General features: G+C 43.7%; 41 protein-coding genes, 2 rRNA genes and 1 pseudogene. 20 read left to right on the top strand and 24 right to left on the bottom strand.

The window, feature by feature from the left end; translation table 11 throughout:
• The 3 genes from CWI32_RS13145 to tyrS all read right to left on the bottom strand — a co-directional run.
• Positions 1 to 95: ribosomal RNA gene (locus CWI32_RS13145) — 16S ribosomal RNA — on the bottom strand; the annotation flags it as partial.
• Between the two features lie 743 nt (positions 96 to 838).
• Positions 839 to 1126 (bottom strand): hypothetical protein, encoded by a 288-nt coding sequence (locus tag CWI32_RS13150; RefSeq protein WP_005173437.1) that lies wholly within the window; start codon positions 1124 to 1126, stop codon positions 839 to 841.
• Positions 1127 to 1647: 521 nt separating this feature from the next.
• On the bottom strand, positions 1648 to 2862 hold the full coding sequence (gene tyrS / locus CWI32_RS13155) for a tyrosine--tRNA ligase (RefSeq protein WP_100535507.1): 1215 nt from the start codon (positions 2860 to 2862) through the stop codon (positions 1648 to 1650).
• Between the two features lie 80 nt (positions 2863 to 2942).
• On the opposite strand from tyrS, the gene CWI32_RS13160 reads away from it, so the two are divergent.
• Positions 2943 to 4070: an anhydro-N-acetylmuramic acid kinase gene (locus CWI32_RS13160; RefSeq protein ID WP_005173456.1), complete on the top strand. Its 1128-nt coding sequence runs from the start codon at positions 2943 to 2945 to the stop codon at positions 4068 to 4070.
• A gap of 73 nt (positions 4071 to 4143) precedes the next feature.
• On the opposite strand, the gene CWI32_RS13165 is transcribed toward CWI32_RS13160, so the two are convergent.
• From CWI32_RS13165 to CWI32_RS13180, 4 genes are all read right to left on the bottom strand, one after another.
• Entirely contained in the window at positions 4144 to 5439 is a 1296-nt protein-coding gene (locus tag CWI32_RS13165; RefSeq protein WP_100535508.1) for a lytic murein transglycosylase, read from the bottom strand.
• A gap of 624 nt (positions 5440 to 6063) precedes the next feature.
• Positions 6064 to 7185, bottom strand: coding sequence for a 5-(carboxyamino)imidazole ribonucleotide synthase (locus CWI32_RS13170; RefSeq protein WP_005173460.1), 1122 nt, complete (start codon positions 7183 to 7185; stop codon positions 6064 to 6066).
• A 27-nt stretch (positions 7186 to 7212) separates the two neighbouring features.
• Positions 7213 to 7725, bottom strand: a complete 513-nt coding sequence (gene purE, locus CWI32_RS13175) for a 5-(carboxyamino)imidazole ribonucleotide mutase (RefSeq protein WP_005173464.1) — start codon at positions 7723 to 7725, stop codon at positions 7213 to 7215.
• A 199-nt stretch (positions 7726 to 7924) separates the two neighbouring features.
• Positions 7925 to 8266 carry a DMT family protein gene (locus CWI32_RS13180; protein WP_005173466.1) on the bottom strand — a complete coding sequence of 114 codons (342 nt, stop codon included), beginning with the start codon at positions 8264 to 8266 and terminating at the stop codon, positions 7925 to 7927.
• A 242-nt stretch (positions 8267 to 8508) separates the two neighbouring features.
• Between CWI32_RS13180 and mpl the strand changes: the two genes are divergently transcribed.
• Together mpl and CWI32_RS13190 are read left to right on the top strand one after the other, a co-directional pair.
• The gene (gene mpl, locus CWI32_RS13185) at positions 8509 to 9873 is read left to right on the top strand and encodes a UDP-N-acetylmuramate:L-alanyl-gamma-D-glutamyl-meso-diaminopimelate ligase (RefSeq protein ID WP_100535509.1); all 1365 of its coding nucleotides are present in this window, start codon (positions 8509 to 8511) and stop codon (positions 9871 to 9873) included.
• Positions 9874 to 10179: 306 nt separating this feature from the next.
• Positions 10180 to 11262: a zinc-dependent alcohol dehydrogenase family protein gene (locus CWI32_RS13190; RefSeq protein WP_074383799.1), complete on the top strand. Its 1083-nt coding sequence runs from the start codon at positions 10180 to 10182 to the stop codon at positions 11260 to 11262.
• 142 nt (positions 11263 to 11404) lie between these two features.
• Here the strand turns inward: CWI32_RS13190 and CWI32_RS13195 are convergent, their stop codons facing one another.
• Both CWI32_RS13195 and CWI32_RS13200 read right to left on the bottom strand, forming a co-directional pair.
• On the bottom strand, positions 11405 to 11695 hold the full coding sequence (locus CWI32_RS13195) for a GNAT family N-acetyltransferase (protein ID WP_100329856.1): 291 nt from the start codon (positions 11693 to 11695) through the stop codon (positions 11405 to 11407).
• A gap of 24 nt (positions 11696 to 11719) precedes the next feature.
• Positions 11720 to 12004: a GNAT family N-acetyltransferase gene (locus CWI32_RS13200; protein WP_005173474.1), complete on the bottom strand. Its 285-nt coding sequence runs from the start codon at positions 12002 to 12004 to the stop codon at positions 11720 to 11722.
• Between the two features lie 153 nt (positions 12005 to 12157).
• On the opposite strand from CWI32_RS13200, the gene CWI32_RS13205 reads away from it, so the two are divergent.
• The 5 genes from CWI32_RS13205 (at position 12158) to CWI32_RS13225 (ending at position 17349) form a co-directional block, all read left to right on the top strand.
• A complete protein-coding gene (locus tag CWI32_RS13205; RefSeq protein WP_100329857.1) occupies positions 12158 to 13351 on the top strand; it encodes a sugar transporter in 1194 nt (397 codons plus the stop codon).
• A 331-nt stretch (positions 13352 to 13682) separates the two neighbouring features.
• On the top strand, positions 13683 to 14648 hold the full coding sequence (locus tag CWI32_RS13210) for a TerC family protein (RefSeq protein WP_100535510.1): 966 nt from the start codon (positions 13683 to 13685) through the stop codon (positions 14646 to 14648).
• A 187-nt stretch (positions 14649 to 14835) separates the two neighbouring features.
• Entirely contained in the window at positions 14836 to 16173 is a 1338-nt protein-coding gene (guaD, locus tag CWI32_RS13215) for a guanine deaminase (RefSeq protein ID WP_100535511.1), read from the top strand.
• Between the two features lie 218 nt (positions 16174 to 16391).
• Positions 16392 to 16919: a hypoxanthine phosphoribosyltransferase gene (gene hpt / locus CWI32_RS13220; RefSeq protein ID WP_074383796.1), complete on the top strand. Its 528-nt coding sequence runs from the start codon at positions 16392 to 16394 to the stop codon at positions 16917 to 16919.
• 172 nt (positions 16920 to 17091) lie between these two features.
• The gene (locus CWI32_RS13225) at positions 17092 to 17349 is read left to right on the top strand and encodes a GlsB/YeaQ/YmgE family stress response membrane protein (RefSeq protein ID WP_005173486.1); all 258 of its coding nucleotides are present in this window, start codon (positions 17092 to 17094) and stop codon (positions 17347 to 17349) included.
• Between the two features lie 77 nt (positions 17350 to 17426).
• On the opposite strand, the gene CWI32_RS13230 is transcribed toward CWI32_RS13225, so the two are convergent.
• Positions 17427 to 18128 (bottom strand): DsbC family protein, encoded by a 702-nt coding sequence (locus tag CWI32_RS13230; protein WP_005173487.1) that lies wholly within the window; start codon positions 18126 to 18128, stop codon positions 17427 to 17429.
• Positions 18129 to 18511: 383 nt separating this feature from the next.
• Between CWI32_RS13230 and CWI32_RS13235 the strand changes: the two genes are divergently transcribed.
• A complete protein-coding gene (locus CWI32_RS13235) occupies positions 18512 to 19690 on the top strand; it encodes an MFS transporter (RefSeq protein ID WP_434058297.1) in 1179 nt (392 codons plus the stop codon).
• A 388-nt stretch (positions 19691 to 20078) separates the two neighbouring features.
• Here the strand turns inward: CWI32_RS13235 and mnmE are convergent, their stop codons facing one another.
• The 5 genes from mnmE to rpmH all read right to left on the bottom strand — a co-directional run bounded on the left by mnmE (position 20079) and on the right by rpmH (position 24184).
• Complete coding sequence (gene mnmE / locus CWI32_RS13240) at positions 20079 to 21437, bottom strand: tRNA uridine-5-carboxymethylaminomethyl(34) synthesis GTPase MnmE (RefSeq protein WP_005173492.1); 1359 nt, start codon at positions 21435 to 21437, stop codon at positions 20079 to 20081.
• A 91-nt stretch (positions 21438 to 21528) separates the two neighbouring features.
• Entirely contained in the window at positions 21529 to 23292 is a 1764-nt protein-coding gene (gene yidC / locus CWI32_RS13245) for a membrane protein insertase YidC (RefSeq protein WP_100535512.1), read from the bottom strand.
• Positions 23293 to 23297: 5 nt separating this feature from the next.
• The gene (yidD, locus tag CWI32_RS13250; protein WP_005173498.1) at positions 23298 to 23618 is read right to left on the bottom strand and encodes a membrane protein insertion efficiency factor YidD; all 321 of its coding nucleotides are present in this window, start codon (positions 23616 to 23618) and stop codon (positions 23298 to 23300) included.
• Positions 23619 to 23627: 9 nt separating this feature from the next.
• Complete coding sequence (rnpA, locus tag CWI32_RS13255) at positions 23628 to 24020, bottom strand: ribonuclease P protein component (protein WP_100355778.1); 393 nt, start codon at positions 24018 to 24020, stop codon at positions 23628 to 23630.
• Positions 24021 to 24049: 29 nt separating this feature from the next.
• Positions 24050 to 24184 carry a 50S ribosomal protein L34 gene (gene rpmH / locus CWI32_RS13260; RefSeq protein WP_000831329.1) on the bottom strand — a complete coding sequence of 45 codons (135 nt, stop codon included), beginning with the start codon at positions 24182 to 24184 and terminating at the stop codon, positions 24050 to 24052.
• Positions 24185 to 24845: 661 nt separating this feature from the next.
• Between rpmH and dnaA the strand changes: the two genes are divergently transcribed.
• The 4 genes from dnaA (at position 24846) to gyrB (ending at position 31118) form a co-directional block, all read left to right on the top strand.
• Entirely contained in the window at positions 24846 to 26222 is a 1377-nt protein-coding gene (dnaA, locus tag CWI32_RS13265; RefSeq protein ID WP_074383792.1) for a chromosomal replication initiator protein DnaA, read from the top strand.
• A gap of 108 nt (positions 26223 to 26330) precedes the next feature.
• A complete protein-coding gene (gene dnaN, locus CWI32_RS13270; RefSeq protein WP_005173508.1) occupies positions 26331 to 27479 on the top strand; it encodes a DNA polymerase III subunit beta in 1149 nt (382 codons plus the stop codon).
• A 28-nt stretch (positions 27480 to 27507) separates the two neighbouring features.
• Entirely contained in the window at positions 27508 to 28590 is a 1083-nt protein-coding gene (gene recF / locus CWI32_RS13275) for a DNA replication/repair protein RecF (RefSeq protein WP_100535513.1), read from the top strand.
• Positions 28591 to 28646: 56 nt separating this feature from the next.
• Positions 28647 to 31118, top strand: coding sequence for a DNA topoisomerase (ATP-hydrolyzing) subunit B (gene gyrB / locus CWI32_RS13280; protein ID WP_100329864.1), 2472 nt, complete (start codon positions 28647 to 28649; stop codon positions 31116 to 31118).
• Between the two features lie 1170 nt (positions 31119 to 32288).
• Here gyrB and CWI32_RS13285 read toward each other — a convergent pair.
• Positions 32289 to 33452 carry a zinc-dependent alcohol dehydrogenase gene (locus CWI32_RS13285; protein ID WP_005173519.1) on the bottom strand — a complete coding sequence of 388 codons (1164 nt, stop codon included), beginning with the start codon at positions 33450 to 33452 and terminating at the stop codon, positions 32289 to 32291.
• Positions 33453 to 33796: 344 nt separating this feature from the next.
• On the bottom strand, positions 33797 to 35728 hold the full coding sequence (locus CWI32_RS13290; RefSeq protein WP_074383787.1) for an ATP-binding cassette domain-containing protein: 1932 nt from the start codon (positions 35726 to 35728) through the stop codon (positions 33797 to 33799).
• Positions 35729 to 35945: 217 nt separating this feature from the next.
• On the opposite strand from CWI32_RS13290, the gene CWI32_RS13295 reads away from it, so the two are divergent.
• The 4 genes from CWI32_RS13295 (at position 35946) to erpA (ending at position 39873) form a co-directional block, all read left to right on the top strand.
• On the top strand, positions 35946 to 36950 hold the full coding sequence (locus CWI32_RS13295) for a putative solute-binding protein (RefSeq protein ID WP_100535514.1): 1005 nt from the start codon (positions 35946 to 35948) through the stop codon (positions 36948 to 36950).
• Positions 36951 to 37203: 253 nt separating this feature from the next.
• On the top strand, positions 37204 to 38214 hold the full coding sequence (locus tag CWI32_RS13300) for a putative solute-binding protein (protein ID WP_100535515.1): 1011 nt from the start codon (positions 37204 to 37206) through the stop codon (positions 38212 to 38214).
• Positions 38215 to 38408: 194 nt separating this feature from the next.
• On the top strand, positions 38409 to 39416 hold the full coding sequence (locus CWI32_RS13305) for a putative solute-binding protein (RefSeq protein WP_100535520.1): 1008 nt from the start codon (positions 38409 to 38411) through the stop codon (positions 39414 to 39416).
• A gap of 121 nt (positions 39417 to 39537) precedes the next feature.
• Positions 39538 to 39873: an iron-sulfur cluster insertion protein ErpA gene (gene erpA / locus CWI32_RS13310; protein ID WP_004281944.1), complete on the top strand. Its 336-nt coding sequence runs from the start codon at positions 39538 to 39540 to the stop codon at positions 39871 to 39873.
• 55 nt (positions 39874 to 39928) lie between these two features.
• Here the strand turns inward: erpA and CWI32_RS13315 are convergent, their stop codons facing one another.
• The 6 genes and pseudogenes from CWI32_RS13315 to CWI32_RS13345 all read right to left on the bottom strand — a co-directional run bounded on the left by CWI32_RS13315 (position 39929) and on the right by CWI32_RS13345 (position 45820).
• On the bottom strand, positions 39929 to 40306 hold the full coding sequence (locus CWI32_RS13315; protein ID WP_167381287.1) for a hypothetical protein: 378 nt from the start codon (positions 40304 to 40306) through the stop codon (positions 39929 to 39931).
• A gap of 105 nt (positions 40307 to 40411) precedes the next feature.
• The gene (locus CWI32_RS13320) at positions 40412 to 41320 is read right to left on the bottom strand and encodes a matrixin family metalloprotease (RefSeq protein WP_100535516.1); all 909 of its coding nucleotides are present in this window, start codon (positions 41318 to 41320) and stop codon (positions 40412 to 40414) included.
• A gap of 60 nt (positions 41321 to 41380) precedes the next feature.
• A pseudogene (locus tag CWI32_RS13325) lies at positions 41381 to 41641 on the bottom strand (OXA-134 family carbapenem-hydrolyzing class D beta-lactamase); the annotation flags it as partial.
• Between the two features lie 170 nt (positions 41642 to 41811).
• Positions 41812 to 43755, bottom strand: a complete 1944-nt coding sequence (gene dnaK / locus CWI32_RS13330; RefSeq protein WP_074383783.1) for a molecular chaperone DnaK — start codon at positions 43753 to 43755, stop codon at positions 41812 to 41814.
• 155 nt (positions 43756 to 43910) lie between these two features.
• On the bottom strand, positions 43911 to 44459 hold the full coding sequence (gene grpE, locus CWI32_RS13340; RefSeq protein WP_005173545.1) for a nucleotide exchange factor GrpE: 549 nt from the start codon (positions 44457 to 44459) through the stop codon (positions 43911 to 43913).
• A gap of 851 nt (positions 44460 to 45310) precedes the next feature.
• Entirely contained in the window at positions 45311 to 45820 is a 510-nt protein-coding gene (locus tag CWI32_RS13345; RefSeq protein WP_074383782.1) for a cell envelope integrity TolA family protein, read from the bottom strand.
• A 216-nt stretch (positions 45821 to 46036) separates the two neighbouring features.
• Here CWI32_RS13345 and CWI32_RS13350 point away from each other — a divergent pair, with 216 nt between their 5' ends.
• Positions 46037 to 47107 (top strand): alpha/beta hydrolase, encoded by a 1071-nt coding sequence (locus CWI32_RS13350; RefSeq protein ID WP_100535517.1) that lies wholly within the window; start codon positions 46037 to 46039, stop codon positions 47105 to 47107.
• 71 nt (positions 47108 to 47178) lie between these two features.
• On the opposite strand, the gene CWI32_RS13355 is transcribed toward CWI32_RS13350, so the two are convergent.
• Entirely contained in the window at positions 47179 to 47853 is a 675-nt protein-coding gene (locus CWI32_RS13355) for an acetoacetate decarboxylase family protein (protein ID WP_100535518.1), read from the bottom strand.
• A gap of 103 nt (positions 47854 to 47956) precedes the next feature.
• Here CWI32_RS13355 and CWI32_RS13360 point away from each other — a divergent pair, with 103 nt between their 5' ends.
• A complete protein-coding gene (locus CWI32_RS13360) occupies positions 47957 to 48529 on the top strand; it encodes a peptidylprolyl isomerase (RefSeq protein ID WP_100535519.1) in 573 nt (190 codons plus the stop codon).
• A 426-nt stretch (positions 48530 to 48955) separates the two neighbouring features.
• Positions 48956 to 49165 (top strand): 16S ribosomal RNA (locus tag CWI32_RS15265); the annotation flags it as partial.

A 49165-nucleotide genomic window follows, 5' to 3' on the forward strand; every position in this document is an offset into this window, starting at 1 on the left:
TAGGTAAAGTAGCAAGCTACTTTTCCCCGCTCGACTTGCATGTGTTAAGCCTGCCGCCAGCGTTCAATCTGAGCCATGATCAAACTCTTCAGTTTAAAATCAGTAGTAGCTTAAAGGCTACCAATCTTGGCTCATCAATTTTCTGACAAATATTTCTCAAATAAACTTCGAGTCATTTCTACCATCAATCAATGAAAATAATTTCGATCGATCAACCAGTAAAAATCCACACAAGTTGTTCTTCATAATCTCTTAATGATCTTTCTAACACCTCGTCAGTGCCAGAAGCTGGACTTCGATATACTTAACAACTCAGCAATTTGCTTCGTTCGTTTCCGTCTATCTCGTCGGTATGGGTGCATTCTAGAGGATTTCAGAATCATTGCAACCCCCTATTCACTATATTTTTCACGTATGTCTTTTTTTTCTACAAAAAATCCTAAAAAATCGCTTTTTTATCTAATTTTTAAGCGTTTTTATGCAATAAATGCACTAAACACATCATTTTATTTTTATAAGCCAAAATTTAATTAGACTTAAAAGCGATCAAAATAATAGCTAGAGTAGTAATTTTTGCTGTTTATCCTTAAATAATGCTTTTTATCTCGTTCAACCCCCAGAAACAAAACCAAATCATGACATATTAGCGAAACCAACGATTCTCTCCTTTCGGCTTGGTAGTTCATTCGCACTTTTTTAGTGAAACTTCTTATAAAAGCGTATCGGTATCTTAGGCTATAAAGATGTTATTCAATGATTTTGGTGTTTGGGTATAAGGCCGCACAAGCTTGCTTATCTATATAGAGATAGAACATATCAGCAGGTTAATTCTATTCAGTTACTTTTCCTGCTTGCGCTGCCCAAGCCAGTATTGCATGACTTCTATAATTATGTCTTTTTTGCCCTGATAGTCTTCAGCAACAAAAAATAGTTTTGCACGTCGCGGTAAACGCTCTTCAATCAGGGAAAATAGATAGTAATTCGCAGCCAGATCAAGCTGCATAAATAAGTTATAGACAGGGATATAACGTTGCTGTTTTTGTTCGGCAGACTGATATTCAAATAAGAAACTTAAAATACAATCAATGTCTTCATCAAAAATATTTTCTGTTGGATAGCGATACATCGAACCCCCTCTGCTTTCTTTTTATATTGTGCTGTCTTTTGCGAACCAATATAGTCAGCCACCCTTTAGCTAGCAAAACAACACTTAATTAGAGGATGAATTCTAGGTGGAATGCCCTCTCCAAGAAAATAATACCTGCGATTTTAAAGGTTCAGAATGAAATCGCTACAAATAAAAAAGGAAGAGATCTCTCCCAAAATCTCCTCCTTAGAATTGAATCTTTACCCGATCCATTATGTCATTATTATAGTTATTCACTTTAAAGCTTAAAAAAGAGTCTCTTGGGGAAGAGACCTTATAAATTGTGGAGTTGTCTTATTATCACCCTCTAGATGCTTTGAACCAATTCTCTAGATGAATAAATCCTATAGATAATAAACCCGAAAAGCAAGCAATTTGGGAAAATTTAACTCTTGTTTTTATAGGGTTTTTTTTGAAGTTGCTTATTTGCTTTATGAATATAGAACATCAATAAAAAAGCAGACCGAAGCCTGCTTTTATTTCAATAACTTATCAATTTTTTAATCGGTAAAAGTAACTTTCGCAATCGCTTTTTTGCTGGCCTGAACGATCAAGGTCAGATTTTCCTTAACCGAATAAGAACTATCTACAGTGTGCCAATCCACTTTCACCGCGCCACGACCTAAAGCATCTTTGGCTTGGGCCGCATTCTTGGTCAAACCTGCTTCACGTAAAATTGAAGTAATAAAGATTTCACCACCAAACTCACCACGTGAAATAGTCACTTCTGGCGTACCTTCCGGTAATTCACCCTCAGTAATGATATTACCCGCACCTTTATGTGCATGCGCAGCAGCGTCACTTCCGTGGAAACGCTCAACCAGCTCCAGCGCAAGAATCTTTTTCACCTCTTGAGGATTACGGCCTTCAGCAATTTCTTTTAGCAACTGCTGAATTTCTTCAATTGATTTAAAGCTGAGCAGATCAAAATAACGCTCAATCAATGCATCCGGCATTGAAAGCACTTTTTGATACATCGCACCTGGCGCATCAAATACACCAATATAGTTGCCTAAAGATTTAGACATTTTATTCACGCCATCTAAACCTTCAAGAATAGGCACCGTAATACACACTTGTGCTTCCTGATCATAACGACCTTGTAGCGTACGACCCATCAACAGGTTAAAGGTCTGGTCTGTACCGCCCAACTCTACGTCCGCTTCTAAAGCCACCGAATCATAACCTTGTACCAATGGATACAAGAATTCGTGAATCGCGATCGGCTGTTGACTGTTATAACGCTTGGTAAAGTCGTCACGCTCCAACATACGCGCCACAGTTTGCTGTGATGCCAATTGAATTAAATCAGCCGCGGTTTTTTGTGCAAACCATTCCGAGTTAAATACAACTTTGGTTTTGTTTGGATCAAGAATTTTAAACACTTGTTCTTGATAGGTTTTTGCATTTTCTAAAACTTGTTCACGTGATAATGGTGGACGTGTAGCACTTTTACCTGTTGGATCACCGATCATCGCCGTGTAGTCACCGATCAGGAAGAATACTTCGTGGCCCAAATCCTGAAATACTTTTAACTTGTTGATGAGAACCGTATGACCTAAGTGCAGGTCAGGCGCAGTTGGGTCAAAACCTGCTTTAATTTTTAATGGACGATTCTTTTTTAATTTCTTAAGAAGGTCTTCTTCAGAAATAATTTCATGGGTGCCTCGTTGAATGAGGGCAAGTTGTTCTTCAGCCGGCAGGAAATTTGACATCACAAAATCCAATACATCAGTTACTCAATTTGTGCGATATACTAACACTTTTTCAGCATATTGCAGGCTTAAGAATAACCATGACAGCGATCTATATTGGGGTAATGACCGGCACAAGCATGGATGGTGTCGATATTGTTGCTGCTTCTTTTGATCCTTTACAGCTTCATGCCACACTCACTTTGGCATTCGATCCTGACCTCCGGCATGAGCTAATGGCACTGACTTTGCCCGATGACAATGAAATTGACCGTATGGGCAAGGCCGATGTGGCCTTGGCAGAAATGATTGGTCATGGTATCAACCAACTGATTGAAAACAACCAGTTAGATAAATCTAAAATTAAAGCCATTGGCTCACATGGTCAGACCATCCGCCATCGCCCTGAGCATGGTTTTACCCTGCAAATTGGTGACCCCAATATTATTACCGAAATCACCCAGATTCCGGTGATTTCAGATTTCCGTCGTCGTGATTTGGCGGCGGGCGGTCAAGGTGCGCCATTGGTTCCTGCCTTTCATCAGGATATTTTCCAGCATGACAGCATTCACCGGGTAATTTTAAATCTGGGCGGGATTGCTAATGTCAGCCTGTTACCTGCCGGAAAGCCTGATGATGTTTATGGCTTTGATACAGGGCCGGCCAATATTCTGATGGATGCCTGGTGCGCGCGTTATACCGGCCAGCCTTATGATGAAAATGGCAATTGGGCCGCTTATGGTACGCCGATTCGCAGCCTGCTGGATCGTTTACAGTCACACGAATTTTTCTCTAAAGAACCGCCTAAAAGTACCGGCCGTGAAGACTTTAACCTGGAATGGCTGGATGAACAGATTGCCGACTGGCGCAATGACCTGCAATACGATGAACTGGAAGATACCCCGGAAAATGTGCAGGCGACCTTATTAAAGCTCACTACTCGTGCCATTAAAAAAGCCATTTATCGTTCTGGCATGGATACTGGACAAGTTTTCGTGTGTGGTGGTGGCGCTTATAATTCTTATTTACTTGAGCAACTGCGCTGGCGCTTACGCAAACATGAATGGAGCATACAAACCACGGCTGATTTGGGCCTCAGTCCGACCTGGGTAGAAGCCACCGCCTTTGCCTGGCTGGCGATGCGTTTTATCAAGCAACTCAATGGTAACCTGCCAGCGGTGACCGGTGCTTTAGGCTACCGTGTTCTGGGAACCATTACTGCTGTTTAAACCCGACCAGAGCAATCTAAAGTTATAAAAAAAGGTCTGCATTTATACAGACCTTTTTCATTTTCAATCTTACTTATTGCATCATCAGTTTGGCATTTTCATTACGGAACGCACGCAGAATCTGCTGGCCGGCGCGGCCGGTCGGACTCAAGCCTAAACGCTGCTGTTCCTGACGAATCGCCTGACGGGTTTTATCACCGATCAGACCATCCACCGCACCAATGTCATAGCCACGATTTAGTAAAAATTGCTGAATCTCGCGACGTTCTGAACGCGAAGTACCCGCGTCATCGGTTGGCCAAGATGTGCTGAAGCTCCCTTTACCCTGTAAACGATCAGATAAATGCGCAATCGCCAAGGCATAACTTTCTGCTGCATTATAGCTATAAATGGCATCAAAGTTTCTAAAGACCAGGAACACCGGGCCATTTGGGCCGGCAGGCGCAAGCAAGCCAGCTTGAGAAGATGCTGATAAATTCCCTTGAATTAAAGGGGAACCATCGGCACGCACTACACCACGGCTAATCCAGCTATTCAGTGATTTTTTATTGCGACGGCCTTCATTTGAGATTGACATGCCTTGCGGGATTTTTACTTCAAAGCCCCAAGGCTGTCCGGTCTGCCAACCACGCTTGCTTAAAAAGTTGGCGGTTGATGCCAAAGCATCCGGAATACTACTGACCAGATCACGGCGGCCATCGCCATCAAAATCGACCGCAAGCTCATCATAGGTCGATGGCATAAACTGGGTATGACCAAAAGCTCCAGCCCATGAACCTTTCAGCTGATCCTCTCGTACATCACCGCGCTGTAACAGTTTCATCGTGGTAAAAAACTCACCACGGAAATAACTCTGGCGTCGCCCTTCACAGCTCAATGTTCCCAGAGCCTGCAATAAAGGATAGCGACCGGAAATATCACCAAAATTACTTTCTACACCCCATACCGCGACAATCGTTTCTGCAGGCACGCCATAGGCTGCGGAAACACGATTTAAGACTTCGCGATGTTGCTGTAATTTTTGCCGGCCGAGCTGAACCCGCTCTTCATCGACCAAACCAGACAAATAGTCCCAAATCGGGGTAGAAAATTCCGGTTGATAGTTTAAACGTTCAATTACGGAATAATCAGGCGTTAAATTTTGCGTATAACGGTCATAGCTGCCTGCACTAACACCTTTTGCTACAGCCTGACTACGTAAATTCGCCAAACAGTTTTGAAAATTATTCTGGGCAGGGAAATTTGACGGGCTGCTGGCCGCTGAAGGCAAAGTAGTCGTGTCGACACGCTGACCATTAATAATCAGCTCGGCATTTGCCTGAGAAACAGCCAAGAATAAAGAACCAACCACAAGCGCAAAACGTTGCATAAGACCCTTGAATATTTAGATTTTGAATTATGTTCCTAACATAGCAGCTCAATCTAAAAATTAAAGCTCAAATAGGTAAATTTAAATTCATAATTTCTGCACTTTTGAATTCATTTTGTAGTTTTAAATTTAAATAACTTATCCACAACTTGTTTTTAAATTCAAAAGCAGCGGCGCTGTTTGAATTTAAATTTAAAATCCAGGAAACAACCTTTAAATTCAAAACCTTCTTTGTGGATAACTTAACATAAACAGGATTAATCAGATATTTATCAAGGTTTTATTTTGTGAATTAAAAACAGGGTGGCTTGATTTATTTTTAAATTTAAACTTTGAATTCAAAGTAGCGGTTTGAATTTAAATTTATATTTTGAATTCATTTAAACTTTAAATTCAAAGACTGTTTTAAATTTAATATTTTAAATTCAAAGTATTTCTCTGTGGTCTGTGAATCTTCATTTAGACTCTTTTATGTATACGCAATTGTTTATTTTACAATCAATTGAAAAATATCATGATCCGATAAATGGCAGGCATTTTCGAAGAGGCGCAATCATGCCTGAATCTGGATAAATAAAAAAGCGACCACCGAAGTGATCGCTTTTTTTATCAGCAAGATAGCGCTTAAATGGTCATATCTTCGCTCAATGCCAGTGGATTCGGTAAAATCTTCGCCAGTTGACGGCATAAAGTCGTCAGCTGAGTACTGTCGGTTGGCATCAGGGTAATGTGACCAATCTTACGACCTTCACGCTCTGACTTGTTATACAGATGCAAATGCGCACCTTCTAAAGCCAGAACATCTGCAGATTTTGGATGCTGTCCGATGATATTCACCAGTACGCTTGGACGAATCACTTCCGTTGAACCCAGTGGCAGACCGGCCACCGCACGAATATGGTTTTCGAACTGTGAGCAGACTGCACCTTCAATCGACCAGTGCCCTGAGTTATGCACACGTGGTGCCATCTCGTTTGCATATAAGCCTTTGTCTGTCACAAACAGCTCAAGGGTCAAGACGCCCACATAGTTCAGATGATTGAGCAGGCGAGTAATGTAGTCCTGTGCGACCGGCTGCAAGTCTGCACTGTTCGGTGCAGGCACAATCGAGTGCGACAGGATGCCATTGTGATGATGATTTTCAGCCAGGGGCCAGGTTTTTACATCACCATTTTGACCACGTACCGCAATGATCGACACTTCACGTGAGAACGTCACAAAGCTTTCTGCAATCAGTTCACCGGCAGGGCCAAGTTCCGCCCAAGCCTGCTCAATTTGATCAGCACTCCGCAGGACAAATTGACCCTTACCATCGTAACCACCGCGAGAGGTTTTTAATACGATTGGTAAGCCCAGTTCAGCCACAGCAGCCTGTAAACCTTCAAGTGCAGTCACTGCTTTATACGGCGCAACAGGAATGTCGAGCGTATCAAACAGGGCTTTTTCAGACAGACGATGCTGTGCAATTGCCAAGGCTTGGCGTGGTGGATGCAGGTCTTTATTTTTCACCAGCACATCCACATCTGCAAGCGGGGTATTTTCAAATTCCAGACTGAATACATCAGCACTGTCAATAAAATCCTGTAGACCATTTTCGGCCTTGCTGGAAATCACTTGACCGAGTGTCGCAGAAGGGCAATCCGTACTTGCTTCAAAGAAAGTACATTGAATATTCAATGGCAATGCCGCTTGCGCCATCATGCGCCCGAGCTGACCGCCGCCAAAAATACCGATGGTTTTATCCATGATGTCTGTCCCGTATGAAGCTTGGTTTTAGTTTTGACCAGGAATGTTATTGCTTGCCACTTTATCTGTTTGTGCCGCACGGAAATCTGCAACATTTTTCGCGATATCAGGGCGGGTCAGACCTAAAATTTGCGCTGCCATAATGGCTGCATTGGTTGCACCGGCAGGGCCAATCGCAAGCGTACCCACCGCAATACCTGCTGGCATTTGTACAATTGAAAGCAAAGAATCGACGCCGTTTAAAATGGATGATTTGACTGGCACACCCAAGACTGGAAGATCAGTCTTTGCCGCACACATGCCCGGCAAATGCGCAGCACCACCAGCACCGGCAATAATCACCTGAATGCCACGATCACGCGCCTGTTCAGCATATTCAAATAAACGGTCAGGAGTACGGTGTGCAGAAACGACTTCAGCTTCAAATGGGACACCAAGCTGCTTGAGCATGTTGGCAGTATGTTCGAGAGTTGCCCAATCTGATTGAGAACCCATGATAATTCCTACTAGAGGAGCATCTTGTGCAGCAGCCGCATTCATTGCAAATTTTCCAGAGATTAAAGTAACAAAAAATAAATCTCGACGAGAGAGCCAAGCTTTAATAGGAGGTGCTTATTATAGACTGATTTTTCAGCTTCATAAAATTTAACGGTCAAAGCAAGGTTCGATTTTTCTTATTTTTTTGGCAGAATATTAAAAACTGGAATAAAAATAGGCCTGTAGTCTGCAAAGCTTTCGATCAGGAAGTTCTGAAGACAAAATACACACATCCGCACAGACACAAGGCTGCCCAGAGATAATCCAGTTTAAAGGGCTGCTTAAACATGAAAATCATAAAAGGCACAAAGACCAGCAAGGTCACCACTTCCTGAGTGATTTTCATTTGCCCCACGGCCAGTCCCTGCTGTGCCAGTAATCGGGTGGCCGGAATCATCAGGCTATATTCAAACAGGGCAATCATCCAGCTGAATAAAATTGCCTGCCACAACGGCGCATCATGCGGTAAAAATTTTAAATGCCCATACCATGCCAAGGTCATAAAGCAATTGGCAATTACCAGAAGAAATAAAGCCGGTAACATCGGCATGTACTCTGCAAAAAGATCGGGTTTATTCTACGATTTATTTTGCAAAAAGATATTCTCTAAATTTGAAATTTTCTCTGAATTTATCCGTGAAACAGGATTTAAAAATTCCCGCAGCAATGCTTGAACTTTGACTATCTTTTCCGTGTAAGCCTTGCTATCGTTGCTTGCAAATTGAATAAATCATGATAACCGCACCAATATAAGGTGATGGGTCAGACAGGAACGGAGTGAAGTAGATGCATCTGCATATTTTGGGTATTTGTGGCACTTTTATGGGATCGCTGGCGCTCCTTGCACGCGACCTGGGCCACAAGGTGACAGGTTCAGATTTGAACGTCTATCCACCGATGTCGACCCAACTTGAAAATGCAGGCATCAGCTTGATGCAGGGTTATGAGCGTAGTCACTTGCAGCCACATCCGGACCTGATCATTGTCGGCAATGCCATGAAGCGTGGTATTGATGCAGTAGAATATATGCTGAATGAAGGCTTGCCCTATATTTCAGGCCCGCAGTTTCTGGCAGATCATGTTCTGCAAGGCAAACATGTATTGGGGGTTGCGGGTACACATGGCAAAACCACCACCACAACCATGCTGGCCTGGGTGCTGGATCAAGCCGGTTTAGAGCCAGGCTTCCTGATTGGTGGTGTGCCACTGGGTTTTAGTGAGAGTGCACGTCTCGGTGGCGGCAAATATTTCTGTGTCGAGGCGGATGAATACGATTCGGCTTTCTTCGACAAGCGTTCCAAGTTTGTGCATTACCATCCAAAAACGGCGATTTTAAATAACCTTGAATTTGACCATGCCGATATCTTTGATGATCTGGCCGCGATTCAAAAGCAGTTCCATCATTTAGTTCGTACCATTCCTAGCGAAGGCCGCATCATTGCGCCGATTACTGAAAGCAATATCGATGAAGTACTAGAGCAGGGTTGCTGGACACCGGTGGTGCGCACCAGTCTGGATGCCAACGAAAAATCTGAACTGTATGCCGAACAGTTATCGACAGATGGTTCTCACTTTAAAGTCTTGCAACACGGTGTGGTGAAAGGTGAAGTGCAGTGGAGCATGACCGGACAGCATTCGGTGGCCAATGCGCTCGCGACGATTGCCGCTGCCGAGCATGTCGGCGTCTCGATTGAAACCGCCTGTGAAGCTTTATCTAATTTCGGTGGGGTAAAACGCCGTATGGAACTGTTAGGCACAGTCCGTGGTATTGAGGTTTATGATGATTTCGCCCATCATCCGACAGCGATTGATACGACCTTGGAGGGCGCGCACAAACGTCTGGGTGAACGCAAACTCTGGGCAATTATTGAACCACGCTCCAATACCATGCGTATGGGCAGTCATAAAGAGGGTCTGGCTCATTCAGCACGTCTGGCCGATGCAGTAATCTGGTATCAACCGGAAGGACTGGACTGGGATCTGCAACCGGTCATTAATGCTGCGCCAAATAAAGCCAAAATTGCACGCACACTGGATGACATCATTCAGACCGTGGTAGCAGAGGCAGGTGAGGGCGATGCGGTGGTGATCATGTCAAATGGCGGTTTTGGTGGTTTGCATCAGAAATTGATCAGTGCTTTAAACGCATAAAATAGATGCGTGGATAAGTATGTGAAAAAAGAAGCCCGCGATGCGGGCTTCTTTTTTTAGGGCAATTGTTTTAGCAAAAAGAGAGAATGGCGGTTTTGACCTTCGCATTGCATGATGTCAAATTGGCCTAAAATGCCGATCACTCATCAGTCATTACGCATGATGTTTTGTTGCAATCTGAAGGCGAGATAGATTGCAGCAGCACATCACTCAAGGCACAATCGAGAAGAACACAGGTATTTATAGACCTGACAGCCAGATCAGAATCAGGTCATTCTCATTCCTCACTCCTTCAGGAGATGTGTCATGACAATAATGAAAGCCATGGTCTATTACGGCGAAAACGACATCCGGTTTGAAGACCGTCCCATTCCCACTATTTTGCATCCCAGCGATGCGGTTATCAAACTCACTAAAGTCACTATTTGTGGTACAGACCTCGGGATCTGGAAAGGTAAAAACCCGGAAATTGAACAGCAAGCCACACGCAAACAGGGCAGTTTTAATGGCCGTATTTTAGGCCATGAAGGCATTGGCATTGTAGAAGAAGTCGGTTCTGCCGTTCAAAACTTCAAAAAAGGCGACCGGGTGATTATTTCCTGTGTCAGCCGCTGTGGAACCTGTGAAAACTGTCAGAAACAGCTGTATGCACATTGTCGCAATGAAGGCGGCTGGATCATGGGCTATATGATTGATGGTACTCATGCCGAATATGTACGCACGCCGTTTGCGGATACCTCACTCTATCATTTACCTGAAGGGTTAAATGAAGATGTCGCTGTGTTTTTATCGGATATCTTGCCGACATCACATGAAATTGGTGTGCAATATGGCGATGTCAAACCCGGAGACAATGTGGTGATTGTCGGTGCCGGCCCGATCGGCATGAGCTGCCTGCTGACCGCTCAATTCTATTCACCGGCCAACATTATCATGGTCGATGTCGATGACAACCGACTCGAGTTCGCCAAAACAGTGGGAGCGACACATAGCATTAACTCCGCGAAAGAAGATGCCATACAACGTGTGCTGGAGCTGACGGATGGGCGAGGGGTCGATTGTGCCATTGAAGCGGTTGGTCTGGAGGCGACCTGGAATATCTGCCAGCATGTAGTCAAAGAGGGTGGACATATTGCCAATGTCGGCGTACATGGCAAATCAGTTAATTTTGAACTGAATAAACTCTGGATTAAAAACCTGACCATCACCACCGGACTGGTCAATGCCAATACCACTGCTATGCTGCTCAAAACCTGCTGTTCCGGTAAATTACCGCTGGAAAAACTGGCGACCCATCACTTTAAATTTAATGAATTTGAAAAAGCTTATGATGTGTTCAAGCATGCAGCCGATGAAAAGGCCTTGAAAGTGATGATCGAACTCAATTAATGCGGGAAAGTAAAAAGTCCGCTTGGCGGACTTTTTTTTATTTGTAGCTGGAGTGAAAAATAGGGCATATCACCGCACTACTTATCAGCTTGTATTGAAAGCTCATTAGGCCGTTTTGCTCTTGGCAAATCGATCTAAATGATTAAGTAGAAGAGGCCGCGACATCAGATAAACTTTGGTCACGCTTAAACATCACATCCACATAGGAACATTGCGGAATGATGGTTAAACTTTTTTCACGGGCAAAATCGACCAGCACATCCAGCATTTTTCGGGCAACGCCCTGACCACGCAAGGAATGATCGACCCAGGTATGATCTGCAATAATCACCGAGGCTTCCCGCCATTGATAGGTAATCTCGGCCAGACGTCGACCTTGATCTTCCATAAAAAATACACCACCGCGTTTTGAATCTTGATATTGAATCTGCATAGATCTCCACCTTTATTTTCATTTTTAACTGCTTAACACATCGCTGAAATTAGGATCACGCTCAAATACCGATTGAGCAAAAGGGCATTCCGGAATAATCTTGACCCCTTGCTCACGGGCAAACTTGACTGCTGCTTCGACCAGATAATGTCCGACATGCTGTCCACGCAAACTGTCATCGACCCAGGTATGTTCAATCACCAGTCGATCCTCATCTTTCCAGAAATAACTCATTTCGGCCAGACGCTTTTCATTTGGCTCGACAAACCATTGACCTTGACTGCCTTGTTGCTGATGCTCAATCAACATCCTCTAAACTCCGTATTTTTAATCCAGACTGACATATTTTTCAGTCGCATATTGTTCGATTTCTTTAAACGATTGTGAATCTGTGCTCTTTCCTGATATCACCGTGCAATGAACAGGTTTAAACTGCCTGTCTGTTGTTTAAGCCAGATATTTATGTCCAGCCCTTCTTTTAGCTCCTCGGTAAGACGTCAATGGATCTGCGTAATTGCGTTAGCCAGTGCCGCCTTTATTTTCAACACCACCGAATTTATTCCCGTGGCCTTACTCAGTGATATTGGTGCAAGTTTTGACATGTCGGCGACTCAGGTCGGGTTGATGCTGACCATTTATGCCTGGGTCGTGGCTTTATTGTCTTTACCGATGATGCTACTGACCAAAAACATTGAACGACGTTTCTTGTTGATGGTTTTATTTGCGGTCTTCATTTCCAGTCATGTGCTGTCTTATTTTGCCTGGAGTTTCAGTGTTCTGGTATTTAGCCGGATCGGGATTGCAGTAGCGCACGCGCTGTTTTGGTCAATTACCGCTTCGCTTGCAGTACGTGTCGCACCAGCAGGCAAAGAATTTCAAGCCTTGGGTTTATTGGCCACAGGCACTGCCATGGCCATGGTTCTGGGAATTCCCTTTGGTCGCATGATCGGGGAGGCCTATGGCTGGCGCAATAGTTTTGCCTTGATTGCCATCGTCGCCAGCGTGGTCTGCCTGCTACTGGCCAAAACCTTGCCCTTATTACCGAGTGTCAATTCAGGTTCACTCAGCAGCTTGAAAACCTTGTTAAAACGTCCAAGCCTGATGCTGGTATTTGCCCTGACGGTCATTGTGATTAGTGCACAATTCACCGCCTATAGTTATATCGAGCCATTTTCACTGAATATTGCCCAGCTCAGTTCTGTACAGACCACGACTTTATTGCTGGTCTATGGTGGGGCGGGTTTAATCGGCTCTTATCTATTTGGCCGTTTTGCACCGCATTTTCCCAAACTTACTATTCCACTGTTCACACTTGGACTGGCTATCTCGTTGCTATTATTGCTGCCGTTGTCCAGCAATGTCTTGCAGTTAAATACCCTGGCTTTACTCTGGGGCATCAGTATTATTGGTTTCAGTCTGGCCTTGCAAGCCAAGACCTTAAATCTGGCCTCCGATGCCACCGACGTGGCCATGGCGATTTATTCTGGCCTGTATAATATTGGAATTGGTGCTGGTGCTTTACTCGGTGGGATCGCAACGGCACAGATCGGCTTGCACAGTATTGGCTGGCTCGGGGCCATCTTGGCCAGTCTGGGTTTTCTCATCACGTTATATTTAATTCGCCGTCCGGATTTTATTGCCCAAAAAATAGCTTGAATCATGCATTTTTGTAAATGAAATTGTAGTCTTAATAAAAATCTGTCATGCTTCTGCATATTGAGCATTGGCTCAAACAGAATTTCGTTTGAACAAGGGGAGTAGCCTCCTCCAAACGTTTAGCAATTGTGGTTCAGATTGTTCAACGTGTCAGAATATCGTCATTACACTTTGCAAAAAGTCGGTATCTGAGCATTTTACTGCAACACTTTGAATGAGAAGTGTAACAGTAAGATGTAGGCAAGACCTTGATCATGTTGGTATAGATGTTTTTCATCTGACAACAGGTCAAGGTTTTTTTATGGCCGATTGTCAGATGTGGAGGATTCACATGGAAACAATTGGTACGCTGTGGCTGTATCTGGCTTTTTTTGGCATCGTTCTGGTGATGCTGTTTATTGATTTTTTAGGCTTCAAACAAAAACAAGGCCAGGAAGTAAAAGTCCGGACTGCGGCCTACTGGAGTATTGCCTGGGTCAGTGTCGCGACCTTATTTGGTGGCGGTTTATGGCTCTATCTGGAGCAGACCGCAGGTACTGCAATTGCCAATGCCAAGGTCATGGAATACTTCGCCGGTTATCTGCTGGAAAAATCCCTGGCAATTGATAACGTCTTTGTCTGGCTGATGATCTTCGCTGCTTTCGCCATTCCACCCGCGCTGCAACGTAAATTGCTGCTCTACGGTGTACTCGGTGCGATTGTCCTCAGAACCATCTTTATTTTTATTGGCGCCTGGTTCGTTCAGGAATTCTCATGGATTTTATATATCTTCGGTGCCTTTCTGGTGTATACCGGCTTTAAATTCCTGCGTGGTCAGGATGAAGAAGAAAGCAATATTGAAGATATGGCGATTCTGAAATGGCTGCGTAAACGTATGCGGATTACCCCGCAACTTGAAGCTGACAAATTCTTTATCCGTAAAGATGGTTTACTGTGGGCAACGCCGTTATTCCTGGTTTTGATTCTGGTCGAAGCCTCGGATGTGATCTTTGCGGTCGATTCTATTCCGGCAATTTTCGCTGTGACCACCGATCCCTTCATTGTACTGACTGCTAACCTGATGGCGATTTTGGGTCTGCGCGCGATGTTCTTCCTGTTATCGGGTGCCGCATCAAAAATGCATTATCTGCCCTATGGCCTCGGGATTATTCTGGTCTTTATCGGCTTTAAAATGCTGATGCTGGATGTATTCCATATGCCAATCTGGATTTCACTGAGCTTTATTGTGATTGTCTTGACGATCACGGCGATCCTGTCGATTCGCCACAGTAAAAAACATAACCAAACCACGCTCTAATAACTGTATAGACGATCATCTTTAGCGTCACAAAAGTCCGTTCAATCATGAGCGGACTTTTTTTATTGCTCGACTGCCTTACCACAGCTTCGACTTAACTCAGGCAAATGAAGTCAGCATGATCACGTTATAAATCCACTGAAGTGGGTTACAATCTATTGAAAAAATTAAAAGCACAGGTTTTAACATGTCTTCTCAGATTGCAACAACGGCAGTCCGCGGTCGTTTCCTTGATATCCAGCATACAGTTGCCCAGGCACATGAGATTGATGACCAGGTGCGCTATGTAGAAGATGGTCTGATCATCATGCAAGATGGCAAGATTCAATGGTTTGGCAGCTGGGATGAAGGGCAGAAACATCTAGCTGAAAATATCCAGGTCGCCCATTATCCTGAACAGCTGATTGTGCCGGGATTGATCGATACCCATATTCATTTCCCGCAAACCGAGATGGTCGGGGCCTATGGCGAACAACTGCTGGAATGGTTAAATACCTATACTTTTCCAACAGAAATCCAGTTTGCAGATACAGCCTATAGCGAAAAAATCGCCGAATTTTTTGTGAAGGAATTGCTTAAAAATGGCACCACCACGGCACTGGTCTTCTGTACCGTACATCCTGAATCAGTAGATGCTTTGTTTACAGCGGCGAGCCGCAGAAATATGCGTCTGATCGCCGGTAAAATCTTGATGGACCGACATGCACCGGAAGCGCTGACAGATACAGCAGAAAGCGCTTATACCGATTCTAAAGCGCTGATTGAAAAATGGCATGGGCAGGGCCGTAACCTGTATGCCATTACCCCTCGCTTTGCCCCGACGTCCACCAATGAACAACTTGAAAAAGCAGGTCAGCTCAAAGCCGAATATCCAGATGTCTATGTACATACCCATTTAAGTGAAAATAAAAATGAAATTGCCTGGGTCAAAGAGTTATTTCCGGAACGTAAAGGCTACCTGGATGTCTATCATCACTATGGTTTAACCGGTGCAAAATCAGTGTTTGCACATTGTGTACACCTGGAAGAGCAGGAGTGGGATTGCATGCAGCAGACCAATTCAGCGATTGCCTTTTGTCCGACCTCAAACCTGTTTCTGGGCAGTGGTTTATTCCCATTAAAGAAAGCGTGGGACAAGCAGGTGAAAGTTGGTCTGGGTACCGACATCGGGGCAGGCACCTCGTTTAACCAGCTACAGACCTTAAATGAAGCCTACAAAGTGCAGCAATTGCAGGGAGAAAAACTCTCTGCTTTTGAAGCCTTGTATCATGCCACCTTAGGCGGTGCTAAAGCCTTAAGTCTGGACGATCGTTTGGGGAACTTTAATATCGGCAAGGAGGCGGACTTTGTGGTGCTGGATCTAAATGCCACCGCTTTACAGCAGTTACGCCAAAGCAGAGCAAAAAATATTGAAGATGCATTTTTTGCACTGACCATGCTCGGCGATGACCGTAATATTGCAGTGACCTATGTCTACGGAGAAGCTGTCTATGTCAAAGCACGATGTACCCGCTCAGACAACTAAAACCCAGCACCGCCATCGCTGGCTGATCGTCTCTGCCATGTTGCTGACCTGTACTTTCATCCTGCGCAGGGATTCGCAGGCAGCAAAGAAATGATTACATTTACAGCATGCAAAACAGGTGCATCTGCAGTAGGGATGTATTAAAATTACAGTGTATTCAGGTGTTGCAGGTCAACACCTTTTTTATTTTGCTATTTTTACTTTTTAGGTATCTACCCATGACCGTTCAAATGAGCGTAATGATTTCCGCTGAAGAAATTCAAGCTAAAGTCAAAGAGCTTGGTGCTCAAATCGATGCACACTATGCCAATAGTGACAAAGACCTTGTGCTCATCGGTTTATTACGTGGTTCAGTGATTTTTATGGCCGATTTGTGTCGTGTGATTTCCAAACCCCATGAACTGGATTTCATGACGGTATCCAGTTATGGCGGCGGCACCGTATCTTCGCGTGATGTAAAAATTCTGAAAGATTTAGACGGTGAAATCCGTGGCAAAGACGTGCTGGTGGTTGAAGATATTATTGACTCGGGTAATACCTTGAGCAAGGTGCTGGAAATCCTGCAAACCCGCCAACCGAACTCGATTCAACTGTGTACTTTGGTAAGTAAACCATCACGTCGTGAAATCGATTTAAAGGTCGAATTTTTGGGCTTTGAAGTTGAAGATAAATTTATCGTAGGTTATGGTCTGGACTATGACCAGAAGTATCGTCATCTGCCATTTATTGGTGAAATCGGTCTTTAAAATTTATTTAAAAAAGTGGCTTAGGCCACTTTTTTTATGTCTCAAATAGACAGAAAAATAGGAACAAAAAATAACATCTCGTTTCAGGATTCAACTTTTTTTGCTTTCTATTCTGTTTCAAGATAATTAAACATGATGTAAAAACAAAGACATGATAACAAGGAGCATACCTATGTGGACAATTATTGTTGCGATTGTCATTGGTTTTATCGCGGGTCTGATTGCACGTGCAATCCATCCAGGTAATGACAAGGCAGGCTTTATCATGACGACCCTGTTAGGTATTGCCGGTTCCTTATTGGCTACATTTGCTGGTCGTATGCTCGGTCTTTATTCGGCAGATTCTGCGGCAGGTCTGATTGCTTCCGTGATCGGTGCGGTGATTATTCTGTTTATTTATAACATGCTGACCAAACGCCGTACGGTCTAAGCGGTTCTGGCTTAATCTGAGCAGTTCCAGTAAAAGCACCCAGTCGGGTGCTTTTTGCTCTTGTATATCTCTCGACTTTATAGTGAAAATTCCTTAAAAATCTGTTCGATCTGTTCTGCCGGATAGGCCCCCATGACTTTAAAACCATTCGAAAAAATAATTGCTGGTGTCCCATTCACACCCAAAGACTGGGCCAGTTTTTTATTGCGCTCAATCGGATTGGCACAACTTTTTTTCGATTTTGGCAGGCTACCTTGAGTGATCAGATCTTCCCAAGCCTGAGCAGGATTAGACGCGCAATACACCTGTTTTGAAGGCGCAACCGATTGTGGCTTTAAAGGCAGAATAAAAGTATAAATCGTCACATCCTTGAGTTTTTTCAACTCTACTTCAAGCTGTTTACAATACGGGCAATTTGGGTCAGAAAAGATCGCAATCTGACGTTTACCCGTACCTCTTACACTTTTCACAGCATCTTGAAGCGGCAATTTTTTCCAGTCAACACTGTTCTGTTTTAGTATCAAATCACGGGTCAGATTATGCTGATCCTGAATCCGCAGCATCGACCCGGCAATCAGATGCTGGGCATCTTCATTCAGATAAACCACTTGACCCTGCATAAAACCACTGTAGATGCCCTTCATTTCCGTGGTCTGGATATTTTCGATTTTTAAATTGGGGCTATTCTTTGCCAGATTGGCTTTTACCATATCAATATTAGCGAATGCGAAGCTTGAAACAAATGTACTTAAAGCAATAATCAGTGTTTTTTTTAACATGAATGTTCTACATGAATCAGATAAAAATATGCTTCGATTCTAATGGGTCTGCTTTTAAATTACCCACGGATTTATGTTACTGTTTATTCCAAGTTTAATCAGTGCATTATGTTTCACGTGGAACAGAAGCGATAAAAGAAGCTTAAATGACGGACAAAAATAAATTCTTGTATGAGATTAAATTCTGGTTAAGATTTTATATCTTATAAAATAATATATTATTTTATTGAAATATATATAAACACATCTATTTGATTTAAAATCTTTTACTGATTCGCCCTTGACCATGTTTCTTGGCCCGCTCTACACTGCATATACTTTTCTTTTTCTTCGCTATGCCCTGACATGGATTGGCCAAGGATCAACACTATAACGGCATGTTCATGACAACAATAACCACTTGGCGACCCTTCTGGATGGTCAGCCTGGCTTTAATCATGGGAACGATTGGTACTGCTTTGGCGAGTCCACTCTATCCGATTTATCAACAACTCTGGAATTTATCCCCAAGCCAGATTACCTATATTTTTGTCGCCTATATGTTTGGCTGTCTGGGCACCTTATTGTTCCTGGGGCGCACCAGCAATAGCATTGGCTTTTTAAAAACTCTACAAATTGGCCTCGTGTTTATTAGTCTGGGTTTGATTATTTCGGTCTTTGCCAATAATGCCCTGATTTTATCTCTGGGCCGTTTCATTATCGGGATTGCCTCTGGTTTGATGACGACTTCTGCCATGCTTGGCATGATGCAGACCATTCCGGAGAGTCATAAGCAGCTTGCGCCGCAATGGGTCTCTATTTTGACTGCGATTGGCTTTGGTCTGGGTCCGTTTATCGGAGGTGTCATTGCGCAGTTTTCTCAAGCCCCACTGGTGACTCCCTATATTCCGATTATTGTTGGAGCAGTGCTTTGTTTTATCGGCTTATTCTGGTTAAAAGTGCCTGCTTTTGAGCGTCAGCCCTTTAGTATCGCCCCCAAATTACAGCGTCCTGAGGCTCAATATCATGCTGTATTTATGATCATTGGGTTCACTGCATTTAATGCCTTTGCTGCCTTTAGTTTATTTGCCTCACTTTCGCCTTCTTTTGTGCAAGATATTTTACCGTGGCATGGTCCTTTAGTAAGTGGTACCGCCATTACCTGTATTCTGCTGGTATCTGCAGTGGTGCAATACCTGGCCAAAGCGGTGGCTGCAAAAAAATGTCTGAATATCGGCTTGGTCATGATGCTGATTAGCCTGCTCAGCCTTGCATTGTGTATATTGCTTAAGGCAAGTTTCTTATTCTTCGTGAGCGATCTCTTATTTGGTATTGGGCATGGTTTTGCCCTGATGGGGGCTTTTGGCATAATTCATGCTATAACCACTTTGCAAAACCGGGCCGCGGTGATGTCGACCTACTTGTTTATTGGCTATTTGGGCACCATTGTGCCGATTCTTGCTGTGGGTTACTTGGCCGACCATTTTGGATTAAATTTCGCTGTGATCAGCTTCTGTGTGGCGATGAGTGCTTTATGTGTCGTGCTCTGGTTATGCCACCAGAAGCTCAGTGTAAAAGCTTAAAATAGCCCTCTGATGAGGTAATGCTGATCAGTTAAGGAGTTTAGAAATAGACTCTTTAACTTTTTAGTCGTTCATGACGGAGTCTTCACCTTATAAATCAAATACTTGAAAATAATTTGTTACTTTGGTTTCGCCCAAATGAGAAGCGAAGCTTCGCAAGGAAGGCATCTTGCGGAGCAACACTCCTCACCGCAAAACTCGTCAGCCACCATCGATTAGTAAATTTGTCGCAGAAACAATCATTTTTAAATCTAGTCCTGCCTCAAACAGTTGCGGATGACTTTTCTACTTGTCAAATATGATCATGAATTTAAAAAAGAAAATACTAGTCAATTTCTTAACTGACTGGCATTCCTCTGATGAGGGCTATTTATGCATAATTTTTTGCTTACTTTCCAATACAAAACGAACCGAAAATTTTTCCAAGCAGATCATCGGCACTAAAGTCACCGGTAATTTCCCCCAGTGCATTCTGGGCTAGACGTAAGGACTCCGCCACCAGTTCACCGGCGTTGTACACCACCAATTGTTCACGTGCTTCAGCCAAATACAGTTGAGTGCGCTTCATTGCGTCTAAATGACGGGTACGTGCAATAAAGGTATCTTCTTCAGGCTGGAAGCCTGCATGCGCTGTAATCGCCTCTATGAGCGCTTGCACACCAGTTTCCTGCTTGGCAGAGACTGCGATATGCCGAAAACCATTCAAATCAGCAATTGCAGCTTCAGCACCAGTCAGATCACACTTATTCCCAATCAGCATCAAGCGTTTTGCTTCAATATGTTCAGCAAAATATTCTTGGGCCAGTTGCAGCGGATCTTCACCTTGACTTAGGTCATAGACCAGCAGTAACAAATCGGCCTGTTCGATTTCCTTGATTGCGCGGCGAATCCCTTCTTTTTCGACAATATCCCCGGTCTCACGCAAGCCTGCGGTATCCGTCAGGGTAATTGGCAAGCCATTTAAGGTGATTTTTTCATGCAGCACATCACGCGTAGTACCCGCAATATCCGTCACAATCGCACGTTCAATCCCGGCCAGCGCATTCAGTAATGAAGATTTACCGGCATTCGGTTTACCGGCAATCACCACTTGCAAACCTTCACGCAATAACTGACCTTGACGTGCTGATTGCTGAACTTGCGTGACCGCAGTCGCCACACCATCCAGCAGATTCAGAATCTTGCCATCGGCCAGAAAGTCAATTTCCTCTTCAGGAAAATCAATTGCGGCTTCCACGTGCAAACGTAAATGCACCAGCTGCTCAAGCACCGTATTGACTTTGTTTGAAAATGCACCTTGCAGGGAACGAACCGCAGAACGCGCAGCTGCTTGTGAAGTGGCATCAATCAGGTCAGCAATGGCTTCAGCCTGTACCAAGTCCATCTTGCCATTTTCAAAAGCACGCATGGAAAACTCACCGGCTTTGGCAGCAATCGCACCCAGTTCCAGCAAACGTGCAAGCAAGGCATTTTGAATCACCGGACCGCCATGACCTTGTAACTCCACCACATCCTCGCCGGTAAAGGAATGCGGATTCGGGAAGCAAATGGCTAAGCCTTCATCCATAATTTCACCAGCAGTATCGTAAAACTTACGAAAGGCAGCATAGCGTGCACCGGCAAGGGGTTGTTTTGTGAGTGCTTCGGCAATTTCATAGGATTTTGGACCCGATAGGCGAATCACCCCAACGCCGCCACGTCCTGGTGGCGTTGCAATCGCAGCAATAGTCGTGGTTCGGTTGAGCATAAAATTCACCTAAAAAATCCAAAAGTTCAGCCAAAAAAAATCCGCCTAAGAGTATCATCTTAAGCGGATTTATTCAGCCCGTCATTACAACTTAGTTGACTGGCGTTGCTTCATCACGTTTGGCACGTTCTTTAGCAACAGACTTGTTGATCAAACCTTGTTGCAGGATGGTGATCAAGTTGTTCACAATCCAGTATAGAACCAAGCCCGCAGGGAAGAACAGCAAGAATACGGTAAAAATCACCGGCATAATCTTGAAGACTTTGGCTTGCATTGGATCAGTGGGTTGTGGATTTAAGGACTGTTGAATATACATCGTCAGACCCATTAACAATGGCAGGATAAACCATGGATCCATTGAGGATAAATCCTGAATCCAGAGCATCCATGGCGCATGACGCAGTTCAACCGATTCCATCAAGACCCAGTACAAAGCCAGGAAGATTGGCATTTGTAATAACAGCGGTAAACAGCCCGCAAGCGGATTGACCTGTTCACGTTTGTACAGTGCCATCATTTCCTGAGAGAAGCGCATACGGTCTTCACCAAACTCTTCTTTCATACGCTGCATTTCTGGAGCAATCACACGCATTTTCGCCATTGAGCGGTAGCTCTTCGACGACAATGGCCACAGAATCAGTTTCACCAGAATGGTCAATAGAATAATTGCCCAGCCCCAGTTACCCACTAAACCATGGAAGAATTCCAGACCCACGAACAAGAGCTTCGCAATTGGCCATAACCAGCCATAATCGACTGTTTGGTTTAAACCTGTGGCCAAATCCTTCAATTCTGACTGGATTTTTGGACCTGAATAGAAGGTCGCATCAATCTCGGCCACAGTACCTGCAGGCACATTAAAGGTTGGAGAAGTAAAACCAATAATGTTCATGTTATCGGTTGATTTACGTGATTCAAGCTTGGCGCTATACGCTTCACCATTACCCTGAGTCAACTTCAGACTACCAGGTACCCAAGCACTGACAAAGTAGTGCTGTACCATGGCAACCCAGCCACCTGTCGCTTCAGTACTGACTTTTTCTTCAACAAAGTTGTCAAATTTAAGCTTGTTGTACTGCTCGTCTGGCGTACCCCAGGCACCGCCCAGGAAAGTCCCTAACGTGAAAATACCCTGGTCTGATTTACCCGGATCTTCTGAATTATCACGTTTGATCTGGCCAAACATCTGACCTTGCCAGGTCTGAGCACTGCGGTTCACCACTTTGTGGTTCACAACAACCGGATATTCACCTTCAGTGAAATTGAAGGTTTTGATAATCTCGACACCATCCGCGGTTTTAAATACCAACGGTACAGACAAGACTTTAAGGTTTTCACCCTCTTTAGATTTGGTTGCTTTCGCGTCTGCCAAGGTATAAGCGGTTTTTTCCAGCTCATACGTCGGACGGCCGTTACGGCTGCTGTCCGGTCCATTCAGACCGATCAGACCAGACTGAGCGACATAAGTACGTTTCGCATCGCTTTCCAGCATCACGAACGGTTCATCGCTGTCCTTGTTTTTGTCATGATTGAGTAATTCAACACGAACAATATCACCACCTTTCGGATTGATCCAAAGATGATAAAGGTCAGTTTGTACTGAAATAAGCTGCTGACTTACAGGTGCTGTGGCATCCGTGGCTTGCTGCGCTGGCATATTCGCTTGTGGCAGATCAGAGGCAACTGTAGCCGTCTGAGCATTTGGCAAATCTGCAGATACGTCATGCGAAACAACAGCAGTTTCTGGCTGCGGTTTGGTTTCAGCATTTCCATAATCTTTTTGCCACGCCAAAATGAGCAAATATGCGACAACAAACATGGCTCCGAGAATTGCAATCCTGGCCCATTGTTGCATATGTATTACCCCAAGTGGTGAGAGTGATTTTGGTTCAATAAACGATCACGAAAGGGTACAGCAACGTGAAGCGTTTGAGAATCTATTTGCTGAAATGAAATAAAACGAATCGCTTTAGAGGGAACAGGATCATATCCCGAGCCCCCCCACGGATGACAACGGCAAATACGCTTAGTAGCCAGCCACACTCCACGTCCAGCCCCATGTATCTGGACTGCTTCCAAGGAATATTGAGAACAAGTTGGAATATAACGACAGCGCGGCCCCAATAAAGGACTGATCGCAATCTGATAGAAACGTATCAACCAATGTAGTAAACGTACCATTGGCCTACTCTACTTTTGTGGGGAGGGGGCTATTTTTGTATGCTTTTTGGCAAGACGGTTCAGTTTTTGCCAAGCAAATTGTAATTGCTGATGCAATTCTGCATTAGGCACTGCTTCCACACCAATTTTTGGCATGATTACAATGTCTAAGTCATCTAATTGCTGTTGATGCAGGCGAAAACTTTCGCGAGCAAGTCGTTTTACTCTATTTCGTTCGTGTGCTCGGCGCACTTTCTTCTTAGCAACAACTAAACCCAAACGGCTATTTGGCAGTTCGGAATGTTTTGCAAGAAATAAGAAATGGGGCTGATGCACTTTAAAAAGCGCACCATCAAACACACCTTTATAATCGGCGGCACAGCGTAATCGCAACTCTGTACCAAAACTATAAAGTTTTGTCATAACACCCAAAATCGTCTTAGCGTAACTGATTAAACAGTTAAGCTATGACGACCTTTTGCACGACGGCGAGCTAATACTTGACGACCAGCTTTAGTAGCCATACGAGCACGGAAACCATGAACACGCTTACGCTTTAATTCAGATGGTTGGAATGTACGTTTCATATTGAAACTCCAAAAAATGATCTTTCTATGAAGGTCCGCGATTTTAGTGCTCATTGCTTGAGCTGTCAATGCAAAAGCACTTTTCTTTTGAAATAAGCTTAAAAAAGATTTTTATACGAGTTTTCAAAAAAACTGTTGCTAAAATGACTAAATTATACTTAACCACAGATTAAATTATTGTTATACATAGATATATAACTTATAAACAACTCTATCAACAAAGTTATCCACAATCCATCCAGGGTTTTAAAAGCAAGATTCTGTTTTTGAATTTAAATTCGTAGTCTCTCGATTTATCCACAGAAAACTCAAAGCTTATAAATAAATTCAAATTTATAAATTTAAGTTTATTATTATTAGGGAGCACTTTTTCTATGGATAAGCCACTTTTTATTTAACTAAACATACATTTATGTTGTGGATAAAACTGTTTCTAATAATTTTATACTTTGTGGATAACTTTGTGCTATATTTTATCCACAGCTTGCGGATAAACTTATCCACACCGGGTTTTAAATTTAAATTTATGCACCAAGATGGCTTTTTGCACAGTTTCTGTGGAAATGATCATGACAGATGTGGATAACTTGGTTAGAATGGCGACCCGCTTTTGGTCGCGGTCATCTTTTTGAATGAACAATGGAATGAATAGGGGATTCACATGCTTTGGACGGACTGCTTAAATCGCCTGCGACAAGAGCTCTCTGGAAATGTCTTTACAATGTGGATTCGCCCATTGGTTGCAGAAGAGCTGGAAGATAGCTTGCGTTTGTATGCACCCAATCCTTACTGGACGCGTTACATTCAAGAGCATCATCTGGAACTGATTACGATTCTGGCCGAACAGCTGTCTGAAGGACGGGTACGCAAGGTCGAAATTTTGGTCGATTCACGTCCTGGTGCGATTTTATCGGCCAGTGAACAGCCAGCGACCACCACCGCGGCGTTGACTTCAACCCCAATGCCGGTACAAAAACCGAAAAAAGAAAAAGAAGATACGGTTAAAAATAGCCGTAGACGTCAGCTCAATCCGTTATTTACTTTCTCGCTGTTTGTCGAAGGCCGTTCTAACCAGATGGCAGCAGAAACCTGTCGCAAGGTACTGACCCAACTCGGTGCTTCACAGCATAATCCCTTATTTTTATATGGGCCGACCGGTCTGGGTAAAACTCACTTGATGCAGGCCGTGGGCAATGCACTGTTGCAGGCCAAGCCGAATGCACGGGTGATGTACATGACCGCGGAAAGCTTTGTACAAGATTTTGTTAGTTCTTTGCAGCAAGGCAAAGTGGAAGAATTTAAGAAAAACTGCCGTTCTCTGGATTTGTTACTGGTCGATGACATCCATTTACTGGCCGGTAAAGAAGCCAGCCTGGTAGAATTTTTCTACACCTTTAACGCACTTTTAGATGAATCTAAGCAGATTATTCTGACCTCAGACCGCTATCCAAAAGAACTGACTGAACTGGATCCACGTTTAGTTTCACGGTTTTCCTGGGGCTTGTCGGTCGGGGTTGAACCACCGGATATTGAAACCCGGATTGAAATTTTATTAAGAAAAGCCGAAAGCAATCAGGTGGATTTACCGCGTAACTGTGCCCTGTTTATTGCGCAGCAGGTGGTGGCCAACGTGCGTGAACTGGAAGGTGCACTAAACAAAGTGGTGGCAATTTCACGTTTTAAAGGCACACCGATTGATCTGGATGTGGTGCGTGAATCCTTAAAAGATGTGCTGGCGATTCGTGCCCGCACCATCAGTACTGAAAATATTCAGCGTGTGGTCAGTGAATATTTCCGTATTCCTTTAAAAGAGATTGTCGGACCGAAACGCACCCGAATTTATGCCCGTCCACGTCAGCTGGCGATGGGTCTGGCACGTGAACTGACCGGCGACAGTTTTCCAGAAATTGGCATGGCTTTTGGTGGTCGTGATCACAGTACCGTGATGCATGCCTGCGAGAAAGTGCAGAGCCTGCGTGAGGAAGATCCAATCTTTAACGAAGACTATAAAAACCTGCAACGTCTGTTGCAAAGTTGACCTAAATCGCTCAAATTCTATTCTTGCTATGCGGCTGCTTTTGCCGCATAGTAAACCGTTAAAAATTCACTTTTTCTATATTAATCTTCAGCTTTAGAGGAATGCACCGTGCGTTTAAAAATCGCGAAAGAAAGCTTACTGAATGTTCTCTCACATGTCGTAGGAGCGGTTGAACGTCGCCATACCTTAAATATTTTATCTAACCTGAAAATTCAGGTGACTGCCCAGGCATTAACGGTGACCGGTTCCGACCTTGAGGTTGAACTGGTGGCCAGTACCGCACTGGCTGAAGGTGCATGTTTGCAGGCCGGGGAAACCACAGTTCCGGCGCGTAAGCTGATTGATATCTGTAAGTCACTTCCTTCAGCGGCATTGGTGGATTTGCATATTACTGAAGATCAGCGCTGCATTCTCAAATCAGGTAACAGCCGTTTTGTGCTGGGTACCTTGCCTGCTGATGATTATCCATTACTGAATACTGAAAACACCCAAGGTACGCAAGTAACTGTTACCCAGCGTGAGCTGAAGCGTTTATTCGAGAAAACTGCCTTTGCGATGGCGGTGCAGGATGTGCGTTTTTACCTGACCGGTACTTTGCTGGAAATTGATGCCAATCAGCTGCGTGCTGTGACCACCGATGGCCACCGTCTGGCGCTTTGTGAAACTGCGGCTCAATCTACTGCGACCCAGCCGATTCAAGCGATTGTGCCACGTAAAGCCGTGGCGGAATTACAGCGTCTGCTCAGTGTTGAAGATGAGCAGTTATCTTTGCTGATTGGTCGTGAACTGCTGAATGTGACCATCAATATGCCAAGCCGTGACAAGGAACAGGCCGATATTACCGTGCGTTTCACCACCAAACTGATTGATGGTAAATTCCCGGATTATCGTCGTGTGATTCCACGTGGCGGTGACAAAATCGTGATGATTGCGCATGATGTGTTCAAGCAGTCTTTGCAGCGTGTCGCGATTTTAAGTAATGAAAAACTCCGTGGCGTGTTCCTGAATTTTAATGCCGATTCCCTGCAACTTCGCGCCAATAACCCGGAACAGGATGAGGCGATTGAAGACTTAGCCATTCAATATGCCGACTCACCGCTGGAGATGTCGTTTAATGCGCAGTACTTGATTGAGGTGCTGGGTGTGCTGGATGGTGATGATGTCTCCATGACCATGACTGAAGCCAATCAGTCTGTGTTAGTACAAGACCCGGCACATACCGATCAAACTTATGTCGTCATGCCGATGCGTGTTTAAGTCGCGGCTATTGATACTCGTATAAGACATGCATATTACGCGTTTACATATTGAGCGTGTACGGAATTTAAAGACGGTTGCTCTCCACAGATTGCAGCCGTTTAATGTTTTTTATGGCCAAAATGGTTCAGGTAAAACCTCGATTTTAGAGGCGATTCATTTGCTAGCTGCCGGTCGTTCTTTCCGTACCCATATCCCGAAAAATTATATTCAGCATGGCGCACAAGACGCGATTGTGTTTGCACAGTCCGCGACCGAAAAAATCGGCATGCAAAAAATGGCCAGCGGGGAACAGCTGATCAAGGTCAATGGTGATCTGGTGGCAACGCAGGGCCAACTCGCCAAGCTATTGCCTTTGCAGCTGATTGACCCACAAAGCACCGATATTATTGATCATGGTGCCAAGCCACGACGTCAACTTTTAGACTGGTTAATGTTCCACGTGGAACCTGAGTTTTATCATGCCTGGCAATATTATTCGCGTGCCTTGAAGCAGCGCAATAGTTTGCTCAAAAGCAAACGTTTCTTGAGTCTGTCCGATCTGGAGCCTTGGAACCAGATGCTGAGTGAGTATGGTGAACTTCTGCATTCGCAGCGTGCGGGTATCGTGGAACAGTGGAAGTCCTTTTTTGAAGATGATCTGCAGCAGCTATTGCCTGATCTGCAGATCAGTCTGGAATACAGTCCGGGTTTTCATAGTGAAACCGGCCTGCTGAATGATCTGACCAATCAGCATGCAAAAGATCTGGAAAGACGTTATACAGAATACGGTCCACATCGCGCAGATTTGCGTCTGAAAACCCCTCTGGGGGATGCCGATGTGATCCTGTCACGCGGGCAAAAAAAGCTGCTGATGATGGCGTTAAAACTGTCGCAAATCGCAATGCTGCATTCTTGTAATAAGGAAACTGTGGTATTATTAGATGATGTGACAGCAGAATTAGATTTAACCGCACAACAACGTTTAATTGAGCGATTGAGCCAACTTGGTAGTCAAGTTTTTATTACCACCTTAGACCATGAATCAGTACAAAAGCACTTACATGATTTGTCTATCTCATATCAGTTATTCAATGTTGAAAACGGTACAGTTCAGGTTGTTGTGCAATAGTATTTTTTTAGTTTTACCCATCTTGGGATAGACCTATTTTTCACTAGGGAGAAACCATGAGTTCAGAAGATCAAGCTGCTTCTCAAACAGAACAAACCATTGAAAAGGCTTATGATTCCTCTAGCATCAAGGTATTACGTGGTTTAGACGCAGTACGTAAGCGTCCGGGCATGTACATTGGTGACACAGACGATGGCACAGGCTTGCACCACATGGTGTTCGAAGTAGTCGATAACTCGATTGATGAAGCCTTGGCAGGCCACTGTGATGAAATTATAGTGACTATTCATGAAGATGAATCGGTTTCAGTTTCTGACAACGGTCGTGGTATTCCAACCGATATTCACCCTGAAGAAGGCGTGTCTGCGGCAGAGGTGATTTTGACCATTCTGCATGCCGGCGGTAAGTTTGATGACAACAGTTACAAGGTCTCAGGCGGTCTGCATGGCGTAGGTGTGTCTGTGGTCAACGCACTCTCTGAAAAACTACTGTTGAACATCAGTCGTGCAGGTAAAACCTATGAACAGGAATACCGTCATGGTGATCCTGTTTATAAATTACGTGAAACAGGGACAACCGAAACGTCAGGTACCACTGTACGTTTTTACCCAAGTGCTGAAACTTTTAGCCAAACCATATTCAATGTCGATATTCTGGCGCGTCGTTTGCGTGAACTATCGTTTCTGAACGCAGGTGTACGCATTGTACTTCGCGATGAGCGCGTCAACCTTGAAAATATCTATGACTATGAAGGTGGTTTATCTGAGTTCGTTAAATACATTAACGAAGGCAAAACGCATCTGAACGATATTTTCCATTTCACTACTGCACAGCTCGACACCGGCATTACGGTAGAAGTGGCATTACAGTGGAATGATTCTTATCAGGAAAACGTACGCTGTTTTACCAATAACATCCCGCAAAAGGATGGTGGTACACATTTGGCCGGTTTCCGTGCTGCACTGACCCGTGGTTTAAATAACTACATGGACAGCGAAAATATCCTGAAAAAGGAAAAAGTTGCAGTCTCGGGGGATGATGCGCGTGAAGGTTTAACCGCGATCGTCTCGGTGAAAGTGCCTGATCCAAAATTCTCTTCGCAGACCAAAGAAAAACTGGTGTCGAGTGAAGTAAAAACTGCGGTTGAGCAGGCCATGAACAAGGCATTTTCTGAATATCTTTTAGAAAATCCACAAGCAGCGAAATCGATTGCCGGCAAAATTATTGATGCCGCGCGTGCCCGTGATGCAGCGCGTAAAGCCCGTGAAATGACCCGTCGCAAGAGCGCACTGGATATTGCCGGTCTTCCAGGTAAGCTGGCCGATTGTCAGGAAAAAGATCCAGCCTTGTCTGAATTGTATCTGGTCGAGGGTGATTCTGCAGGTGGTTCAGCTAAGCAAGGCCGTAACCGTAAAATGCAGGCGATTTTACCGCTGAAAGGTAAGATTCTGAACGTAGAGCGTGCGCGTTTCGACCGGATGATTTCCTCTGCGGAAGTCGGCACACTGATTACTGCACTTGGCTGTGGTATTGGTCGTGAAGAATATAACCCGGACAAATTGCGTTACCATAAAATCATTATCATGACCGATGCTGACGTCGATGGTTCGCACATTCGTACGCTGCTGTTGACTTTCTTCTTCCGTCAAATGCCGGAACTGGTCGAGCGTGGTCATATCTATATCGCCCAGCCACCACTCTACAAGCTGAAAAAAGGCAAGCAGGAACAGTACATCAAAGATAACGATGCACTGGAAACTTACCTGATTTCCAATGCCATTGACGAGCTAGAACTACATATCAGTGCTGAAGCACCTGCGATTCGTGGTGAAGCACTGGCAAGGGTGATTGCTGATTATCAAACCTCACAGAAGAGCTTGGCCCGTTTAACCCAGCGTTATCCGGCGAGCTTGCTCGATGCTTTGCTGTCGCTGGACGCCTTTAAACTCGATCAGCTTGAAGATAAAAGTTATGTCGAAACTTGGGGTGAAAATCTGCGTGCAGCGATTGAAGCCATTCAGCCGACGCTACGTCCAGAATTAACGCTGGAATCTTTTGAGAAAGAACTGGCAGATGGTCAGAAAACTCAAAGCTGGTTACCAAGAATCACCATCTATGTGCATAACCTGCCACATAGTTATCTATTAGACTCTGTGCTTTTAGGTTCAAGTGAATATGCACGTTTATTAAAGAATTCGAAGAGCTGGTTCAGTCTGCTTGAAGAAGGTGCTTATTTGCAAAAAGGTGATCGTAAGATTAACGTGAACAATTTTCATCAGGTTTGGCAGCATATTCTGTCTGACTCGCGTCGCGGCATGATGATCCAGCGTTATAAAGGTCTGGGTGAGATGAATGCGGAACAGTTGTGGGAAACCACCATGGATCCGGATAACCGTAACATGCTGCAAGTGACAGTCACCGATGCGATTGAAGCAGACCGCATGTTCTCTTGTCTGATGGGCGATGATGTGGAACCACGTCGTGCCTTCATTGAAGAAAATGCCTTGAATGCAGACATTGATACCTGATTAAGATGATTTTAAAAAGCGCCTTTCGAGGCGCTTTTTTGATGCAAAATTTATGCGAATATCATCTGAATTTTTTTGGAGGAATTCCAACCTAGAGCGTGCTTTTCTGCCAAATGATCAGCTGATTTTAGCTGCAAAAAAAAGTCGAATTAAGCGGTGGCTAATCGACCTAAAAAATTATCCATAAGTAAGCAATATAAAGACAAGTATGAGATCTGGATGAATGCAATTTATCATGGTGGGGAAGTAATTGTGCCACTATAAATATGAAGATTTTAGCAGGGTTTAAAGGATAACTACCGATACTAGGATCAATTGTACATGTGCTGCAAAATAGCGTGTAGAAGCCATTGAAGCCAAAGTTGGTGTATGAAAAATACCCGTAGCGAAGGCCGAATTGAAGAGTGGAGAGCGATAGAGCTGGAAAATAATAAATACAAAATGATAAAGCTGGTTTTTTTAAATTCTATTATTTGAATGGCTTATTAAAATATCCTGCCGTATCTCAAATAATATGTGAATAGGATTATTTTAAGGTCTGCTCTAAATATGATCAAACGTGTGGATAACTACAAAGTTATCCCTAATTAATTATGTGAATAAGATTGTATTTATCCACAAACCAACTCCCTCTCTAGTTAGCTCCTGGTTTTAAATTTAAAAATATTTGGCTTGTGGACAAGTGCTTTTGAATTTAAAATGGCGTTTTGAATTTAAAGTGCTATTTAGAGTTATATTTCCTCTGTTATATAACCCTGCAAAATCAATAGCTACTCGTCAGCATGCTTGGCAGCTATTTTTATCGAAAACTAAAAATACTTTTAAAATTAATTACCTATATATCTATTGTAGTTTTATTTAACAATGAGCGTGAAACATGTTTTGATTGAAAAATAGAGAGTTTAGTTAAACTACATAATTAATTTAACAATCAAGTTAATTTTCATTTTTTAATTTAAAATCATCGTGTTATTAATTTTCTTTCTTAACTCTTTAGATTTGTATCTTCTGGTTAAGGTCTAAATCTCATTGTGACAATCATGCTATGCAGGATGTTTAGAAAAAACAGAAAAGGACATCAAAGTTTTGTGAATTGAAAATAGAAAAAATACAATTCATCAAATGCGGTAAAAAAAAGCGCCGTCAGGCGCTTTTTGCTATCCAAGCTATTTAGGGTGTCAGAATAATCTTGCGGCAGTCTTCTTCACGTTTATCGAAAATGCGATAACCTTCAGCAGCATCTTCTAGTTTCATGCGATGGGTAATAATCAGGTCTGGCGAAAGATCACCATTTTCAATATGTTCCAGTAATTGTGGCAGGAACTTGTGCACATGGGTTTGTCCCATTTTAAAGGTCAGACCTTTATCGAAGGCATCACCAAACAGGAAACCGTGAATTGGACCGGCATAAACCCCCGGCACACTGACCACACCGCCACGGCGCACCGCCGCAATACATTGTCTTAGCGCAGAACCACTTGAACCTTCCAGTTTTAGATTGGTCATTACCGTTTCCAGCATACTCCCTTTGGCCTCAAAACCCACCGCATCAATCACCGCATCGACACCACGATAACCTGCCGTATTTTGAATGATGAATTCGGCTGCATCCACGTCATCAAAATTGACCGGAATCGCCCCATAAGTTTGATGAGCAAAACGCAAGCGATAAGGATGGTGATCGACCATAAAGATCTGTTCGGCACCGAGCATACGTGCGCAGGCCGCAGCCAGCAGACCGACCGGCCCAGCTCCATAAATGGCGACACTGGAACCTCGGCCAATCTGGGCATTGGTCACAGCTTGCCAGGCTGTGGGTAAAATATCGGTCAGAAACAATACTTTTTCATCAGGCAGGGAACCGGGAACCTTAAACGGTCCGACATTGCCTTTGGGAATCCGCACATATTCGGCCTGACCGCCTGGCACACCGCCATACAGATGGCTATAACCAAACAGGGCGGCACCTGGTGGAATCTGTTTTTTATTGATAATCGCACCACGTCCGCTATTGGTATTTTCACAGGCAGCCATCAGCTCGTGTTCGCAGAAAAAACAGTGGCCACATGCAATCACAAAGGGAATAATCACCCGATCGCCTTTTTTTACTGAAGTGACTTCAGGACCGACTTCTTCGACCACCCCCATAAATTCATGACCGAAAATATCACCCTGTTCGGTTGCGGGAATTTTCCCACGATAAAGATGCAGGTCTGAGCCACAGATAGCAGTAGCCGTTACTCTGAGAATGACATCATCTGCTTCCTGAATGACTGGATCAGGAACAGATTCAACTCGTACATCGCGAGTACCGTGATAAGTAAGAGCACGCATGCGGATTTCCTCTCTCTAGTTCAACATTAAACAGACTCGAATCAAGGCTGCCAAAAATTAAAAAACACTTGTATTAGAGCCTTAGGATGCAAGCTGACGCTGTAAATTAATGTATGAAAAAAGCCACTCCACTGTTTAAAAAATAAACTTATATGGCACTTGCGTAATTCACGACAAAATGTGTCGAGTTTTGAAGAAGAGATGCAGCACTCAAGAATAGCGAGGAACTACACGAAGATGAAAAGCAGGAGGAAAATATTAAAAATGGGTGGTTTTAATAAAAAAAAAGAGATGAATAACGCTTGTTACTCATCTCTCAGATAATGGGGGGTATTGAAATAGCGTTAGAAGGACTGCTCCAGACTTTCCAGTTCCATCATCAGTTCCAGCATCTGTTCCTCGGCTGTTTCCAGTTTGGCTTTCAGCTCGGTTTGCTCATTCATCAGTTTGAGCAAATCATTTTTACGTGAGGCTTCATATAAAGCACTGTCACCCAGTAAAGTTTCAATTTCAGCCAGACGCGGCGTAACCTTTGCAATCTGTGCTTCGCATTTTTCGATATTTTTACGAATCGGGCGGCTCAGTTCCCGCTGGCGTGCCGCTTCCTTACGCTGTGCTTCTTTGTCCAGTTTGGAAATGGTTGCTTTGACTTCGACCTGAGATTTCACCGGCTCGGCTGGCTTCTGCCCGTTTTTGATCATCTCAATGCGGGCCTGACGTAACCAGTCGGCATAAGCGGTCAGATCACCGTCAAATTCACGGCATTGACCATTATGTACCAGCAGCAATTCATCACAGACACTGGCAATCAGCTGGCGTTCATGCGATACCAGCACCACAGCACCTTCAAAATCCTGCAAGGCCATGGTCAATGCATGACGCATATCCAGATCTAAATGGTTGGTCGGTTCATCCAGAATCAGCACGTTTGGACGCTGCCAGACAATCAATGCCAGAGCCAGACGGGCACGTTCACCGCCTGAGAAACTTTCACTTGGCGTATCCATGCGTTCGCCGCTAAAACCAAAACTGCCCAGGAAAGAACGTAAGCTGGCTTCACTGATTTTTTTATCGGCAATACGGGCCAGCTGTAACATCGGGCTGGCATTGCCATCCAGTGCATCCATTTGGTGTTGGGCAAAGTAGCCAATATTGAGCAGTTCCGAGTCTTTGCGCAGACCCTGAAGCAATTTTAAATCACCGACCAGCGATTTAATTAGGGTAGATTTACCGGCACCATTCATCCCGAGCAAACCAATCCGGCTGCTTGGCGTGATCTGTAAATTGACATTGGTGACAATCAGCTTGTCACCATAACCAATATCGGCATGTTCCAGTTGCAATAAAGGCGAACTCATTTTGGTCGGTTCACGGAAACTGAAGGTAAATGGTGTATCAACATGGGCAGCAGACAGTTCCTGCATACGCTCCAGCTGTTTGATCCGGCTCTGTGCCTGCTTGGCTTTGGTGGCTTGCGCTTTAAAACGGTCAATATATTTTTGCAGATGTGCGCGGGTTTCCAGCTGCTTTTCATAAGCCTGTTGCTGCTGCGCCAGACGTTCACTGCGGGTACGCTCGAAGGTCGAGTAGTTACCGGTATATAAAATCAGTTCCTGATTTTCAATATGTAAAATATGGTCGGTAATCGCATCGAGAAAATCCCGGTCATGCGAAATCAGCACCAGCGTACCTTCATAGGCTTTCAGCCAGTCTTCGAGCCAGAGAATGGCATCCAGGTCTAAATGGTTGGTCGGTTCATCAAGAAGGAGTAAATCGGAACGGCTCATCAGGGTACGCGCCAGATTCAGGCGCATGCGCCAGCCACCAGAAAAACTTGAAACATCCAGTTGGGATTGATGTTCAAAAAAGCCCAGACCGGCCATCAGTTGCGAAGCTTTGGCCGGCGCAGAATAACCTGAAATTTCATCAAAACGGCCATATAAATGCGCCAGTTCTGCATCATCCAGTTGATCCGGCTGCTCCAGTTTCTGCTGAATATCCCAGTATTCTTCATCGCCGGACAAGACGAAATCAATGGCTTTCATATTCAGCGCTTTGATTTCCTGTGCCATATGCGCCACGGTCCATACCGCAGGACGGGTCAACGAACCGGTGTCTGACTCCATGCCGCCGAGCAAAGCTGAAAACAGGGTCGATTTCCCGGCACCATTGACACCGGTTAGGCCAATTTTCCATCCTGGGTGTAACTGCATCGACGCTTTTTGAAATAAAACACGTCCACCGCGACGTATAGATAACTGGTCTAACTGAATCATTGAGAAATCAAAGCTAAGAAATAAGATGCGCCTATTCTAAAGGAAAGCCTTGTGAAAATGAAAAATCTTGCGACTTTTACTGAAATGAGCCAGCTTTTAAATACTGTGAATTTATATATTATGGACGCATAAGTTGAGTATAAGCTCTATTTTCAGCATTAACAGTTGTTTATAGTAGAAGCTGATCGAGCAAAAAATACGATAGAGTAAAATAAAAATGAAAAAGGGATTTTTAGTTTTATCTGCACTGGGTCTACTGGCATCGACTTCAAGTCATGCCAAAGTAAATGTCTGTGTTTTTGATTTGCTGGGCAAGTCTGGCGAATCTTTTAAACTCATGGAGGAATGGGCTTTAGCTGCAAAAGCTTGGAATACTGATGTTCAATTGACTGCCTATCAGGACGAAGCCAAAGTGGATCAGGATGCCAAGGCCGGAAAATGCGATGGCTTCTATATGACCTCCATGCGGGCCCGTGCCTATAACAAATTCGCCGGTTCCATTGATGCGATTGGTGGTGTGCCAAATAATGACATTGCCATGAAAGCCATCAGTTATGTACTGGACAAACGCAACAGCAAGCGCCTGATCACCCAGATTGGCAAAGAAAAATTTGAAGTGGCTGGGATCGGGCAGATTGGCCCGGCTTATATTTTTGTCCGTGATCGCGAGCTGAATAAACTGGAACAGGTAAAAGGCAAGAAATTTGCCGTGCTGCATTATGACTATGCCCAGAAAATTATGGTCAACCGGATTGAAGCCGTGCCGGTAATGTCGGAAATTTCCAATTTTATCCGTAAATTTAATCAGGGCGAAGTCGATATTGTGGCTGCACCGGCTTATGCCTTTAAACCGCTTGAATTAGAAAAAGGTCTGGGCAATAAAGGCGCCATGATTAATTTTCCAGTGATCAATGTCACTGCCGACCTGATCATCCGGCAGGATAAATTTCCTGACTCTTTCGCAGTACAATCCAGAGACTGGTTTGTGAAACAGTTGCCGCGCAGTTTTGCCATGGTGAAACGTATGGAAGCGGAAATTCCCAATAAATATAAGCTGAACTTAAGCCGTGAAGATCGCATCGCCTATCAGAAGATTCTGCGCGAAGGCCGCATCGATTTAACCCGGCAGGGGATTTATGATCCCGGCATGATGACGGTATTGAAGCGTGCCCGCTGTACCGTCGAAAGAACCAATTTTGAGTGTTCAATTAGTGGCGAATAAAATTCAAATGATGTATATCTTTGTAACTCTCACGGGTTAAATGTAATGATAATAAACTTCTATTAAACATTAAGAAATTGATATTTAAAAATATTTTATAAAATAATATTTAGAACATACGCTGATTTATCTTTATAGGCCAAAACACGGGTTTTAAATGGAGTAAATGCTCTATTTTTTTTAATTAAACTTGCTTAATATTTGTTCCGTGTACGGACACTCAGCGAATAACAAGATTCCAAAGGATAATACAATGAAAAAAGCACTCTTATCATTGGCTGCACTTTCTACATTTGGTTTTGCCAATGCGGTGCATGCAGAAAAAGTCGATATCTGCGTGTTTGACTTACTGGGTAAATCGGGTGAGTCTTTCCAGATGGCGCAAGAATGGGCACTGGCTGCAAAAGGCTGGGGCGCAGAAATCAATCTGATTGCCCGCCAGGATGAAGCTGTTGCCGACAATGATTTTAAAGCCGGAAAATGTGATGGCGTATTTATGACTGCCATGCGCGCCCGTCAATACAATAAATTTGCCGGTTCTATCGATGCACTGGGCGGTGCACCGAGCAATGCAATTGCACAGCGTGCCATTAGTTTTGCGCTGGACAAACGCAATGCCAGCAAAATGGTGACTAATCTGGGTGGTAAAAAATACGAAATTGCCGGGATTGCACCACTTGGTTCGGCGTTCATCTTTGTCCGTGACAAAAATATTAACTCGATCGAAAAAGCCGCAGGTAAAAAATTCGCGGTATTGGGCTATGACGATGCCCAGAAAATTATGGTGCAGCGTGTGGGCGCGCAGGCCGTGATTTCCGATGTATCCAATTTTGTGGCCAAATTTAACAATGGTCAGGTGGATATGGTGGGTGCGCCTGCCTATGCCTACAAGCCATTAGAAATCTATAAAGGTCTGGGTAATAACGGCGCGATGTTCAATTTCCCGGTGCTGCATGTGACGTCTGATTTTGTGATTCGTCCAGAAAAATTCCCCGCAGGTTTTGGACAGAAATCGCGTGACTGGTTTATCAAAAACCTGCCAAAGAGCATGGCCATGATCAAACGTCTGGAAGCCGGTATTCCGTCGAAATATAAAATGAACCTGAACGCTGAAGATAAAACCAAGTATCAGAAAATGTTACGTGATGGCCGGATGGACATGACCAAACGTGGAATCTATGATGCCAGCATGATGTCAGTATTAAAACGTGCCCGTTGTTCTGTCGATAAGGCCAACTTTGAATGTTCAATGGCTGGCGAATAATCTGATTTTTAAAGCAAAAAGCTTAGAGTGATCTAGGCTTTTTTTATGGCTGAACCAGGTCAGATCTGCCATTGTGCAGCGAATAAAATAGCTTAAGCTTGAGCTAAATATTAAATTCGCATGTTTTATATAAAAAACAATCACATGTGACTAAAACTTCAATAACAAAAACAAGCGATAAGGAAATGAGGATGATGCATAGAGGATGGAAAGCACTGGCATTGGCTACAGCGACACTGGCTGTTTCAGGTCTGGCGCAAGCCAAACAGGTGATGTGCGTATTTGATCTGGTGGGCAAAAATGGCGATGTGTATAGCGTCATGAAAGATTATCAGCTGACAGCGAAAAACTGGGGCGCTGATATCGAGCTTAGAGTGAATACCAATGAAGCCGTGGTTGCAGAAGATTTTAAGGCTGGAAAATGCGACGGGATTAGTGTCACTGGAATGCGCGGACGTCAGTTTAACAGCTTTACCGGCTCACTCGATGCTATCGGGGCGATTCCAGATCTGAATCTGGCCGTTAAAGTGATGCAGGGTCTGGCGAGTCCGACTTTTGCCAAACATATGCTCAATGGCAAATATGAAGTGGTGGGGGTGATTCCTGTCGGTGATGCTTTTCTGTTGGTCAATGACCGTAGTATTAATACCGTGGCCAAAGCCGCAGGTAAAAAAATTGCGGTACTCGACTATGATGAAGCACAAAAAATCATGGTGCAGCAGGTTGGTGCTCAAGCCGTCAGTGCCGATGTCACCAACTTTGGCGCCAAGTTTAACAATGGTCAGGTTGATATCATTGGCGCACCCGCTGCGGTATTTAAGCCGCTAGAATTACACAAAGGCTTAGGTACAAAAGGTGCGATTGTGAATTATCCGGTGTTGCAAGTGACCGGTAATATCATTATCCGTCCCGATAAATTCCCGGCAGGATACGGACAAAAATCACGTGAATGGGTCAAGAGCCAGTTACCACGTGCCTTTGGTATTTTGGGTAAAATGAAAGCGGATATTCCATCGAAATACTGGATGGATATTCCGGCTGCAGATAAACCGGGTTATCAGAAAATGATGCGCGATTCCAGAATCGACCTGACCAAACGCGGCGTATATGACAAACGCATGATGAAACTGCTGTGGCAATTCCGTTGTAAACAGAACCCGCAAAACTTCGAATGTGCCTTACAGGATGAGAACTACAAATAATCCTGATAAAATTACTCTGATTTGACTTTTAATCTGTAGAGACTGACCATATCTTGAGTGTGTTATACTTCGATATGGTCTTTTTTTTTTAAAGACATTCCATTCAACAGAGGAATCCGCCATGAATGCCCAAGCGCTTGTGCTCACCGACAATGCCGCAAATAAAGTACGCCAGTTGCGTGACAGTGAAGGTAACCAAGACTTAATGCTCCGTGTTTATGTTACCGGTGGCGGCTGTTCAGGTTTCTCTTATGGCTTTAACTTTGCCGAAAGTCAGAATGAAGACGATGCAGAATTTGCCAACGGCGATGTGAAAGTACTGGTCGATTCACTCAGCTATCAATATCTGGTCGGTTCAGTTGTAGATTATTTGGAAGGTCTGGAAGGTTCACGCTTTGTGGTGCAAAACCCGAATGCGACCACCACTTGTGGTTGTGGATCTTCATTCTCGATCTAAACACGCACAATAAAAAAGTCCTCTTGATGAGGACTTTTTTATATCTGAAGAAAACTTAATTTTCCAGTTTTACCGCTTCCAAGAGGTCAAAAATTACTGATGTGACATCCTGACTCAGCTCGCGATTATTAAAAATCTCATAAGCGCTAATGGTAATGTCGGTATCACTTGGCAACAGGCGCTGCTCTTCTTCGATCAGGTCATTGATCGGCAAGAGGGTCTGTTTGATTTCCAGATGTAAAATATCTTTATATTCCAGATTCTCATCGTCCAGTTCAATCAGCTGTTCATTGAAATAAGGCAATAAAATCGCATGAAGATGTGGCTGAATATCCTCAATATCAAAGATCTCGATATCACGCGTTTCATCAATCGTACTAATGTGGTCATTTACTTCAATTAAAATATGGTAGTAACTCACATGAATCTCCAAAGATGGCCTGAACAATGTAGCCGTTCACAATAACATGAAATCCGAATAGAGTGTTTTTTATAACACTTATACACTTAAATTAATTAAGGAATTCAGGCTGATCACTTAACGGTGATACAGCAAAGTCTTGTCGGCAGGTCGCAACTGAAAGTGTTGCAGATTCTGTTTTCCCAGTACCGGATACATCAGCGCCTCTGGATCATCATGATGATACAGGCCCAAAGCATGCCCCAGTTCATGAGCCAGTGTCAGACGCAGATCATCTTCTGCATCAAACTGATATACATGAATCTGATGACCCATAAATACCCCTTTATGAAATTCACGGGCAGGAAAACGTTGCTGGGCCTGAATGATATTCTGTTGATGATTTTCAAGACTATGTTGATGCAGCGAAACATTCAGGTTAAAAGAACTTTGCTGTCGCTGAAGATACTCGGCTTCCCGTTTAAAATTTTCCGATTTGTGCTGTAAAGCCTGAAACTCATATTCTAATTGTTCGTGCTCATAGGCAGATAAATTTGGCTGATACCGTCGTTGCTGTAGCTTCTGAAATTCATAATTAATCTGATCTCTTTGCTGGATCAAGCGCTGTTGCTGACTTTCCAGATGTTGATAAGATGCTTCCAGATTTTTGACCTGACGTTGATACTGGGCATCATCTGCCAGCAACTGTTTTTCGACTTTCTTTAAGGCATTATATTCCTGTTGCCGTTGATCATAGATCAGATGAATACTCAGCTGGGCATTTTCATCATAGAGCAGCAGATCATCGCGATGGGTGCCCTGATGCCAGATCTCGACGGCTTCTTTGCTCAGTTGAATCACTTGCTCTTTACTCAGCCCAAAGCCTGCATCTACCTGATCGACCTTAAAGCGTAAACGTGTGTCAAAAGGATGACTGAGCCGGTCTGCAAGCGAGTTGTAGCGCAGTTGTGGATGAGCTTTGGTCTGCATATGCATAGAGGCAGACAGGATTAACCCAACGATGACCAGACAAAATAGAAGGCGCATATTGCTATTGAGATGCTTATTTTTAAAAAATATAGCTTAATTTTAAGGCATTTCCCATGCTTATTTGCCTTCCTGCTCAGCTTTTGGATAAAGTCCTAATTCGGCCAAGGTTTGCTGTAAAATGTCCAGGCGAATCGCCGGATCCATATGACTGTGCATCTGCATATTCAGGGAAAAGGCCACGATGTCAGCCTGTGGTGTTTCGATCCAGCCCGTGCGTCAGCCAACTTGCGGTTCCAGCTCCATACCCCGGCCGGATTTGGCATACAGTCGACAAGCGTGGCGTTCCTGTAGCAATAACATGGCTTTAACCCATTGCTGAAAGGCCGCAAAATCAGAATTTTCAGGGTTGATGGTCGTTTCATGCTGGATTTAGCTTAAACAGCTTTACTTGAACATACGATCCATTTTTAGTCATTTTACCTTCATGCTTTAAAATTTGGACATAAAAAAACCGCGCTATTGCGCGGTTTTTCAGTTAAAGCGACAAATTATTTTTTGTCATCTTTTACTTCAGTGAACTCAGCATCTACAACGCCGTCGTCCGCTTTTTGCTGTTGTTGACCAGCGTCACCACCGAATGCGTTCGGATCAAACCCTTGCGCACCGCCTTGGCCTTGAGCTGCTTCATAGGCACGCTGAGTGATCGGCATGATGATGTTTTGAAGCGCTTCAGTTTTCGCTTTGATTTCTTCAACATCATTTTCTTTAGTTGATGCTTCAAGCTCAGAAACCGCAGTTTCAATTGCAGTTTTTTCGTCTGCAGTCACTTGCTCGCCCAAATCTTTCACTGCTTTTTGAGCAGAAGAAACTAACGCATCCGCTTCGTTACGTGCTTTCGCTAATTCTTCGAATTTGCGATCTTCTTCAGCATTCGCTTCAGCATCACGGATCATTGCTTCGATTTCAGCATCAGACAAACCTGAGTTTGCTTTAATCTGGATCGATTGCTCTTTACCCGTGCTCTTGTCTTTTGCAGATACTTTCAAGATACCATCAGCGTTGATATCGAAAGACACTTCAATTTGTGGCACACCACGTGGCGCAGGTGGGATATCGCCCAATTGGAAGTTACCCAACAATTTGTTTTGCTGTGCCATTTTACGTTCACCCTGGAACACAGAAATGTCTACAGCAGGCTGGTTGTCAGCAGCAGTCGAGAACACTTGAGATTTCTTCGCAGGAATCGTGGTGTTTTTCTCGATGATTGCTGTTAACACGCCACCCATGGTTTCGATACCAAGTGTCAGCGGAGTAACGTCAAGTAGAAGTACGTCAGTTTTGTCACCTGAAAGTACCGCACCTTGAATCGCAGCACCCATTGCGACTGCTTCATCAGGGTTTACGTCTTTACGTGGCTCTTTACCGAAGAATTCTTGAACCTTCTGTTGAACCATTGGCATACGTGATTGACCACCCACCAAAATCACGTCAGAGATGTCTGAAGTCGAAAGACCAGCATCTTTAAGTGCAATCTTACATGGCTCAATGGTACGCGCAACCAAGTCAGCAACCAAACCTTCAAGTTTCGCACGTGTTACGTTGATCACCAAGTGTTTAGGACCAGTCGCATCAGCAGTGATGTATGGCAGGTTAATTTCAGTTGCATTCGAAGAAGAAAGCTCGATCTTCGCTTTTTCAGCAGCTTCTTTTAAACGTTGCAGCGCAAGCGGATCTTGTTTCAAGTTGAAGTTTTGTTCTTTCTTGAACTCTTCAACCAGGAATTCGATCAATGCGTTATCGAAGTCTTCACCACCCAGGAATGTATCACCGTTAGTAGACAATACTTCGATTTGCTGGTCGCCATCAAGATCCGCAATTTCAATGATTGAAACGTCGAATGTACCACCACCCAAGTCATAAACCGCGATTTTACGGTCGCCTTCTTTCTTGTCCATACCGAACGCAAGTGCAGCAGCCGTTGGTTCGTTGATGATACGTTTCACTTCTAAACCTGCAATTTTACCTGCATCTTTCGTTGCTTGACGCTGGGCATCGTTGAAGTAAGCAGGAACGGTAATGACCGCTTCAGTTACTGTTTCACCCAGGTAATCTTCCGCTGTTTTCTTCATCTTTTTCAAGATTTCAGCAGAGATTTGCTGTGGCGCAAGTTTCTTGTCGTTGACATCAACCCAAGCATCACCGTTGTCAGCTTTGATGATTTTGTACGGTACCAGACCGATATCTTTTTGTACCGCTTGGTCTTCATAACGACGACCGATCAAACGTTTGATCGCGAACAAGGTATTTTTAGGATTCGTTACCGCTTGACGCTTTGCCGATTGACCTACCAGAATTTCGCCATCTTTATAGGCAATAATTGATGGCGTTGTACGCGCGCCTTCAGCGTTTTCGATTACTTTAACTTTGTCGCCTTCAAGTACTGCAACACATGAGTTTGTAGTACCTAAGTCAATACCAATGATTTTAGCCATTTGGATGTTTCCTCAAAAATTTTTTTATTCCCAAACTTTTCCCTTTATCAAAGGGAAATTAAAAGGGATTTACTTGTTATCCGATATGAGAGCCGTTCGATTTTTTTCAAGTAAAATTGTTGAAAAAATTTCACAAACTCCCGAATTTATTTGGCTTAAGCGCCAACCATGACCATCGCCGGACGCAACAGGCGATTATTCAGCGTGTAGCCTTTTTGCAAAACAGTGCCAATTTCATTGGCTTTGGCATTTGGATCAATCCCAACTGCCTGATGCAGATCAGCATTAAAGCCGTTACTGGTGTCTACCACCACGACTCCAAATTTCTCTAAGGTATTCAATAAAGATTTAAGTGTCAGTTCAACGCCTTCCAGCAGTGGAGTTTTCTCTTCACCTGCGGCAACAATGGCGCGCTCGAGATTGTCGACGGTTTCTAAAAGTTCTTTAGAGAACTTTTCTAAAACGGTATCTTTATGCTTTTCAGATTCACGCTGAATACGTTCCACACTTTTTTGTGCTTCGTAGACTGCATTGGCCGTACGTGCTTTTTCTAACTTTAAGTCACCTTCAAGCTGCGCAATCTGCTCTTGTAAAGACTCAACGGAAACTTCAGCCTGCTCGGTTTCAGCTTGAGTTTGCGCTGTATCTTGTTCCGCTTGCTCTTGCTCAAATTTTTGAGCTTGCTCGTTTTGCTCAGTCGCCATTGATTTACTCCGTTTAAATGGGTTCTTAAACATGTACAGTCCTCAGGCCTCAGTATTCACTGCGTTAATGCTGAACTGCCATGGTTGAAGTTCTTGATTACCTAAAGAAATCGGGGCAGGGCGTAAAAATTCAAGCGTCAGTCAAGATTAAATTTAAGATTTATACAAAATTCTGAATAAAACAGCGAGCAGATGGCAGGCTTTTACCTCGATATAGGCGGAGATAAATTGAAGTAAATGATCAAGGAGCCATCTGATCATTACTGTATACGTCGCTGAATAGACAGTCTGAGCTTTAAAATAAAACATGAATTATTTGAAAATAAATATAAAAAATTGATAATCGTATTTTTAAATAAATTTAATAATTTTAATCTGTTTTAAATATTAGTAAAAAAATTGCATGATACTGACATAGACAGCGACCTTGTTCAGAGGAGAGAGCCGAACTCGGTTGCTGTTGCCTTATTTCAAGTTACTTTTTTCAAGCTGAGTTCCCCCAAGACTTGGCTTTTTTTTGCCTGATTATTTATTAGACATAAAAGCGATTAATATCTAAGCAATAAAGTATTTCTCAATAGATGAACTTTTGATTAATATTTATTCCAGATTCTATCGCTGTAGTTTCTTCTTATTTTGAAATGTGTTTTCGTGGCTTATCTTTTTCTCTAAGATAGGCCTTTTTTTTGCTAAAATTGAGCATTCTTGATCTGATCAAGATAAAAATGATGGCTTGGCGGCTTAGTCCGACTTCATGCAAAAATACTGCTTTTATTCAATCAGCTTGAGATAAAATTTTCCATTAAAAAAGCCTGCTACAGGCTTTTTTAACAAAGAGTGAAATCAAAGTATTAATCACGGCGATCGCGTGGGCGCTGTTGTTGCTGTTGACGTCGATTATCGCTCCAGCGTGGGTTAGATGAACGGTTTTGCTGGGCTTTTCTGACACGCTGATCGGTGATCCGTTTAGGATCCTGCTCCAGGCGGCGTTTATTACGTTCTGCTTCAGCCTGTTTTTGCCGTTGGCTCATCATGTTTTTACGCTGCTGTTCCTGGCGTTGTCGTTCCAGCTGGCTTTTACGTCGGTCCTGTTCTAACTGTCTTTTACGGTCCTGTTCCCAGTTACGACGCTGCACTTCCTGTTTACGTCGATCCAGTTCAATACGTTTACGTTGCTGTTCATATTCCCAGCGTTGCCGATCATAACGACGCTGTTGCTCATAACGACGGTCCTGTTCATAGCGGCGATCAGAACGCTGATCATAACGGCCATCGTAGTAGCCACTATCTTCAGGGAAAGCAACACAGCCTACAGCCAAAAATGCAGTCGCCAGAGACAGAGCTATAATTTTGCCAGCCATAGGCATTCTCCCAACTTGAAATAAAAAATATACTGAAGCTCGCAAAACTACGTCAAAAATACCATTTAAATGGTCAATGACATCTTTTATAAATCAGGTTAACGTATTGGATAAAACTATATGTACTTAGATATTAAGACTTATATAAGAATATGGTCACTGAAACGCTAATCGTGTAGAAACTATGAAGAATTAAGAGAATAAGGACTAAAAATAATGACTGTGAATCATCCAGTACTGAAAAGTGTCATGGAGAAAGGGCAAGGCACAGCAGCGCGTATGCTGGATCGCTTACCTGGTATTGCACAAGACGCATTGGTTAAGGCTTTGGACTATCCTCATCACTATCCTGATTTAGACCCTATGGTCAAATGCCTGATGGCGATTCAGCTTAAACAGGGGCATGGCAGCTTTCTGAGTGAAGATGTCGCACAGGCACGGGTGGCGTTTGATGCGCGCATGAAAACAATTCAGGCCAGACCGACTGCTGTGAAAATGGTAGAAGAGCTGCGTCTGCCTTTGCAAAGTGGCAGCATCTTTGCCCGGCATTATCATCCTGCACCGCAAAAGAAGTTGCCTATGGTGATTTTTTATCATGGCGGTGCATTTATGGTGGGTGGTCTGGACAGCCATGATGAGTTCTGTCGCCTTCTGGCAGTGCATGCCAAAGTACAGGTGCTGAGTGTGGCTTATCCGCTGACACCGGAATTTAGTCCCTTGCAGATGGTACAGGTCTGTGAAGATGCCCTCGCCTGGGCACATCAGCATAGTAAACAGCTGAAAGTGTATAAAAACCGGATTGCGGTGGCGGGAGACAGTGCAGGTGGAAATCTGGCAGCAGTGGTGGCGCAGCGTAGTGCAGGCAAATCTTATGCAGCACGTGCCCAGCTCTTGCTTTATCCGGCGGTTGATTTTAAAAGCCGCCATCCCTCTTTTTATGCTTATAAAGACGGCTTGGTATTGTCAGATCAGGATATTGATCTGGTGACCTTGATGTATGCCCAAACCCACCAGATTGAACTGGATGATCCATTGGTTTCTCCCACCTATGGTCAATTGAAAAACTTGCCGCCTGCTTATGTGATTACCGCACAACATGATGTTTTGCATGATGAAGGTTCTATTTATGCACATAAATTACGTCAAAATGGGGTAAGTGTTTCTTATCATGACTATATCGATCAGGCCCATGGTTTTATCAATTTAACCCCGATTTCCCGCCGTGCTAAAAAATATGTAATCGAGATCAGCAAGGATTTTCGCAAATTTTGGGATAAACATAGTTAAATCCAAAACGTGCATACAAAAAGGTGTTTCTCATGGAAATGCCTTTTTTATACCTGGCTTGATATAAGTTGTTATGGCTTGGTCGCAATCTTTGCTTCAGGGAAGATCAGATTAAACTTGGGGACATAAAAGCTCTGTAGCAACTTGGCTTTAGAAAAATCTGGAAATATATTATTGATATTTTGCCATTCCACTTGGGACAGCTTGGAAAGATGGCCACGGAATTGTGGGCTGAACTGAAAACGCTGGCCTTTCCAGGCTTGCTGAATTTTGAGCATAGAGGCTGGAATATGATGACTATTAATATAGAACTTGCGCGCAGATTTGGTTTTTTTGAGTCGAATCGTCATACGCTGGTTTTGATGCTGAATATGACACAATATTTCCTGATTTTTTTCCTGCCATTCAAATTCTGCATGTTCTTTGGGAATACCCCATAAATGCTGGCCGTGTATGACAGATTCATGAGTAGACACATAAATTTTAGGAATCGAGCTGAGGCGTCGTTTACTAATTAAAGGATGATCCAGAATCAGTAACTCATCATAAGGACCAATGGGTGAAGAATGATAACGCACCAATAACACTTGTACCACGCGACCCAGTGGGGAGGGGGCAATACGGAACTGCTTGGCTTGCTGAATAAAGCCGGGTGTTAGCCAGTAATTCAAAATAAAACCTTCGCCCTGTAAATGCCAAGGCGGAAACTGGTGGATATTTTGCTCCTGTAATAATGCATGGCTCATTCTTATTCTCTTGTCTTTAGTCGGCAGGCAACTGCATTATGAGTTATAAAAGATTAATATACAGTCATTCACAACCATTACTTCTAAGTAGATGAGTTAAAAAATGTTAAAGAAATCATTATATGCGATCGCCCTTACTGCCATTAGTCTGCCAGGTTTTGCTGCCAATACCCTTATTGAGATGAAAACTTCATCGGGAAATATTGAAATTGAGCTCTTTAATGATCAAGCCCCGATCTCGGCAAAGAACTTTGAAAACTATGTAAAGAGCAACTTCTATAAGGACACTATCTTTCACCGGGTCATTCCTGGCTTTATGGTGCAGGGTGGGGGCTTTGATAGCAACATGCAGGAAAAGGCCAATACCCAAGCTCCAATTAAAAATGAATCATCGAATGGTCTGCAAAATAAACGCGGTACTTTAGCGATGGCGCGTACCAATCAGCCGGATTCTGCACGAGCACAATTCTTTGTAAATCTGGTCGATAACGATTTTCTGGATCGTTCTGCCCGAAATGCAGGCTATGCGGTCTTCGGTAAGGTCACTAAAGGTATGGATATTGTCGATCAGATTGCCAAAGTACCGACTCGAAACTATGGAATGCATCAAAATGTGCCGGTGAAGCCTATCAAGATCAACAGTGTGAACATTAAAGCGCCAGTTGTGAAAAACTAGGTACAGAATAAAACAGAAATATTTAATTCATATTTCTGTTTTAAAAATATGTAGTTATGTGATGTTTTGTATAAATACGAACCAAATTGGTGCATAAAAATAAAACAGTCGTGATTCCTGTGAGTTAAAAGCACTTGCACCTGTAGGAAATTGCCCTATAATGAGCCCATACCGACGAGATAGACGGAAACGAACGAAGCAAATTGCTGAGTTGTTAAGTATATCGAAGTCCAGCTTCTGGCACTGACGAGGTGTTAGAAAGATCATTAAGAGATTATGAAGAACAACTTGTGTGGATTTTTACTGGTTGATCGATCGAAATTATTTTCATTGATTGATGGTAGAAATGACTCGAAGTTTATTTGAGAAATATTTGTCAGAAAATTGATGAGCCAAGATTGGTGTCCTTTAGGCACTACTGATTTTAAACTGAAGAGTTTGATCATGGCTCAGATTGAACGCTGGCGGCAGGCTTAACACATGCAAGTCGAGCGGGGGAAGTTGCTTCGGTAACTGACCTAGCGGCGGACGGGTGAGTAATGCTTAGGAATCTGCCTATTAGTGGGGGACAACATCTCGAAAGGGATGCTAATACCGCATACGTCCTACGGGAGAAAGCAGGGCGTCTTCTGCTTG

The organism is Acinetobacter pseudolwoffii, assembly GCF_002803605.1.
Lineage (GTDB): Bacteria > Pseudomonadota > Gammaproteobacteria > Pseudomonadales > Moraxellaceae > Acinetobacter > Acinetobacter pseudolwoffii.

Coding starts and splice junctions, on each gene's coding strand:
- CWI32_RS13320 (WP_100535516.1), bottom strand. CDS start 41,320: ATGCGCCTTCTATTTTGTCTGGTCATCGTTGGGTTAATCCTGTCTGCC.
- grpE (WP_005173545.1), bottom strand. CDS start 44,459: ATGGCGACTGAGCAAAACGAGCAAGCTCAAAAATTTGAGCAAGAGCAA.
- recF (WP_100535513.1), top strand. CDS start 27,508: ATGCATATTACGCGTTTACATATTGAGCGTGTACGGAATTTAAAGACG.
- tyrS (WP_100535507.1), bottom strand. CDS start 2,862: ATGTCAAATTTCCTGCCGGCTGAAGAACAACTTGCCCTCATTCAACGA.
- CWI32_RS13210 (WP_100535510.1), top strand. CDS start 13,683: ATGGAAACAATTGGTACGCTGTGGCTGTATCTGGCTTTTTTTGGCATC.
- yidD (WP_005173498.1), bottom strand. CDS start 23,618: ATGGTACGTTTACTACATTGGTTGATACGTTTCTATCAGATTGCGATC.
- CWI32_RS13205 (WP_100329857.1), top strand. CDS start 12,158: ATGTCCAGCCCTTCTTTTAGCTCCTCGGTAAGACGTCAATGGATCTGC.
- CWI32_RS13285 (WP_005173519.1), bottom strand. CDS start 33,452: ATGCGTGCTCTTACTTATCACGGTACTCGCGATGTACGAGTTGAATCT.
- dnaA (WP_074383792.1), top strand. CDS start 24,846: ATGCTTTGGACGGACTGCTTAAATCGCCTGCGACAAGAGCTCTCTGGA.
- CWI32_RS13355 (WP_100535518.1), bottom strand. CDS start 47,853: ATGAGCCATGCATTATTACAGGAGCAAAATATCCACCAGTTTCCGCCT.
- CWI32_RS13305 (WP_100535520.1), top strand. CDS start 38,409: ATGCATAGAGGATGGAAAGCACTGGCATTGGCTACAGCGACACTGGCT.
- purE (WP_005173464.1), bottom strand. CDS start 7,725: ATGAATGCGGCTGCTGCACAAGATGCTCCTCTAGTAGGAATTATCATG.
- CWI32_RS13160 (WP_005173456.1), top strand. CDS start 2,943: ATGACAGCGATCTATATTGGGGTAATGACCGGCACAAGCATGGATGGT.
- CWI32_RS13230 (WP_005173487.1), bottom strand. CDS start 18,128: ATGTTAAAAAAAACACTGATTATTGCTTTAAGTACATTTGTTTCAAGC.
- yidC (WP_100535512.1), bottom strand. CDS start 23,292: ATGCAACAATGGGCCAGGATTGCAATTCTCGGAGCCATGTTTGTTGTC.
- hpt (WP_074383796.1), top strand. CDS start 16,392: ATGACCGTTCAAATGAGCGTAATGATTTCCGCTGAAGAAATTCAAGCT.
- CWI32_RS13195 (WP_100329856.1), bottom strand. CDS start 11,695: ATGCAGATTCAATATCAAGATTCAAAACGCGGTGGTGTATTTTTTATG.
- CWI32_RS13225 (WP_005173486.1), top strand. CDS start 17,092: ATGTGGACAATTATTGTTGCGATTGTCATTGGTTTTATCGCGGGTCTG.
- mpl (WP_100535509.1), top strand. CDS start 8,509: ATGCATCTGCATATTTTGGGTATTTGTGGCACTTTTATGGGATCGCTG.
- guaD (WP_100535511.1), top strand. CDS start 14,836: ATGTCTTCTCAGATTGCAACAACGGCAGTCCGCGGTCGTTTCCTTGAT.
- CWI32_RS13300 (WP_100535515.1), top strand. CDS start 37,204: ATGAAAAAAGCACTCTTATCATTGGCTGCACTTTCTACATTTGGTTTT.
- CWI32_RS13360 (WP_100535519.1), top strand. CDS start 47,957: ATGTTAAAGAAATCATTATATGCGATCGCCCTTACTGCCATTAGTCTG.
- CWI32_RS13290 (WP_074383787.1), bottom strand. CDS start 35,728: ATGATTCAGTTAGACCAGTTATCTATACGTCGCGGTGGACGTGTTTTA.
- CWI32_RS13170 (WP_005173460.1), bottom strand. CDS start 7,185: ATGGATAAAACCATCGGTATTTTTGGCGGCGGTCAGCTCGGGCGCATG.
- CWI32_RS13150 (WP_005173437.1), bottom strand. CDS start 1,126: ATGTATCGCTATCCAACAGAAAATATTTTTGATGAAGACATTGATTGT.
- mnmE (WP_005173492.1), bottom strand. CDS start 21,437: ATGCTCAACCGAACCACGACTATTGCTGCGATTGCAACGCCACCAGGA.
- gyrB (WP_100329864.1), top strand. CDS start 28,647: ATGAGTTCAGAAGATCAAGCTGCTTCTCAAACAGAACAAACCATTGAA.
- rnpA (WP_100355778.1), bottom strand. CDS start 24,020: ATGACAAAACTTTATAGTTTTGGTACAGAGTTGCGATTACGCTGTGCC.
- CWI32_RS13200 (WP_005173474.1), bottom strand. CDS start 12,004: ATGTTGATTGAGCATCAGCAACAAGGCAGTCAAGGTCAATGGTTTGTC.
- CWI32_RS13180 (WP_005173466.1), bottom strand. CDS start 8,266: ATGTTACCGGCTTTATTTCTTCTGGTAATTGCCAATTGCTTTATGACC.
- rpmH (WP_000831329.1), bottom strand. CDS start 24,184: ATGAAACGTACATTCCAACCATCTGAATTAAAGCGTAAGCGTGTTCAT.
- dnaK (WP_074383783.1), bottom strand. CDS start 43,755: ATGGCTAAAATCATTGGTATTGACTTAGGTACTACAAACTCATGTGTT.
- CWI32_RS13295 (WP_100535514.1), top strand. CDS start 35,946: ATGAAAAAGGGATTTTTAGTTTTATCTGCACTGGGTCTACTGGCATCG.
- erpA (WP_004281944.1), top strand. CDS start 39,538: ATGAATGCCCAAGCGCTTGTGCTCACCGACAATGCCGCAAATAAAGTA.
- CWI32_RS13190 (WP_074383799.1), top strand. CDS start 10,180: ATGACAATAATGAAAGCCATGGTCTATTACGGCGAAAACGACATCCGG.
- CWI32_RS13350 (WP_100535517.1), top strand. CDS start 46,037: ATGACTGTGAATCATCCAGTACTGAAAAGTGTCATGGAGAAAGGGCAA.
- CWI32_RS13165 (WP_100535508.1), bottom strand. CDS start 5,439: ATGCAACGTTTTGCGCTTGTGGTTGGTTCTTTATTCTTGGCTGTTTCT.
- CWI32_RS13345 (WP_074383782.1), bottom strand. CDS start 45,820: ATGGCTGGCAAAATTATAGCTCTGTCTCTGGCGACTGCATTTTTGGCT.
- CWI32_RS13235 (WP_434058297.1), top strand. CDS start 18,512: ATGACAACAATAACCACTTGGCGACCCTTCTGGATGGTCAGCCTGGCT.